The organism is Polaromonas sp. CG_9.5 (genome assembly GCF_035984465.1).
Classification (GTDB): Bacteria; Pseudomonadota; Gammaproteobacteria; order Burkholderiales; family Burkholderiaceae_C; genus Polaromonas.
This window is the reverse complement of record NZ_JAXCHR010000009.1, coordinates 112,364-157,676: the sequence shown is the minus strand read 5'-3', so window position 1 is coordinate 157,676 and position 45,313 is coordinate 112,364. Positions and strand designations below refer to the sequence as shown.

Below are 45,313 nucleotides of genomic sequence, written 5' to 3'. Positions count from 1 at the left end.
ACCCGCTGCAAGGGCGGGTTTTAGTTAACAAAAGAACTATCGTAGAACGCGAAAATGCCCCTCTACGGGTTCAGAAAAACCACAATATACATCGTAGAAGACCGGGCAAATTACTTGCCAAAGCGTCTGGCCCGCATAGCGTTGAAGCTGTCACTACGCCACCCAGTAATCCCACTTTTCCCAGCGCCGAAACTAGCTTTTCTCCTCTGGGAGTGCCTGCATTCCGTTCCAGCAGCGCCTCTTTAATCACCTCGTCAATATTCCGTTTTGTGAGTGAGGCCATCAGTATTTGAGCCTCAATCGGACACGTTCTTTTTCCGTGCTTCCATGCACTGACGTTGTGTTTCGTGTCCTCTAAAAATTCCGCCAACCTGGACGCATTTCCAGCCGCTTTTGTTGCGTCTGCGATGAGTGCCGCCAGTCTTGCCGGGCCTTGCGCAGTAGTCGTCATGCTGTTAACTTTCGTTTGTGTCTTTTTTGCCAACTTTTGCAAATAAGCATTTTTTGAACTTTAGCCCTTCTGGAACTGCCATGTCCTCTTCTTCTCCTGTTTTCACACGCCCGGTAAAAAAGCCCGATGACTTGGCAGTTCCACGGCTTCCGGGCGTGTCCCCTGCTCAACGCCTTGCTGTTGCTTACCGCAAAGCACATCAAAACCATCCTTCTTTGTGGAAACGCTTGGAGCTCACCTTGCGAAGCGCGCGGGCGACGAGGGTCCCCGCCTGCGGGGATACGGCGCCCGCCGCAGGCGCTGATTTTTCAGTCCACCCCCATGGTAATCACGGGGATAACCAAACTTCAACCAACGATAAGGCCGTTTTGTGACTCGCCCTACAAAATCCTCTCTTGTCCTTGATGGTTCTGTTATCAAGTTGCGTTTGCTCGCTGAGCGTGCCGAAACAAAAACCCCTGTTCATGTTGATTGGGTACGTTTCACAACTCTCTGCCGTAATCAGCCCACGCTTGCAGCAGATCGTATTTTTCCCCTGCATTCTGACTTTGTTGCCGATTACGAAAAATCCAAAAATTCCAGCCTCGAAGCTCACTATTTCGCCTCTAATCCCGGCGCAAATCACAATGATTTTCTTCGTCAGCAGCACCGCCGCCACTTGATAGAGGTCGCGCTGAACGAAACACCCGACGAAGATTTTTTCCCTTCAGCGCAAGCCCTTGCACTCGCAGAAAAGACCTGCGAAGCCCTCGGCCCTGATTTCAGCGTAAACCCCGCCGTTGGCAAGGGTCACGACTTCTACAAATGCCGTTGGATTATCGAGCGCAACGATGCAGAGTGCGGCTGGGTCGGCTTCCTCTCCTCCGGTGACTCTCCCAAGCAGAAAGCGCAGTCCCAAACCCTCCACGTGAACATTTTCGGCGCTGCCTGCACCTTCGCTAAAACCGGATGGAATCACCGTATCGCAGACCTCATCGAAGAAGTGGACGCCAAGCTAACCCGCGCCGATTTGGCACTGGACTTTTTCGACGGTTTCCCCGGCGGAATCATGGCGATTTTTGAGGGTTACCGGGCTGGCGCGTGTGATGTTGGTGGCCGTCGCCTCAAGTCCTCCTGCCTCGGTGACTGGGCAAACAAAAATAGCCGCTCCTTCTATTTCGGCTCCCGCGAAGCCGGAAAAATCACCAACTGCTACGAAAAAGGGGATCAGCTTTTCGGCCCCGGCGTCACCAACTGGCTCCGCGCCGAACTGCGCTACGGCAACAAGCTGCGCGTCCTCTCCACTGACATTCTGCGCCGTCCTGCTGATTTCTTCGCCGGTGCCTCCGACTGGCACACCCACGCCCTGAGCCTTGCCGATGATTCCGTTGTCCCTGAGAAAGTTGCCACGATTGCCCGGCTTCCTGCCCTGACGGTAGAGGCCGAATGTTTCAAAAACATCAAGTGGGCGCTGAATACTGCCGCGCCCACGATGGCCGCGCTCTGGAATCACCTCGGGGATGATTTTCTCGAATTTGTGACAAACAAAGCCCTTCCCGGTCGCCTTCGCAATTTCGCGCCCTCCGAACTTGCTCGCGCCTTCAGCTCGGCCAAGTGCCGCCTATTTTCACAGCCCGAAAGCGCCCCGGCTTTCGTACCGGCTTAACAGGGGTTAGGACTTCCAATTATGAAAATGCAATCTCACGTGACCTGCCACGCCATCAAAGAATCCAAAGGTTCGTTTGAAGGCAAAGCCTTTTCAAGCACCACTTTTCATCTCGCCGTCGACATGGCCGAAAACACCGCTGGCCGCTCCATCGGCAACGTAACCCGGCCCTTCAAGCTGGGCGACGCCTCCGAGTTTGAAAAGTGGGCAAACATGAAGGACGCATGGCCCGAGTCCGGCCTTCCTTGCGTCGCTACGTTTGACGTTGTCGCCGGTGCCGACAACTCCTCTAAGCTCACGCTGCTGGCCTTGGTGCCCGCTCCTGCGCCACAACGCAAAGCTGCCTAACCATGCCCCGCTTCCTCATTCAGTCCAACGTCACAGGCCGATTTCTTTGCCCCGCCTTGGACGGTGGGGAACCCGTGTGGATTGCATCGCTCCGTGAAGCCGGTGGCGGCGTCTTTACCGACTTCGACGCTGTTCATCAGCTCGTCGCCGACAACTGCGAACCCGAAGACCAGCCCATCCTGGTCGATCTGGATCGTCTCGGCACAGTAAACGATTACTCGATTAATTCTTGATAACTCTGTCTGCTTTATATGCAATTCAATGTTGATAAGCGATTTATTGAAATTCTCAATACTTCCGGCGCTCGTATCACGTGGGATCAATTCCGAAAAGCGAACGATCTTAGACGCGCAGAGCGTAATTCTGACCCTGTAGCAGTTGCAAAAAAGAGTAAAGCAAGACTGCAGGAAATTAAAGATTTGGCAGCAATTGGAGTTCCTATTTCTCTTGGCACAGCAAACGACTACCCCTCTGATGTCCAGCCATGAACCAATTTCAGCTCTTGATCCTCGGCCTCGCCGCAATGGCCCCCCTGTCCGCTGGCGCGGTTCGCTGCTGCCGTGCCCTGCTCTCTTAACTCAAGGAAAAAAATGGAAAACGAAAACGGCGAATACGCCTCTGAGGTGTGCCCTGAGTGCGGCTCAGAAGAATTTAAATTTGTTTATGCCGGTGGCATGGATGTCCTCGTTTGCCAGTCTTGCGGATATGAAGACCTGGGCGATTTTGAGGATTGAGCGCTATGCGCTTTCTCGTCTGCACCAGCGAAGCCACGCCTTGTCCTCCAGAAGCTCAGCAATGGTCTACCACTGCCGAAGTTTTAGACCCTGCGCAATTTGGCATTACCGCCATTGAGATTGCCAAGGTCTTTTCTTGGGGCTTTGGCGCGGTGCTTCTTGGCTTCTTCCTCGGCTACCAGATCGGCGTTGCCCTCGGCCTTATCAAGCGCCTCTAAGTTCATAGCCTCAACGGTTGCCTGCTGCCGTTTGTGCTATCAATTTCGATAGTGTTTTCTCTGAAAGTTTTTATGAAAAACGTCCGCACTCTCTCTCGCAAATACGGCGCGAAACTGGCTCTGGCAACCACTGGCTATCTGGCCGCTGCTTCTGCCTTTGCCCAGTCCACCGGCCTCGATGCCGCACTGGACGCGGTTGACCTGTCCGGCATCGCTGTGAAGGTTGGCGCTGCTGGCCTGTTGATCGTCGGCATTGCGCTGGTTTTCAAAGGCCCCGACCTCGCCAAGCGCATCGTTCGCAAGGTCTAACCAGCCATGGCCTCCGGCGCTCTCGTTGCCCTATTCTTTGGCCTTGTTGCCATGCTGGGCGGCTTGAGCGCCTTTTGTTTTGTGCTCGGTATGAAAGCAGGTAATCAGTGAAAAATATTATTTTCCTGTTCTGTGCTTTCTGCGGATTTTTTTATTCTCAGCTTGTTTTTGCTTTACCTGTCGCTCCCGTTGGGTGGGATCGTGTTATCGGTGCAGGCGGGCATATTATTTATGCTGCTCCCGCAAATAGTGGCTCTGGTTCTCGCATGGCTGCCAATCTCATTTGGCAGTCTGCAACTTCTGGCGGTGCGGTTGCTGTTAGTATTCCTGCAAAATTAGCCGTTGGCGCTGGTGAGGTTGCAGTTGTTGCCAAAGGCGTTGCTACTGGCGCTAGTATTTTTAGTGCTGTCAAGCTGCTTGCAATGGGTGGTTCTGGTGTTGTTGGCATCGGTCTTACTGCTCTTACTATGGCTCCTATGATTGCTGATTATTTCAATAGCTCGCGTACTCGTCTTGGGCCTTTGTCTGAGCGTGGCGGCTCTACCCCTTTTGAGTTTAATAAGCAGCGTTCCTCCTGCACTACTTGCACGGAATATTACGTGGACTTTCCAGTTAACGGCACTATTTATAAGGGTGTCAGCACTACTCCTTCGTCCGTTTGTGGTGCCGCCTCTCTTCCCTCGACGTACCGCTCTAATTTTTTGGCTCCTGTTCCTGACTCTGGCGAGTTGGGTAGCTGTCAACTCTTTTCTGGCCCTCTCGATAGCTCCTATCAGGGTCGTTTTTCTGTTTACCCTCGTCAAGGTTCGCCGTTTTTAGAGGATTATTGGATTCCTGCGAGCATGGATGATATTGCTCCTCATATGAATGAACCCGATAAAGTAACTACGCCTGCTCAGGTTGAAGAGTTAATAAAAAAAGGCGCATCCATCCCGATTTCTTATGCTCCTACAGATATGAGGGACTATTATCCTGCTGATAGTGCGCCCGGTAGTACACCAGTTACACCGCCTAAAGTTATTAGTGGTCCAGCCTCTGTTTCCGGCCCTTCTATTGTAGAAACGACTGATGATGGTGTTAAAACTACTACTAAAACTACTACTCCAAAAAATACGTTGACTTATTCTTCTGAGGTTGGGCCAAATGGTACGGTTACGCCTAAAGTTACTGTAACGCCTGCTACTACTGTTGTTACTACTGTTAAAGATAATGCAACGGGTGAGACAACTACAACCGGGACTAGTACAGACAATAATCCGATTGAAGAAAAACCAGATTATTCATTTTCTGATTCAGCCTTTCCTCCCATTCCAAAACTATACGAACGTGTTTATCCTGATGGTATTACTGGCGTTTGGAATGAAAAAATGGCTTCTATTAAATCAACCCCTCTTTTTACTTTGGGGCGTGACATCATGCCCACGCTGGCCGCAACTGGCTCCTGTCCTGTTTTTACAATTCCGCTTGATTTTGCAGGCTGGGCGTCTTATGGCACGGCTGACGTTTCTCCGCCGTGTTGGGTCTGGGACTTCGGCAAAGTCGTTATCGTTGTCTCGTCCCTCCTCTTGGCTCGTCGTTTGATTTTCGGCGGCTGATATGGGCGCTTTTTTTACCGCCATCCTTGCCAAAGTCGTTGGCTTTGCTGAATGGATTGGCCGCCTGTTCGTTGCCGTTTTTGTCGCTGTCTGGGATCTGCTTCGCGATGTGGTTACTTGGCCTTTCGATCAGCTCCTTGATCTTGCTAAAAGTGGCATTGAGGGCATCGATGTATCAGGCATTACAACCAACCTAAGCGCATGGGGTTCCCTGCCTGCTGAGGTGTCCAATATCCTCGGTCTGCTTGGCGCTGGCACTGCCATCAACATCATCGCCTCGGCCATCGCGGTGCGTCTCGTCCTCCAGCTCATTCCTTTCGTCAGGCTCGGCTCATGACTTATTTCAGGCGCGTTCTCAACAGAAACCCCCTCGTGATCACGAGTACCTTTTTTTGTGGGGCGTTTTTTGCCATTTCAGTCGTCCAGTTGATTCTCTGGTCTGTGCGCTTTGAGGTTTGCAAATGATCAACGGTCTCGAAGGTATTCCCGGCTCCGGCAAGTCTTACGAAGCCGTGGTCTTTCACGTCCTCGAAGCCCTCAAGTCCGGCCGCAAAGTCATCACCAACCTGCCCCTGAATATTGAGCTTTTCGGCGGCATCGATCCCGCTTTCCCGGCGCTGATTGAAGTCCGCTCTCGTCCCCGTAAAGTCCTCGGAACGTGGGACGCCAACCGCGTAGACGACAAAGGGCAAGGCAACGCCTTCGAGCTGTTCTCTCTGGACCACCAGCCGCCCGCCTTGCCTGCTGTTCAGGTATTCGCAGGCGCAAATCAAACCGCATTTGTTCGCAGCCCTCCGCGCGATCTGGTGACCTTCGGCGGTGTCTGGGACTACTACGATACGTGGCGACACTCTGACGGTCGCGGCGCTCTTTTCGTCGTCGATGAATGCCACGTCTGCCTGTCCGTCGCTGGCTCCGGGCAGTCCACTGATCCCCAGGTGGTCGAGTGGTTCAAACTGCACCGACATTTCAACGTTGACGTGCTTTTGATGACCCAGAATTTCCGGGACGTGAATCAACCCATTGCCCGCTTGCTGGCGATGTTGATCAAAGTCCGAAAAGCCGACATCCTCGGCAAAAAAGGCTCTTACATTCGCAAGGTGCATGCAGGCTACCGGGGTGCCGTCATCAGCACAGACGAACGCAAATATCAACCGCAATTTTTCCCGCTCTACAAGAGCCACACCCAGGGTAATAGCGTCGCGGAATCCAGCGCCACCGACGTGGCCCCCTTCATCGTCAAGTTCAACCGCTTCAAGTGGATCTGGCTCGCCGGAACGGTCATCTATGGTGCCTATGCGTTTTGGCCCTCCTCAAAGGTCAAACCTGATCCTGCCTATGCCCGCGCCGTCAATGCCGTCCAGTCTGAAAACCGAACTACGCCCTTACCCGTTCCACCTGGACAAACTCCGGTAATCTCCACCGCCTCAAAACCATCTCCTGCCGCATCTGCTCCAGCGCCCGCGCCTCCACCCGAACTGGACCCCGAGCCACTGCGCGAAAAACTCGTCCACATCGTTGGATGGGCAAAATTCAAGGGGAAAATGGTCTACGCTTTCGCCGTCTCTGCCGGTGGTCAGCGCGTTTTTGATCTGAACCAGGTCGATCTGCTGGCGGCTGGCTACGGCTGGAAACCTCTCTCCGAGTGCATGGGCTACTTGACTTACAAAACCACTGTCAGGACAGTGACCTGTGACCCTCCAGCCATCGGCTCCGGCTCCAACGCCGCGCCCGTGGTCATTGCTGACGGCTCCCGGCGCTCGTCTGTCGAGAATCCGGTCAACGCCTCAAAGGACGGCCCTGTTTTTACGAATCAACTACGTTGATTACATTCAATGTTTTTGGATGCTTTATTTGCAACCTGTGGATAACTTATTTCCAATAAATATCCACAGAAAGTTATCCACAAAATCTGTGCATAACTTTTTTCTATAACTTATTCACAAAGTTATGCACAACGCGTTTTTTTGTGTTATGCGAAGCATGTAAGCGAAGCGAAGACTGAACCCGCATTGAGCAGCTCGCACATCACAACTCGGCTACGCGTGGCGCACTCCACGACAAATGCCGCCGTCAGACCGTCGCCCTAAAAAACCTCTTTGGCTGTTACAGTCTTGGCATGGGAATGCAGGACCGCGACTATTACAAAGAAGCTTGGAAAAAACGTGATCGTGGCGATATTCACGGCTATCACAATGGTTCTTCTGAGCAGCATAATAATTTTTCAACTCCTGGGCCTTTGATGATTTGGCCTTGGGCAAAGGTCTGCTTAAAATACCTCTACTATGTTTTTTGTGCTGCATTGGCCTTGCGCTTAATCATCAAAGTAATTTCAGGGACTTATTGGTAACCGATGGCTTTTCTGTTGTAATTTAGCGTCAAAATTACGATTTTTGGATTTATTTTCGTTATTTTGAAAATAATTTCTCAGCCAGAAAAGTGAAAAAAACCCGCTGCAAGGGCGGGTTTTAGTTAACAAAAGAACTATCGTAGAACGCGAAAATGCCCCTCTACGGGTTCAGAAAAACCACAATATACATCGTAGAAGATTGAAAATGTCCAAGCAAGAACGTCGTATCTTGCTTGTCCACTCGTCACCATTGACCGGCTGGATGCTTACTTTTTAAGGCCGCAACAATCGCTTTTACTGCATCGGGTCGACTGCCTCGTTGGGCGAAATCCAGTGCTGTCAACACTTGCTGGTTTTTTATCGATGGATCCGCTCCTTCCTGCAACAAAAAATCGACAGCTGCTGATGTGCCATACATGGCGGCCATCATCAAAGGCGTGGTGCTATTGGGAGATCCAGCATCAATATAGGCGCTGTTCTCGAGCAATAAATTGATGAGGGGTACCGAGCCACCCGTAGCAGCGTAATGCAAAGGAGTCCAGCCGGTTTTATTGACGTCGCCACCTTTTTTGATGAGCTTTTCAGCTATCTCCTGATTGCCTTTCAGCGCAGCCAGCATGAGCGCACTCTCACCTTTTTTGTTGAGTTTGTTTACATCTGTTTTGGCCCAGTCAATCAGCATCAGCGCCGCTTTAGGCGATGGCTCAAGCACCGCAAGGTGCAAACCAGTCATACCTTTCGCATCTGGCGTGTTGGCGTCAAATCCGTTTATGAGTAGATCTTTGACTTTTTTTGCGTTGTCTTGCTTGACTGCTTTAAAAAAATCGTCATAAGAACCGGAATTTGCAGTGCCCAAGACACTGAACATGATCAGACAAAGCAGTCCTTTTAGGGCAATCTTGAACACGCTAATCATGTGCAGTAACTCCATCAAATAGCATTTCAAAATTATGGCTGCTTGCCTTGGCAATTGCTGTCAGTGGCTGCTGCTTGACGTCGGCAATCTGCTGCGCTATCAGCGGTACGTAGGAGGGATTGTTGATCTTTCCACGATACGGCATGGGTGCCAGGTAAGGACTGTCGGTTTCAATCAAAAGGCGATCCAAAGGTACGAAGCGGACTACATCCCGAATGTCATTTGCATTTTTAAAGGTGACGATGCCTGAAAACGAAATATAAAACCCCAGATCCAAGGCGGCTTTTGCGACTTCTATAGATTCTGTGAAGCAGTGAAATACGCCACGCGCCCTGCTTTCTGTTCCTGGACTTTCACCCTCTTCTTTCAGAATAGCCAGGGTATCGTCCGAGGCGCATCGGGTGTGGATGACCAAGGGTTTTCCGGTTTGACGGGCAGCGCGGATATGAACCCTAAAGCGTTCGCGTTGCCACTCCATGTCGGCCACTGTGCGGTCTTTGAGCCGGAAATAATCCAGTCCTGTTTCACCAATACCGACCACCTTTGGCAGTCTTGCCCGACTTATCAAGTCAGCAACGCTGGGTTCAAGTACCTTTTCGTTATCGGGATGCACGCCGACCGTGCACCAGAAATTGTCGTATGTCGTGGCGAGCTGATGAACTGTTTCAAACTCTTCCAGTGTGGTGCAAATGCACAGTGCCCTGTCGACCAAGGCAGCTTGCATTGCCAAACGAATTTCTGGTAGTTGAGTCTGGAGTTCAGGAAAGCTTAGATGGCAGTGGGAATCGGTGAACATTTATTGATTATTTTCGAAGCAAAAATATGTAGATAACATTTAAATTAAATGGTTTGAGTAGGACGGCCTGAAGCCAGGCGCGCTCCCAGGATTTCTTCAATTTTGCTCTTTAGCATGCGGCATTTTTCGTCGGGAGGAAACCGCACGCCAACACCTTGAGAGCGGTTTGCCGCTGCTTGTGCGGGCGTAATCCAGGCCACTTTGCCGGCCACGGGATAGCGCTCCGTGTCATCAGGCAGGGTCAGCAAAATATAGACATCATCGCCAAGCTTGTATTCGCGTGCAGAAGCAATGAAGATGCCGCCTTCTTTGAACAGAGGAATATAGGCGGCATGAAGAGTTTCTTTGTCCTTGATGGCCAGCTGAACAATGCTGGGGCGTGGGGCTGCAGAAGCGGAGGAACTGACGGGAGGTGTGGTACTCATGTTTCTCGTTTATAGGTTGGTAAGCGCTTGATAACGCTTTAGCCAGCGTTGAGTGCTTTTCTTGCTTGGCTGACCAGGGACTCGATCAGTAATCCGGGGTTGTACGGGTGCTCGACGGTTAGCGCGATAGCGTTCAACGCACTTGCCCAATTGGCCAATGCGTTGAACTCGGTACCCGGCGAATGCGGTACACCGCCTGGACGGCTTGAAATGCGCAGCGGCAGATCATTGGCATTAAAAAACCGGGGCGATGCACCCACACGGACTGCCCACATATCATGGCAAAGTTTTTGTAGCGCATCCACCGCCTTGGCAGGTGCCCAGTCGGCCAACGCACTGACTTCACCCCGGGACATGGCTTTTGGGAAAGCCTGCCAGTGCTGTGCTGCTTCGTTGGACGGCTTGCCTAGCGCCCAGACCAGCGCGTCTGCCGGGCGTCCGCCCGCCCCCACCAGCAGTGTTTTCAAATCAGCCGGGTCTGCAGGACGCGCCGGTTTTTTAAAATTACCTTCGGCTGCGTTTTGACGCACGGTTTCCGTGCCAAGCCAGGCCAGAGCCTGCTCAAAATCTGGCCAGAGCATGGTGTGCCCCAGGCAGCGGCTGCGTATTGTTGGAAGCAACTGATGTGCGGCCTCTGTCGCCAAGATGAATTTGACGGCACCTGGCGGCTCTTCCAGCGTTTTAAGCAGTGTGTTGGCCGTGATGTGGTTCATGCGCTCGGCCGGAAACACCAACACTACCTTGGTGTTTCCGCGTGATCGGGTGAACTGGGTAAATGTCACGGCTTCGCGCGCAGCATCTACCTTGATTTCCTTGCTGGGCTTGCGTTTCTTGTTGTCCAAGTCATCCTGCGTTTTCTCATCGAGCGGCCAGCCGAGCGTGAGTGACAAGGTTTCCGGCATCAGCATGCATAGGTCAGCATGCGTATGCACCGCCACGGCATGGCAGCTGCCGCAGTGGCCGCAAGCACCCTTCACGGTGGGCTGTTCGCAAAGCCACGCGCCAGCCAGCGCCAGCGCCAGATCAAATTGACCCAACCCCGAAGGCCCGCTGAGCAGCCAGGCATGCCCACGCTGAGCGAGCAAACTTTCCAGCTGGATTTGAAGCCAGGGTGCGAGAGGCACACCCGCATTCAAGGCGCTATGGGTGTCACTCATGACGACGCGGCTGCTTCCAGCCACCCTTTCTCGACAAATACCTGCCAGACGCATTCCCACACGGCTTCACGGCTTTGTGCAGCGTCAATGCGGGCAAATCGTTCCGGATGACCTTGCTGCCGATCTGCATAACCCTGCGCGACACGGCGAAAAAAATCAACCGGTTGCGACTCGAACCTGTCGGGGATGCGCGCGCCAGTCAGGCGCTGCGCAGCCTCTTCAGGCGGCAGGTCAAACCAGACCGTGAGATGGGGCTCCATCACGGTTTCAACCTTCGGCTTCATGGGCTGATTGCCCGCCGGATCGCCCAGCAGGCCCTCATCGGACTGCACCCATTTTTCCAGCGTCGCCAAGACATTCAGATCAAACCCGCGCCCTGCGCCCTGATAGGCAAACGTGGCGTCGGTAAAACGGTCGCAAAGCACTACGTTGCCGCGCAACAAAGCCGGTGCAATCACGCGAACCAGATGGTCGCGTCGGGCAGCAAAAATCAGCAACGACTCGGTTAACGGATCCATCGCATCGTCCAGAACCATACTGCGCAGCTTTTCGGCTAGCAACGTGCCGCCGGGCTCACGCGTCAGGGTGACGGCACGGCCTGCCGCCCGGAACGCATCGGCAAGCCCGGCAATATGGGTCGATTTTCCGGCACCATCGATGCCCTCGAAGCTGATAAAAATTCCCTGAGATTGCGAATGCGGCCGTGCCGGATTGCCAGCGTTTTCCCGGTGACGCGTGGTATGCGAAGCATCAAGCGTAGCGGTCATATTTAGTGGCCCCGAATGTATTTATTGACGGCACGGTTGTGCTCTTCCAGAGTCGTGCTGAATTCGCTGCTGCCATCACCGCGCGATACAAAGTAAAGCGCTTTGGTCGGTGCGGGTTGCACGGCTGCCAGCAATGCGGCTTTGCCGGGCATGGCAATCGGTGTGGGCGGCAAACCCAGACGGGTGTAGGTGTTGTAAGGCGTATCGGCTTGAAGATCGCGTTTGCGCAGGTTGCCGTCAAACTTCAGTCCAAGCCCGTAAATCACGGTGGGGTCTGTTTGCAGAGGCATGCCAATACGCAAGCGGTTGCTGAAAACGCCGCCAATCTGCGCGCGATCTGAGGGTTTGCCGGTTTCTTTTTCAACAATGCTGGCCAGAATGAGTGCCTGGTCTGGGGACTTCAGCGGCGTGTCAGAACTCCGCAGACTCCAGGCGGCATCGAGCCTGCGATCCATGGCGCGGGCCGCCCTTTTGAGCAATGCCAAATCACTGGAGCCTTTTGCATAGGCATAAGTGTCCGGAAAAAACCGTCCTTCAGGATGAATGCCGTGCTTCCCCAGCTTTTCCATGATCATTTCGGGGCTTAGCGCAAGCGTGTCGGGCACAAGCTGCTCTGCTTTTTGTAGCGCTGAGCGCACTTGCAAAAACGTCCAGCCTTCAACCAGCGTGATGCTTTTCAATGTTTCCTCGCCGCGAACCAGCATGCTCAGCAGCTTGCGCGGCGTGGTGCCAGGGACCAACTCATAACTGCCCGCCTTGATCAGCCGGGCCTGACCTGAAAGCCGGAACCAGGCCTGCAGCATGGCGACCGGCACATCAGCGCCGCTGGCCACGACGGTTTCAGCCACACCATTAGAGGAAGTACCGTGTTCAATTTCAAGGTCGGCCACCTGCGCGCCAGGCGGCAACCGGATGGGCATGGCGTGGTTCAGCCACCAAAAAGCTGCCCCCAACAGCAACGCGGCGGCAACTCCCAATATCAGCAGAATTTTAAAGACACGACGCACAGCCGAACTACCTTTTGAACAGAAAACCGTGAAAACACGGGGCTATGATAATTCACGACATCTTCCTTACCAGAGCACACAGACCATGACCATACCCAGCCCAACACCCCCGATTTCCGGCATTGTCGAACTGACGCATCTGGGGGTAATAAGGGCAGTCGGTGAAGACGCCGTGACGTTTTTGCAAGGCCAGTTAACGCAAGATGTGGCGCAACTTGATTTGACACATGCGCGCCTGGCCGCTTTTTGCAATGCCAAAGGGCGGATGCAGGCCAGCTTTGTGTTGTTCAAACGCAGCCCGGAAGAGGTTCTGCTGGTTTGCAGTCGGGACATTTTGGCGGCAACGCTCAAGCGCCTGTCTATGTTTTTGATGCGCGCCAAGGCCAAGCTCAGCGACGCCAGCGGTGAATTTGCGCTGTATGGCGTAATGGGGGCCGCTATTGAATCCATAGCTGGCAGCGCACATTCCACTTGGTCAAAAGTTGATTTTGATGCTTCAAATCTAGTGTTTCTCTACCCTGCGGCCAGCCAGCCACGAGCGCTGTTGTGTGCGCCTGCGGGTTCACCGTCGCCTCAGGGCAATTCCATTGATATCGGCCTTTGGCATTGGCTTGAATTGCAGTCGGGCATTGCGATGATTACCCAACCCATCTTTGAAGCGTTTGTGCCGCAAATGCTCAACTACGAATCAGTGGGCGGTGTGAACTTCAAGAAAGGCTGCTATCCGGGTCAAGAGATTGTGGCGCGCAGCCAGTTTCGGGGTACGCTGAAACGGCGCGCTTATCTGGTTCATACCGATGGATCGCCTGCCGTTGGGCAGGAAGTTTTCCATGTCCAGGATGCAGACCAGCCTTGCGGTCTGGTGGCGGCTGCAGCGGCAAACCCTGGCGGTGGTTTTGATGCCATCGTGTCAATGCAGACCTCTGTGGCGGCAGATGCGCAAGCGCATCCTGATGAACGACGCCTGACTTTGGGCAGTGCAACGGGTGCAGGCTTGACCTTGCTGCCGCTGCCCTACCCGTTGCTCGAAGACATTTGAGCCCATGCATTCAGAGGCTTTACTGTGTGCCTGATCGCTTTTTTTGGCCGATGTTGTTAGCTTTGGCTGATTTGGTATTTTTATTGAATAAATAAATTTTGTAGATTACATACAAAGAAAATAACAAGCCGCTATGACAATCCAGCGCGCACCCACTAAACCTCAGTGGGTCTTTTCAACTCACAGCCTACGATCCATATCGATATGCGGGATGCCACCCACATCAAAACCATCACGCCGCGCGACAAACCCTTGACGTCGATAAAAGCCTTCAGCGCTGCACGGTGCCTGTAACGCGACTTCCGCGTGACCGCGCTGTCTGGCGGCATCCATCAGCGTCTGCAGCAGCACGCGCCCCACCCCGGAACCCCGCAAGGTGCGATGAACCGCCATGCGTTCAATCCTGCTAGGTGCAGCCTCAAGGCCCGATAGCCGCCCCGTAGCAACCGTCTGTCCCAGGCCGTTGTAAACCACCGCATGCAGCGCCAGGCTGTCAACGTCATGGCTTTCATTGGCGGGTGCCCTGCCCTGTTCTTTTACGAAAACTGCCGCTCGCACCTTCATCGAATCCTGCCCCAAGGCGGCCCAGTCGCCGACCTTGATCTCCAGCACCGACTCGCCAGCCTCAAAGCGCTCGACCAGTCGGCGCAGCGCCAACGGCACCGGGCGCGAGGTTTGTGAAACCGGGTCAGCAAATACATACACCAGCTCGCAGGTAATGAGCAATTCAGCCCCGCGAAAGATCGCACCCGAAAAAATCATCGATGAATTGCCGATGCGGCTGCATTTCATCGCCACCTCCAGCGCATCGTCAAAATGGGCCGAGCCGTGGTATTCAACGCTGGCTTTCTTGACGTAGAGATCGCCGCCCAACTGGCGCATCGCCTCTTCAAAAGGCAGGCCCAGGGCGCGCCAGTAGTCGGTGATGGCGGTGTCGAAATACATCAGGTAGTGGGCGTTGAAGACAATTTTCTGCATGTCCACTTCAGCCCAGCGCACACGCAAGCGGTGAAAAAGCCGGAAATCCTGTCGATTCATAAGGGATGCTTCAAATGAAAGGCCTGTCGCAGCACCCGGGCTGCATCGGCGTGGGCATGGCGCGCCTCGGGAAGGATGCGGCCCATCTTGATGAACTCATGGGTCACGCCGCGATAAATCTCCAGGTCTACCGGCACGCCAGCGGCCCGCAGCTTGTCGGCATACATAACGCCCTCGTCCACCAGCGGATCGCATTCGGCCAGGCCAAACCAGGCCGGCGCCACATCGTCCACATGCGGCGCATTGAGCGGCGCAAAACGCCAGTCTTCCCGGTCAGCCGGGGTTCGCAGGTAATGGTTGAAAAACCAGGTGATATCAACGTCTTCGAGCACAAAGCCACGGGCAAACCTGCGGTGCGACGCCGTGTCCTGATGCGCTGCGCAACCGGGATAAAACAGCAGTTGCAGCGCCAGCGGCAAGCCAGCATCGCGCGCCAGCAAGGCACACATCGCCGCCAGTGTGCCGCCTGCGCTGTCGCCGCCCACCGCCATAAGCTTCGCGTCAAGGTTCAAGTCAGCAGCATGGCTTGCGAGCCATTGCAGCGCATCCCACGCATCATTTGCCGCCGTGGGAAACTTGAATTCCGGGGCCAGGCGGTAATCGACCGACACCACGGCGCAGCCTGCCAGGTGGCTGATCTGGCGACACAACACGTCGTGCGTGGCAATACTGCCAATCGTGAATCCGCCGCCGTGGAAATACAAAAGCACCGGCAGTTTTTGCGCCGATGGCGCATACAGGCGCGCCGGTATGTGATGGCCGTCCCGCACCGGAATGCTGAAATCATCGACCCGTGCCAATACCGGCTTGGGAATTTCAAGCACCCCGGAACCAGCTTCGTAAGCAGACCGGGCTTGCTGCGGCGTCAGCGTATGAAATGGCGGGCGCTGGGCGCGGGCCATGCGGCTGAGGACGCCCCGCATGGCAGGCGTCAGCAGGCTTTCAGACGTTTTGAAATGCATTAGAAAAACGCCACCGAAACACGTGCCGACCGCATGGGCGCGCCAAAGCGGCTTATCGCCAAAGTGACCGTCATCAGGGTTTGCTTGTAACTCAAGAGAAGCTCCAGCCATTAAAGTGATGGGCCGCATCGTACAACGCAGAAAGACACCCCGCCATGGCCTTCATTTACTACGTCACCCAAGTCCAGTTTGAATTTGGCGCCATCCAGTTGCTCAGGCAGGAATGCGCGCGCGTCGGCATCACCCGGCCGCTGATCGTGACCGACCCGGGCGTCAAGGCCGCCGGCATTTTGCAAAAAGCGCTGCACGCCCTGCCCGGCATGCCAGTGGCAGTGTTTGACCAGACGCCTTCCAACCCCACCGAAGCCGCCGTGCGGGCCGCTGCCGCCCTGTACAAGTCCAGCGGCTGCGACGGCTTGATTGCCGTCGGTGGCGGCTCGGCCATTGACTGCGCCAAGGGCGTAGCCATTGCGGCAACGCACGAAGGCCCGCTCACCGCCTACGCCACCATCGAAGGCGGCTCGCTGAAAATCACCGAGCGCGCAGCCCCGCTGATTGCCGTTCCCACCACCAGCGGCACGGGCAGTGAAGTGGCACGCGGCGCGATCATCATCGTGGACGATCACCGCAAGCTCGGTTTTCATTCGTGGCATTTGGTGCCAAAAACCGCTATTTGCGACCCCGAGTTGACGCTGGGCCTGCCCGCCCACCTGACCGCTGCCACCGGCATGGACGCGATTGCGCACTGCATGGAAACCTTCATGTCCGCCGCTTTCAATCCACCAGCTGACGGCATTGCGCTCGATGGCCTGGCGCGCGGCTGGACGCATATCGAGCGCGCCACCCGCGACGGCAGCGACCGGGAAGCACGGCTGAACATGATGAGCGCGTCGATGCAGGGCGCGATGGCTTTTCAGAAAGGCCTGGGTTGCGTGCATTCGCTGAGCCACAGTCTGGGCGGCGTCGATCCGCGTCTGCATCACGGCACACTGAACGCCCTGTTTTTACCCGCCGTGGTGCGCTTTAACGCCGAAGCCGAATCGGTGCAAAAAGAGCATCGTCTGGACCGCATGGCCCGCGCGATGGGCCTGGCATCAGGCAGCGAGATTCCCGACGCCATCAAGTCCATGAACGCCCGCCTCGGCCTGGCGACCGGCTTGGGCGCGCTGGGCGTGCAGCGTGCGCAGTTCGGCCAGATCATTGAAGGCGCGATGGCCGACCATTGCCACAAGACGAATCCACGCTTGGCCAGCGTCGGGGACTACGAAGCCATGCTTGAAGCTTCGATGTGAACGGGCATCAAGCCGCTATTAAATACATAGCTGCTTGTGTCCGCCTGTATTGCGCAAGAGGCCTGTTTGACTATTAAAAGTCGTTTTTCCGGTGCAGCCAGCCTGAAATCGTTACTTCTTCAGCCCCGCCAGTTTGCTAAAAGCAGATTCCATCGCCGTTGAAGCCGCCGGCTGCGGCACGCCCTGACGCGCACCGCCGCGATTTTGCGGGCTTGGCTTAGCGCTTTCAAAGCGGTTATCACGGCGCGCTGGTGCGGCGTCCAGCTTCATGGTCAAGCCGATGCGCTTGCGTGCGACATCCACTTCGGTCACGCGCACCTTGACGATATCGCCGGTCTTGACCACTTCGCGGGCGTCGGTGACAAACTTGTTGGCGAGCTGGCTGACATGCACCAAGCCATCCTGATGCACGCCAATATCAACAAACGCACCAAAAGCCGCCACGTTGCTGACCGTGCCTTCAAGCGTCATGCCTTCTTTTAAATCCTTGATGTCTTCCACGCCGTCGTTAAAACGCGCCACTTTAAAGTCAGGGCGCGGGTCGCGTGCGGGTTTCTCCAGTTCCGCCAGGATGTCCCTGACCGTGATGACGCCGAACTTCTCGTTGGCAAACAGCTCGGGCTTCAAGGTTTTGAGCATTTCGGCCCGGCCCATCAACTCGGCTACCGGTTTACCGGTGTGCGCCATGATTTTTTCAACCACTGAATACGTCTCGGGGTGAACGCCGGTCATGTCCAGCGGGTTGCTGCTGGCGCGCAGCCGCAAGAAGCCCGCGCTTTGTTCAAACGTCTTGGCGCCCAGCCCCGTCACCTTGAGCAAATCGGCACGGCTGGCAAATGCGCCATTTGCATCGCGCCAGCGTACGACTGACTTGGCCACCGTCTGGCTTAGCCCCGACACACGCGCCAGCAGCGGCACGCTGGCGGTGTTCAAGTCCACGCCGACGCTGTTCACGCAGTCTTCGACCACCGCGCTCAGGCTGCGCGCCAAGTCGCTCTGGTTCACGTCGTGCTGGTACTGACCCACGCCGATGGACTTCGGGTCAATCTTGACCAACTCGGCCAGCGGGTCTTGCAGGCGACGCGCAATGCTGGCCGCACCGCGCAGGCTCACGTCCACATCGGGCATTTCCTGGCTGGCAAATTCGCTGGCCGAATAGACCGACGCGCCGGCTTCGCTGACCACTACCTTTTCAATAGCTGGTTGCGCATGTCCTGCCTGCGCTGCAGTCGTTTTTGACATGATTTTGATCAAATCGGCCGCCAGCTTGTCGGTTTCGCGGCTGGCGGTGCCGTTGCCGATGGCAATCAGGTTCACGCCATGCTTTTCGCTCAGTTTGGCCAGCGCGTGCAGCGAGCCGTCCCAGTCCTTGCGCGGCTCGTGCGGGTAAATCGTCGCGGTTTCGACCAGCTTGCCCGTCGCATCGACCACCGCCACCTTCACCCCGGTGCGAATGCCCGGGTCCAGCCCCATCACCACGCGCGGGCCAGCGGGTGCGGCCAGCAGCAAATCACGCAGGTTGTCGGCAAACACCTTGATGGCGACTTTTTCGGCGTCCTCGCGCAGGCGGGTGAACAAGTCGCGCTCCAGCGACAGGCTGAGCTTGACGCGCCAGGTCCAGGCCACGCATTTGCGCAGCAAGTCATCGGCGGGCCGGGCCTTGTGGCTCCAGCCCAGGTGCAGCGCAATTTTTCCTTCAGCGATGCTCGGCTGACCTGCTATCGGCGGCACCGGCAACACCAGTTTGGCATCCAGAATCTCCAGCCCCCGGCCGCGAAAAACAGCCAACGCCCGGTGCGACGGCACACGGCCAATCGGCTCGTCGTAGTCAAAATAATCGCGAAACTTGGCGTTGTCGGCGTTGTTTTCGTCTTTGCCGGTGACCAGTTTTGACGAAAAAAGCCCTTCGCTCCACAGCCAGCCCCGCAGCGACTGCACCAGCAGCGCGTCTTCAGCCCAACGTTCGCTCAGAATGTCGCGCACTCCGTCAAGCACCGCCTGCACGGTGGTGAAATCGTCGCCGCTTTCGTTTTTCTCGGCCTTCACGAAAGCGGCGGCTTCATCGGCAGGCACTAGCGACGGGTTGGCAAACAAGCGGTCGGCCAGCGGCTCAAGGCCCGCTTCGCGCGCGATCTGGCCTTTGGTACGGCGCTTGGTTTTGTAAGGCAGGTACAGGTCTTCCAGATCCTGCTTGGTGGCGGCGAATTCAATCGCGGCGCGCAGTTGGGGCGTGAGCTTGCCCTGCTCGTCAATGTTTTTGAGCACGGCGTCGCGGCGGTCTTCCAGCTCGCGCAGGTAGCTCAGGCGTTGCTCCAGTTCACGCAGCTGAATGTCGTCCAGCCCGCCGGTGGCTTCCTTGCGGTAGCGCGCGACGAAGGGCACGGTGGCACCGCCATCGAGCAGTTCCACGGCGGCCTTGACCTGGTGCTCCTGGGCATTGATTTCAGCGGCAATCTGGCGAATGATTTTTTGCATGTTCACTTCAGGTAGGCGCCAGAGGTGATGGATTTCACCCGCTTGCCAGAGCGTCCTCCGTGCAAGCTGACGTCAAAGGGCGAAATTGTCCCACAGCTTAAATCGGTCTTTCACCTCATAATCAGCCTGCTTTATTGCAGTCTTTTACTTTTTTCAAGGGGGTTTTCCATGCGCTTTCGCACCATTTTGATGATTCTTGCCATTTTGCTGGTGGCGGGTTTCGTCGCGCTGAACGTGGATGAATTTACCCGTATCAGTGTGCTGAGCCTGGGCTTCACCACCATCCAGCTGCCGCTGGGCCTCGTCATGCTGGCTTTGCTGGTCGCCACGCTGCTGATCTTTATGGCCAGCGCGCTGTACACGCAAAGCAAATACGCGCTTGAAGCGCGCACGCACACCCGCGAGCTCAACACCCAGCGCGAGCTGGCCGACAAGGCCGAGGCTTCGCGCTTCACCGAGTTGCGCGCCTATCTGGAAGAGCAGACGCTGGCCGAGCAACGGCGTGAATCCGCCTTGGGCACCGTGCTGGCAGACCGTTTTGCCCAGCAGCAGCAAGTGTTGTTGGCTCGCATGGAGCAAACGGACAACACGCTGGCGGCCTACATGGGCCAGCTCGAAGATCGTCTGGCAAATCGGCCCGGCATGATTACGCATGACATCACCGAGCGCCGCGACAACACGCCTTTTAGATAAGCAGGCAGGCCGATCAGCAACCTGCGGCCTTGATGTCGGCTACTTCCATTGCGCTTTCTTCACAGGCTTCTGAAGGCACTGCTTTTTTCGGCAGTCGCCTTGTTTTTGCTGTTCGAGGAATGGGGTTGGGAGCCGTTGGCCGCAGTTTTTGCGGCGCTGGGCCGGTTGCCGGTCTGGCGTCAGCTGGAGCGCCTGATCGTTCGCCTTCCTCCGTGGGCGGCCTTGCTGGCGTTTGGTGTTCCGGTGCTGGCGCTGATCCCCATCAAGCTGCTGGCGGTTTACCTGCTGGGGCAAGGCCATGTGGCAACGGGTCTGGGAATCATTGTGTTGGCCAAACTGGCCGGCACGGCATTCGCGGCGCGTCTGTTTCAGCTGACGCAGCCCGCGCTCATGCAGATTCAGTGGTTCGCCAGCCTCTATGTGCCCTGGAAAATCTGGAAAGACTACAAGCTGCGCCAGGTACGCAGTTCTTTGCCTTGGCGCTGGAGCCGCAGGCTCAGGCAGCGGGTGAAATTGCTGGCTACGCGCGTGGCGACGGCCTGCAAAGCGGCTTTCTCCGGATTACGAAAATAACCGGCTGATTGCTTTTTGCTATAAAAAACAGAGCAGCTTGCGCACGCCTGCATTGCGCATAAGCGCTTTATGGCTTGAATTTATCAAAAAACAGTGCGCTGAAGAAGCGGGGCGAGTCAGCCGGCGGAATTTCACCGCCATCACCCGTCAATCTCTCAAGCTCGCTTCAAAACAGATACTTTGGCAGGCGCTTTTTTCACACGCTTGTGAAGCGCAAAGAAGTTCCACAGCAGCAAGGTCGCGTCCGGCCCTTCGGGCGTGCTGTAGTCAAAGCTGCCCTCGCCGCCGCTCCAGGCATGGCCAAGTGCGTCAATTTCACACTTCACCACCTCGGGCTTGCGGCCCGCGTAGTAAGTCGTTGTTTTGTACGCATGGCGCGGGCTGCGCCCCCCGGTGCGACCGGCATAACTGCGCAGCACCGGCTGGGCGCTGGTAATGAAAGGCGCATCAATGAGGGTGAATTGCGCCGCCAAGTGGTCAACATTGACGCGCCGCACCACCGAGTCGCTCTTGCCGTGAATCAGCATCACGGGCATGCCGGGAAACGCCGGCTGTCCAGCCACAAATTCGGCAGCCACTTCCCGATGCTTCATGCTGGCACCTTGCTGCATCGCCTGAAATCCGCTCAGGGGGGAGTCGCTGGTGCCAAAAACAGGCGACGAATGCAGCCCCGCTGCCGCAATCAGCTCCGGATGGCGCAGCGCCAAAATAGCCGCCAGCCCCGCCCCCGCCGACAGCCCCGCCACGTAAGTGCGGCTAGTGTCCAGCCGGTGTTTAGCCTGCACTTGCTTGATCATTTCGGCAATTAGCATCACATCGCCTTCGCCCTGCTGCGTGGCGCGCTTGTACCAGTGCCAGCAACGGTTGCTGTCACTGGCGGCTGATTGCTGCGGATACAGCACCGCAAAGCCCTTGCGTTCGGCCAGCTGGTTCATGCGGGTCGAGGCAGCAAAGTCAGTTGGCGTCTGCTTGCAGCCATGCAGCATGACCACCAAGGGACGCGCCGTGGCGGCAGTGACCCCGGACGGCAGGTAAAGCCAGTAAAGCATCCGCCGGGGAGGTGCCAGCCCCGTTTGCGGCAGGGTAAAAAAAGATTTTTGCCAAGTGCCCGTTAAAGTGCCCGGCGAAGTCGCACCCGCAAGTTTTGGCGTAGGAGCCGGTTTGCGGCGCGGCTTGGCCACAGCCACCGCTTTGGCGACTGGCGTGTTGACAGCCTTGAGCGGCTGACGCGGTTTAACCGGGGCCGCCCGCTTTTTGACGGCGGGTGCGCGCGCAGTTGGGGTCAGCATACTGGTAAACAGCTTGCGGCCCTGCGCTTGCTGGGCTTTGCCCACGCGGCGAAGATTTTTGAGCCAGAGGCTGGTCAGACTTTTTGTCATAAGGGCTAGGGCATCGTGAGAGGATTGGACAACTTGCAAGCCATCGGTCGGGTTAAAAACCAGCCGCGACTTTCTTTTTTGAATTTGGCAAAGAAGATTTTGTTGCATTGCAGCAAACTACTGTGTCAGCGGGTTTCTCCAAAATCGCTCGGCCACCGGATAATTCCGTTCATCCTCAGCCCCGTGCGCTGCCGCCATGACGCTTTTTCCCTGTGGCAAGCCGTTGACTCAAATTTTTCGTTCTTTCATCCCTTTTCACCACCATGCAAGACTTTCTGACCGCTGCGCTCTATAAATTTGTTGAATTGCCCGACCATGCCGAGCTGCAGGCACCGCTGCTGGCGTGTTGTGAAGCGCAGGGCGTCAAAGGCACGCTGCTGCTTGCCGCCGAAGGCATCAACGGCACGATTGCCGGCCTGCCTGATGGCGTGCATGCGGTACTGGCTTTTTTGCGCAACGATCCGCGCCTGTCGTCGCTCGAACACAAGGAAGCGTATGCCGCCCGTATGCCGTTTTACCGGATGAAAGTGCGTCTGAAGCGCGAAATCGTCACGCTGGGCGTGCCCGACGTGCATCCTGCGCTGATGGCGGGCCGCTATGTCAAGCCGCAAGACTGGAACGACTTGATTGCCGAGCCCGGCCTGGTGCTGGTCGATACCCGCAACGACTATGAAGTGGCGATAGGCACGTTCAAAGGCGCGCTGAACCCTGCGACGCACAGCTTTTCAGAACTGCCCGGCTGGGTGGACAAGGAAATGGCCGAGGGCGGCAAGCTGGCTACGGTCAATGGCAAAAAACCCAAAGTCGCCATGTTCTGCACCGGCGGCATTCGCTGCGAAAAATCCACCGCTTTCCTGCGCGCGAAGGGGTTTGACGAGGTCTATCACCTGGAAGGCGGCGTCCTCAAATACCTGGAAACCATGCCGCAGGAAAGCAGCGCGTGGCAAGGCGAATGTTTTGTGTTTGACGAACGCGTCTCGGTCGGCCACGGCCTCAATCCCGGCGACTTCACGCTCTGCCGTTCGTGCCGAGACCCCTTGAGCGCCCAAGACCGCCAGTCGCCTTTGTATGAACTGGGCGTGAGCTGCGCGCACTGCCACGCCCGCACCACCGACGAACAAAAACACGGCTACCGCGAACGTCAGCGCCAGGTTTCGCTGGCCCAGGCGCGGCAAGAATCCCATATTGGCGTGCGCCAGCCTGGCAGCCAGTCATAAACCGCCGTCCCTACCCGCTCTGCCACGATGACCATGACCATGCCCATTCTTTATTCCTTTCGCCGTTGCCCGTATGCCATGCGGGCGAGACTGGCGCTGGCCGTGAGTGGTCAGGTGTGTGAATTGCGCGAAGTGGTTTTGCGCAACAAACCACAAGCGCTGCTGGAGGCTTCGCACAAAGCGACGGTGCCAGTGCTGCGCGTTGCTAATGGCGAGGTGCTGGAACACAGTCTGGACATCATGCTCTGGGCCTTGCGCCAGCATGACCCCGAATGCTGGCTGACACCGCCAATCGGCTCACTTGACGCGATGCAGGCAATGATTGCAGCCAACGACGGGCCGTTCAAGCAAGCGCTGGATCGTTATAAATACCCGCATCGCTTCCTGTCCGCGCAGACCGATGCCAGCGAGGCGGCCCGGCAGTTTGCCGAACACCACCGAGACAGCGCCGCGCAGTGGCTGATGACGCTGCAAAACCGGCTGGAAAACCACGACTGGCTGTTCGGCGCCAGCCCTTCTCTAGCCGACATGGCGCTGCTGCCCTTTGTCCGGCAGTTTGCCCACACCGATGCCGCGTGGTTTGCAGCGCAGCCCTGGCGGGCATTGGCCCGCTGGCTGGCGCACTGGGAAAGCGGCGCGCTGCTGGCGCAGGTCATGGCGAAATACCCGCCCTGGCAAACCGGACAGCTGGCTAGTTTCTTTCCTGATTAAGACTACCAAGCAGCCCCAGCCAGCGACTGAGCAGAAGGACGTATTAAAGCTGCTCGGCGCGCAATTGCTCTGCGCTTTTGGCTGACAGCAGGCCGGGCGGCACGTCAAACACGGTTTTGGCGCCGTAGTGGCCCAACTGATGCAAGCGATGCACAGCGCGGGCATAAGCCACCAGCACGCTGGCGGTGAACTCAGGGTTACTGGCGAGCTTCAGGCCGTACTCGATCACCTGCGTGTTGCCCTCAGACGTATTGCCGCTGCGAATCACAAAACCGCCATGCGGCATGGCGCTGTGGTCACGCTGCAAGGCTCTAGCACTAATGAAATTCACCGAGGTGTCGTAAGCGTCAAAGTAATGCGGCATGGTCTGGATGGCTTGGCGCACTGCGTCGGCATCCGCCCCGTCTTGCAGCACCACAAAGCATTCACGCGTGTGTTTTTGGCGTGTCGTAAGTTCGGGCCGCGTGCCGCTGCGCACCAAATCGACCGCCGCAGGCACGGGCAACGTGTATTGCACGCCGCCCGCCACACCGGGCACGCGCCGAATCGCGTCGGAGTGGCCCTGGCTCAAGCCTTTGCCCCAAAACGTATCGGTGGCGCCATCGGGCAGCAGCGCCTCAGCCATGACGCGGTTCACCGAAAACATTCCAGGGTCCCAGCCGGCAGAAATCAGCGCGGTTTTCTGACCGGCTCGGGCAGGCGCATCAACGGCGGCAAAGTACTCCGGAATGCGCGCATGCGTGTCAAAGCTGTCCACGGTGTTAAACAAAGCTGCCAACGCCGGGCCTTGCCGGGGCAAATCCTCTTTCGAGCCACCGCACAGAATCAGCACGTCAATATCAGCCGTGTGGCCACTCAAGTCGTCCATGGCGTACACCGGCGTGGCGCTTTGCAGCGGCGTGAGCTGCTCCGGCGGGCGGCGGGTGTAAATGCCGACCAGCTGCATGTCGGGGTTTTTGAGCAGCGACGCTTCAACACCGCGTCCCAGATTGCCGTGACCGGCGATGGCGATTCGAATGGGCTGAGCCATGTTTTGTCCTTATGGTTTGAGAAGAATCAGGAAGGTAAAAAAGAGGAAAAAGATGGTCGACATGCTCGCATCGTCGGTATGCGGTCAATGGCTGCGGTCGAAGTGATGGATTGGCAGGGGCTTTGAAAGACTGAAAAATAGTTTTATCCCTATTTCAACGTCAAATCAGCCTCTGGCGCTTTAACTACGTGCACTAACAGCTATCAATAAAATAGCATTTAGCACATCAAAAGCGGCGTTCTAGACTCACAGTTCCGGGGCAATCGCCTCGGCGTAGTCATACAGCGCGCCCAAAATCGCCTCGCCGCGCTCGTCGGCCGTTTCTGCCAGCGTATCGATCGCGGCGAACAGCGCGTCCACATTGCGCGCACCGCCCTCGCCGTCCAGCAGCCGTGCAGCGCGGTGCGTCTCCCAGCATGCGGCTTCGTCAAGCGTCAGAGTGTCGGGGAAATTGCGGGCGCGGTAGCGAAACAGCAGCGTTTTCAGCCGGGGATCGTCAAAGCCGGTGCGCTCATGCGCCAGCTCGGCGGGTGACAGGGCCAGCAACTGGTTCAGCCGCCGCCGGTCAGCGTTGCCGATGAAGCCGCCATACAGGTCTTCATCCACGTCGGGCGCAGCCTCTTGCGGCTTTTGAAACACCTCGGGCCAGATAGCGCTCATGTCAGGCAGGGCGACGGCTTTTTCAGCATTGCGCAGCGCAGCCTGCATATCAATGCCCCATTTGGCCGCCATTTGCGGCGTCAGCGTCGCCAGTTTGCGCACCACCATCGGCGACTTGTTGAGGTGAACTGATTTCATTGGCAGCCGCTGCACGCCTTCCGGCAAATCGGCGGCTTTGCTGAACAGCCGCTGGCGCAGCGTGGCCACGTCCAGCAGGGGCAACTCGCTCGGGTCATGGGCCAAGTCCCAGGCGAGCAACTCGTTTTTATTGGTTGGATGGGTGGCCAGCGGCCACATCACGGCCAGGCAGCCTTTTTCTGACGGAAACATGCCGGACACATGCAAAAACGGCACGGCATGCTGCGGGCTGGCGGGCAGACCCAACTCGGCGGCGACGCGGTCTTTTTTGTGCAGCCCCAGGCAAAAATCGAACAGACGCGGCTGGGCGGTGCGAATCAGCCGCGCCAGCGCAATCGTGGCGCGCACATCCGACAAGGCGTCGTGTGCGGCTTCGTGCACCAGGCCATTGGCGCGCGCCAGGTCTTGCAGGGTGAAACTGGTTTTACCGGCGTGCGGGCCGTCATGTTTGATGGGCCAGACGATGCCTTCGGGCCGCAGCGCATACGCCATGCGCACGACATCGAGCAAATCCCAGCGGCCGCAGTCGTTTTGCCACTCGCGGCCATACGGGTCGATCAGGTTGCGCCAAAACATGAAGCGCGTCACTTCATCATCAAACCGGATGGTGTTGTAGCCCACGCCAATGGTGCCGGGCTGGGCCAGCAGTTGCTCGATCTGCGCGGCAAAAGCGTGTTCGGGCACGCCGTGTTGCAGGCAATGCTGCGGCGTGATGCCGGTGATCAGGCACGAAGCGGGATCAGGCAAATAGTCGTTGGCAGGCTGGCAGTAAATCATCACCGGCTCGCCGATTTCGTTCAGCTCGGCATCGGTGCGAATGCCGGCAAACTGCGCTGGCCGGTCGCGCCGGGTATTGAGCCCGAAGGTTTCGTAGTCGTGCCACAGAAAAGTATGGGTCAGCATGCAAAAACTCACAGTAAAGGTGAAAAAAGCCGCGCCACCGCATCCAGCAGGCGCGTGGAAAAGCGCTGCGGACGCAGGGACTTGACCAGGATGGCGCTACGCAAATCGGTTTCAAACTGGGCAGCTAAAGGTTCGGCCAGCGCCTGGCCGTAGACGACCGCCATCACTTCAAAATTCAGGCGAAAACTGCGGTTGTCAAAGTTGGCCGTGCCGATCATGGCGCAATGCCCGTCCACCACCAGCGTCTTGGAATGCAGCATGCGCCCCTTGTATTCCCAAACTTTAACGCCTGCGGCGATCAGCTCATCAAAGTACGAGCGGGCTGCGGCGCTGACGATCAGGCTGTCGCTGCGGTGCGGCACCAACAGGCGCACATCGACACCGCGCAGCGCGGCACTGGTCAGCGCCATCAGGGCCGGCTCGCCCGGCACGAAATAAGGCGTAGTCAGCCAGGCGCGCTGGATGGATGCGTTGATGGCGGCCACATGCATGCGGTGAATGGGCTCCAGCGCATTGTCAGGCCCGCTGGTGACGATTTGCACCGGAATGTCGCCAGCGTCCATCTGGGGCAGCAGGTGCGGCAAAAGCAGCGAAACATCGGTATGTTTGTCACTCGGGTAGTCGCCGGTGGTGTAAGCCCAGTCTTCCAGAAAGGTGGTCTGCAGCCAGCTGACGGCGCTGCCCTCAATGCGCAAATGCACATCATGGTAGGCATCCGACTGGACTCGCAGGTCTTCTTCATCGGTGATATTGACACCCCCCGTGAAGCCGACGCGTCCGTCACACACCACAATCTTGCGGTGGGTGCGGTAGTTGGTCACCGGACGCAGCCGGCGACCGATGCGGGTTTCGTGAAAAAGCGCGGTATGCACGCCAGCTGCCTGCAGCGGCGCCAGAAACTTGCGCCCCAGCTTCTTCGAGCCCAGCGCATCGACCAGCAGCCTGACCGTGACGCCCTGCTTGGCCTTGAGCACCAACAAATCACGCAGTGCCGTGCCAATCTGGTCAGGCTCGAAAATGTAGTATTCCAGGTGAACATGGTCGCGGGCCTCGTGAATCGCCTCAAAAATACGCTCAAAAGTCGCTGCGCCGCCGGAAAGAAGCTCAACGGACGTCGCACTGGATACCGGAATTCCGCAAGTGGCGGTGCCCAGCTCGGCAATCTGGCGCAAGGCTGCAGGCGCTTTTTCAGCGGCATCACGCAGCAAGGCCTGGTCGGCGTGGTTGCGTTTGCCGACGCGACTGCGCAAGCGTTTGATGCGCTGTTTTTTCAGGCGCTGCGGGCCCAGAAAGTAATAAATAACGAAGCCGGCAAAAGGCAGCAAGGCCAGCGACAGTATCCAGCTCATGGTGGACACGGGCGCCCGCTTTTGCATCACGATCCAGATCGACAGCACGGCGATATAGGCGCTCCAGGCGAGTGAAAAACCGGTTGCCCATTCGGAGCTGATTTCTGGAAGCGTCAAGGTAAGAGGTCTTAAGTGCGGAGAGAAGGAATGAAAAAAGCCGATAGCGTGATGCTACCGGCCTTTTATGGGCGCCTGAATTCAGGTCGCTTAATTGGTTTCTGCCGCCGCTTCCGGCTCAGGCTTGGCCTTGCCTTCGCGTTTTGCCAGCGGCTGGATGTCGAGCTCGACTTCGCCGGTTTCAACGCCCTTCTCGTCGGTCGTGACCTTCATGTCCACCGTCAGGCGGCCGCCATCAATCAAACGTCCAAACAGCAACTCGTCAGCCAGCGCCCGGCGAATCGTGTCCTGGATCAGACGCTGCATCGGACGCGCGCCCATCAGCGGATCAAAGCCCTTTTTGCCCAGGTACTTGCGCAGCGTGTCTGTGAAGGTCACCTCGACCTTCTTCTCGGCCAGCTGGGTTTCAAGCTGCAGCAGGAACTTGTCCACTACACGAAGGATGACTACTTCGTCGAGCGCCTTGAAGCTCACCACTGCGTCCAGGCGGTTGCGGAACTCGGGCGTGAACAGGCGCTTGATGTCGGCCATCTCGTCGCCGGCTTCGCGCGGATTCGTAAAACCGATGGTTGCCTTGTTCATCGTCTCAGCGCCCGCGTTGGTCGTCATGACGATGATCACGTTGCGGAAATCGGCCTTGCGCCCGTTATTGTCCGTCAGCGTGCCGTGGTCCATGACCTGCAGCAGCACGTTGAAAATGTCCGGATGGGCCTTTTCGATTTCATCGAGCAGCAGCACGCAATGCGGCTTCTTGGTCACGGCTTCGGTCAGCAATCCTCCCTGGTCAAACCCGACATAGCCCGGAGGCGCGCCAATCAGGCGGCTCACGGCATGGCGCTCCATGTACTCGGACATGTCAAAACGGATCAGCTCAATGCCCATGATGTAGGCAAGTTGCTTGGCCGCCTCGGTCTTGCCGACGCCGGTAGGGCCGGAGAACAGGAAAGAGCCAATCGGCTTGTCGTCCTTACCCAACCCCGAGCGCGCCATCTTGACGGCTGACGCCAGCACATCAAGCGCCTTGTCCTGGCCAAACACCACGCTTTTCAGGTCACGTTCCAAGGTTTTAAGCTTGCCGCGATCATCGTTGGACACATTGGCGGGCGGGATACGGGCGATCTTGGCCACAATCTCTTCCACCTCGGTCTTGGTGATGGTTTTCTTGCGCTTGTTGGCCGGCAGGATGCGCTGGGCTGCGCCCGCTTCGTCGATCACGTCAATCGCCTTGTCGGGCAAATGGCGGTCGTTGATGTACTTGGCGCTCAGTTCAGCCGCCGCCTGCAGAGCAGCCACGGCATATTTCACGCCATGGTGCTCTTCAAAGCGCGACTTCAGGCCTTTGAGGATATCGACGGTTTCCTGCACCGTCGGCTCGACCACATCGACCTTCTGAAAGCGCCGCGACAGAGCCGCATCTTTTTCAAAAATGCCGCGATATTCGGTGAAAGTAGTGGCACCAATGCACTTGAGCTGGCCCGAACTGAGAGCTGGCTTGAGCAGGTTGGACGCATCCAGCGTGCCGCCCGAAGCCGCGCCCGCACCAATCAGCGTGTGAATTTCGTCGATGAACAGGATGCCGTTGGGCTTGTCCTTGAGCGACTTCAAGACGCCCTTGAGGCGTTGCTCAAAATCGCCACGGTACTTGGTGCCCGCCAGCAAGGCACCCATGTCGAGCGAATAAACCTGCGCCTCGGCCAGAATCTCGGGCACGTCTTTTTGCGTGATGCGCCAGGCCAAGCCCTCGGCAATCGCCGTCTTGCCCACGCCGGCTTCACCCACCAGCAGCGGGTTGTTCTTGCGCCTACGGCACAGGATCTGGATCACGCGCTCGACCTCGTAATGGCGGCCAATCAGCGGATCGATCTTGCCTTCCTTGGCCAGCTGGTTGAGGTTGACGGTGTACTGCTCCAGCGGCGAAGCTTTTTCATTCTTTTCGCCGCCTTCTTCATTTTCAGCCGCGCTCTCGCCGGTCTTGGTAGGCTCCGGCGGATCACTTTTCTTGATGCCGTGGGCAATGAAATTAACCACATCCAGGCGCGTGACGCCCTGCTGGTGCAGGTAGTACACGGCATGCGAGTCTTTTTCGCCAAAAATGGCCACCAGCACATTGGCGCCGGTCACTTCCTTTTTGCCGCTGCCTGTGGACTGCACATGCATGATGGCGCGCTGGATCACGCGCTGGAAACCCAGCGTAGGCTGCGTATCGACATCGTCGCTGCCAGCTACCTGCGGCGTGTTGTCCTTGATGAAATTGTCAAGCGCCTTGCGCAAATCATCCACATTGGCTGAGCAGGCGCGCAGCACTTCAGCCGCACTGGGGTTGTCCAGCAGGGCCAGCAGCAGGTGTTCGACGGTGATGAACTCGTGGCGTTGCTGGCGTGCCTCCACAAAGGCCATGTGCAAGCTGACTTCTAATTCCTGGGCAATCATAGATTTTCCTTTCGGCTTGCTTGGATAAATACTTTACTGAATTCTTGAACTCACAAGAGAATATTGTCCGGTTTTGCTTTTATTCAATGGGTTCGCTGACACATTGCAAAGGATGGCCATTTTTTCGCGATGCTTCAGTGACCTGATCAACCTTGGTGGCTGCCACGTCTCGGGAGAATACGCCGCAAATCCCTTTGCCATCAAGATGGATCTTGAGCATGATCTGAGTCGCGGTTTCGAGGTCTTTGTTGAAAAACTCTTGAATCACCACCACGACAAACTCCATGGGTGTGTAGTCATCGTTGAGCAGCACCACCTGGTACATCTGCGGCGGCTTGGTTTTTTGCGGTCGGCGCTCCAGAACGACAGAGTCACCTCCGTTGACATCGGCGGGTTTGACGGCGGGGGCTGGCGGTCGAGTGGGAGTTTTGGGGGGTTTGGTTGCCATGGAATTCATTCTAGCCATCGGTTTCGTTCAATGCATCGGACAATGGAATTGGTGGCACTCAAGCCGATTTGCAACGCCACCAAGAAAAAAACCGCCTCAGGATTGCTCCCGGGCGGTCTGGACTTTAAAAAAGTCCTATCTGTTTACATGTGGTCAATCATTACTTGGCCGAAACCGGAACAGCTTACTTGCGTCGCACCCTCCATGAGCCGGGCAAAGTCGTAGGTGACTTTCTTCGATTTAATCGACTTTTCCATTGAACTGATGATGAGGTCAGCAGCCTCAAGCCAGCCCATGTGACGCAGCATCATTTCAGCAGACAAGATCAGGGAGCCGGGGTTGACATAGTCTTTGCCGGCATATTTTGGCGCTGTGCCATGGGTCGCTTCAAACATCGCAATGGTGTCGCTCAGGTTGGCGCCGGGGGCAATGCCGATGCCGCCCACCTGTGCGGCCAGCGCGTCGGAAATATAGTCGCCGTTCAGGTTTAGCGTGGCAATCACGCTGTATTCGGCGGGACGCAGCAAGATTTGTTGCAGGAACGCGTCGGCAATCACGTCCTTGACGACGATATCCTTGCCCGTTTTCGGATTTTTGAATTGGCACCACGGGCCACCGTCGATCAGTTCAGCGCCGAATTCATTTTGTGCCAGCGCGTAGGCCCAGTCACGAAAACCTCCTTCGGTGAATTTCATGATGTTGCCCTTGTGCACGATGGTCACGCTGGGCTTGCCATTGTCAATGGCGTACTGGAGCGCCTTTCGCATCAGGCGCTCGGTGCCTTCGCTGGAGACGGGTTTGATGCCAATGCCCGAGGTGTTGGGGAAACGGATTTTCTTGACGCCGAGTTCGTCTTGCAGAAACTGGATGAGTTTTTTTACCTTTTCGCTGCCCGATTCAAATTCGATACCGGCATAAATGTCTTCCGAATTTTCACGAAAGATCACCATGTTGGTTTTCTGCGGTTCCTTGACCGGAGAAGGTACACCGGCAAAATACTGGATGGGCCTCAGGCAGACATACAGATCCAGCTCTTGGCGCAGCGCCACGTTCAGGCTACGGATACCCCCGCCGACAGGTGTTGTCAGCGGCCCTTTGATCGACACCACATAGTCTTTGACGGCATGCAGGGTTTCTTCTGGCAGCCACACATCGGGGCCATAGACTTTGGTGGACTTTTCACCCGCAAACACTTCCATCCAGTGAATTTTTTTCTTGCCGTCGTAGGCTTTGGCAACGGCTGCATCAACCACTTTCAGCATCACCGGAGAAATGTCCACCCCCGTGCCATCGCCCTCGATAAAAGGAATGATGGGCTCGTCAGGCACATTCAACGAGTTGTCGGCATTGACAGTGATTTTCTGGCCCTGGGCGGGCACTTTGATGTGCTGATACATGTGCAAAATTCTCCGGTAAGCGTAGATAGCGCCCTCTGCGAGACACGCTAACTCTATCAATTTAGGTAAAAGCATTTAAATTTTAGCGGCTAAATTTCATATAAAAAAATTTAGCCACTCGTGTCAACGCTTTGCAAGCAGCTTCGTTACGGTAATACCTCCGAAGTTTTCGGAGTGTTTTTCAATCAAAATCTGCCTTAACAACCGCCCCAGGAATTACAGATGAACAAGATCCTCGCTACATTGATCGCAGGCCTTTTTGCTGCTGGCGCTTATGCGCAAGCACCTGCGGCGGCCCCAGCCAAAGCTGCAATGCCTGCCGTGGCAGCCATGCCGGCAACACCTGCTGTTGCCGCCGCACCTGCTGCTGCCGTAAAACCTGCAGCCATGACCAAAGAAGAAAAAGCTGCCGCCAAAGCGGCCAAGAAAGAAAAAGCAGCCGAAGCCAAAAAAGCAAAAGCTGACGCTATGGCTGCCAAAAAGGCCGAAGCCGCTGCCGCAAAAAAGGCAAAAGCTGAAGCCATGGCTACCAAGAAAGCTGAAGCCGCTGCTGCAAAAAAGGCAAAAGCTGAAGCCAAAAAGTAATTCCTGGCAACTTCAGTCAAAAAGCCCGCCACGTGCGGGCTTTTTGACGAGCGTCGTTTATGCTGATGACTTAATTCCAAGCAGGTGCGCGTCAATGTATTTAAAGTCTTGTTCCGTTATCTTTGCCAGAGCTGGCAAAAGTCTGCTGCCGCTCGTGGCTATCGCGGCTCTGCAGATGCCAATATGCGCAATTGCACAGGAAATACCGCAAACAAATTTACAGCACATCCAGCTTACGGCCGGCATGTATGTGATTGATGCCCAAGTGGCCATGACGCCCGATCAGCGGCAAATCGGGCTGATGCAGCGCAAGGACATGGCCCAGCACGAAGGCATGATTTTTGTGTTCGAGCAAGCCAGTCAGCAATGCTTCTGGATGAAAAATACAATTTTGCCCTTGACCGCTGCTTTCGTGGCCGATGACGGCACCATTGTGAACATGGCCGACATGAAACCCCAAACCACCGACTCGCACTGTTCGACGCAACCGGTTCGCTATGTGCTGGAGATGAACAAAGGCTGGTTTGCCAAGAAAGGCATCAAGCCCGGGAGCAAACTGGCAGGGCCGATTTTTGAAGCCGCGCGCTAACGCTGCAAACCACACAAAAAAAGCCGACTTCAAGTCGGCTTTTTTTTGCGTCTCAATCGCGGTTAAGCGATGTCAAGCATCAGGCGAAATTTGCCTCGGCAAATTCCCAGTTCACGAGGTTGGAAAGGAAGGTTTCCACAAACTTCGGACGCTGATTGCGGTAGTCGATGTAATAAGCATGCTCCCATACGTCCACCGTCAGCAACGCCTTGTCGCCTGTGGTGAGCGGCGTGCCAGCAGCACCTGTATTGACGATGTCCACCGTGCCATCGGCTTTTTTGACCAACCATGTCCAGCCTGAGCCGAAATTACCGACAGCAGACTTTACAAAGGCTTCCTTGAAAGCAGCGTAGGAGCCGAATTTAGCGTTGATGGCGTCAGCCAGCGCGCCCGAAGGTTCGCCACCGCCCGAAGGCTTCATGCAGCTCCAGAAAAAAGTGTGATTCCATATCTGGGCTGCGTTGTTGTAGACGCCGCCGCTTGATTTCTTGACGATCTCTTCGAGCGTCATGGACTCAAACTCGGTTCCTTTTTGCAGGTTGTTGAGGTTGACCACATAGGCGTTGTGATGCTTGCCGTAGTGGTACTCAAGAGTTTCCTGGCTGTACTCTGGGGCCAGGGCGTCAATTGCATACGGAAGCGGGGGGAGCTTGTGTTCCATAAATTTCCTCGTGGTGGTTATTTGGGTTGATTAGATGTCCACTGACATGCCAGGGACATTGTAAAAACTAAATGAGCCGGCGTGCAGCAACTGTCAAATCGACCTCCCCATCCGCAAGGGTAGCGCGCACAGGCTGGCCGATGTGCGTCATTGTTGCCGCCGTAATGGGCTGGCCCTGCAAGTCTGACAGCCATGCATAGCCTCGCTGTAAAACCAGTTTCGGGTCCAGCAGTTCAAGGCGCATGGTTGCGTTTTGAAGTTGCTGGCGGCTGCGTTGCACGCTGGCATTGATTTCCTTGGTGAAACCCGTACCCAAAGCATCTAGCCGGGCCTGTTTGTGTAGCAGGTTGGCGCGAATCGAATGGCGCAGGTTTTGCGCAACCCCCGCCAATCGTGCTTGCTGGCGCGTGACCAGATGCGAGGGTTGGCTGACGCGCAACGCCGCCCGATCCAGCCGCTGGTTGTGCGATTGCAGTTGTCGCTCGACCCCGTTTTGCAGGCGGGACAAAACAATATCCAGCGCATTCAGCCCGCTGGCTTGAGGCTGTGCACACAACTCTGCCGCCGCCGTGGGGGTTGGCGCGCGCACATCGGCACAAAAATCAGCGATGGTGAAATCCGTTTCATGCCCCACGCCGCAAACCACGGGCATGGGCGACTCAATGATGGCGCGGGCCAGCGCCTCATCGTTGAAGGCCCACAGATCCTCCATAGCCCCGCCGCCGCGAACCAGCAGCAGCACATCAACCTGATCCTGCTCGCGTCGCCCGCCGGCTTTGCGCAACGCATCGCGCAACTCGCCTGCGGCCTGCGCGCCCTGCACGCTGGCCGGATAGATGACCACTGGAATATGCGGCGCCCGGCGCTGAAGGGCTGTGATCACATCATGCAAAGCCGCCGCCCCCAATGAAGTCACCACACCGATGGCACGCGGCATGAGCGGCAAAGGCCGCTTGCGAGCACTTTCAAAAAGCCCTTCGGCTTCAAGCCTGGCCTTGAGTTGCAGGAATTGCTCAAAAAGAGTGCCCTGTCCGGACTGGCGCATGGACTCAACCACCAGTTGCAACTCTCCACGCGGCTCATACACGCCCAGCCGTCCGCGCAATTCAACCAATTGCCCATCACGCGGGGAAAAATCCAGCAGCCCTGCAGCCCGGCGGAACATGGCGCAGCGAACCTGCCCCTGCGCGTCTTTAAGCGAAAAATAGCAGTGCCCGCTGGACGCACGCGAAAAACCGGTCAGCTCGCCCTGCACCGCCACAGGATTGAATCTGGCTTCTAGGCTATCGGCAATAGCCCTCAACAGTGAGCCGACCGGCCAGATTCGCACACCGCTGTCACGAGGCGCGCCAACAGGTTTTTCACGAGACAAAAAAGCATCAGCCATTGGCGTCTCCGGCATCTTCAGGCAGGAAGTAATTCACGACACCCGGCCAAAGGTTTGTCAAAGTGTCTGAAAGCCTCTGATAGCCCGATGAATAGGTATAACTCATTGATTTTAAATAAGATAGTTCTGCTTAAATTTTCATCGTTTTGTCACAATGACGGCCTGATGCGGGTTAGCGCGTCACTGCAACAGACTTATCCACAAAGTTATCCACAGATTTTGTGGGCTACTCAGGGCACATACTGTCCATCAAAACACTCAGGCGAAAGTCTCACCAAGCGCAAAGCGTGCCCATTGCCGTAAGCCATAATCCAGCACAAATAATCTGTATGGAGATGTGTATTGTTTTCGATCATACAAGCGGCTGGCTGGCCTATCTGGCCCTTGGTAGCTTGCTCCATAGCGGCGCTGGCACTGATCATTGAGCGATTTTCAAGCCTTCAACCAAATAAGATCATCCCGCCCAAACTGCTTGGTGAAGCGCTGATTGTTTCTCGTGGCGAAGTTCCGCCCCCGGATGTGATGCTCAAGCTGGCGCAAAATTCACTGCTGGGTGAAGTACTGGCCAGTGGCTTGTATGCGCTCAGCGCCAATCCGTACCTCACCGAAGCCGATCTGCGCTCTACTTTAGAAGGGGCGGGTCGGCAGGCAGCGCACAAACTGGAACGCTATCTGGCTGCGCTGGCCACGATTGCTTCTGCGGCACCTTTGCTGGGCTTGCTGGGAACGGTGATTGGCATGATTGAAATTTTTGGCTCCCAGACCGGCGGCAGTGGCAATGCAGGCGGCGGCAATCCGGCCCAGCTGGCGCAAGGCATTTCCATGGCGCTGTACAACACCGCTTTTGGTCTGATGGTCGCCATACCCGCACTCATTTTCTGGCGTTACTTCCGTGCGCGGGTAGACGGTTACCTGCTGACCATGGAACTTTCAGCCGAACGCTTTATGCGGCATCTCAATACACTGCGCAAGTAATCATGGCCTCCACGCTATTGACTGCGTTTGGTGCGCAACATTCACCAATTCATCAGCGTGCGCCAAGGGGGCTTTTATGAACTTTCGTCCTCATGCACGCGCAGAACCGGAAATCAACCTGATTCCATTTATCGATGTGTTGCTGGTCGTACTCATTTTTTTGATGCTCTCGACCACCTACAGCAAATTCACCGAACTTCAGGTCAAGCTGCCGACCGCCGATGCAGAGCAGCAGCGCGACTATCCCAAGGAAATCATCGTTGCTGTCAGCAGCGATGGCCGCTACATGGTCAACAAAACCCTGGTGAATGGCCGGGGGATCGAGGTGCTGGGCGCAGCCCTCAGCCTGGCAGCCAAGGCCGGCAAAGACAGCGTCATCATCAGCGCCGATGCCAGCGCCACCCACCAGTCCGTCATCAGCGTCATGGAAGCCGCACGTCGCCAAGGTCTGACGCAAATTACCTTCGCCACGCAAAGCGCTGCGCAGGCAAGCGCAAGGTAGGCGCAGGCCTTGGAAATCTTGTCAAACAGGCTTCAGGCGTGAAACAAGCTCTGCTAAAAGCCTGGCGCGTACGCGGCTGGCTGGCTTGGCTGCTCTGGCCAATCGCACAAATCCATGGCATTCTGGTGCGCGTGCGCCGGTCTTTGTACCGAAGCGGCTTTTTTGCCGTTGACCGCTTTGACGTTGCCATCGTTGTGGTGGGCAATGTCGTCGCCGGCGGGGCCGGAAAAACACCGCTGGTGATGGCCATCGTCAAACATTTGCAGTCGCAGGGATTGCAGGTGGGTGTGGTTTCGCGCGGTTACGGCCGTTCAAGCCAGGAAAGCCTGCAAGTCAGGCCAGAAACTCCGACTTATGAGTCCGGTGACGAGCCAGCGCTTATCCAGCGGGCGACAGGTGCTCCTGTTTTCGTAGCAAAACTGCGCACTGAAGCTGTGCGCAGTTTGCTGGCCCGCTACCCGGCAACAGACGTGGTGGTGTGCGACGACGGCCTGCAGCACTATGCTTTGTCGCGCAACATCGAAATTGCCGTGTTTGATGACAAAGGCGTGGGCAATGGCTGGCTGCTGCCGGCCGGGCCACTGCGCGAGCCTTGGCCTGAGCGCCTGCACCAAGGCGTCAATCTGGTTCTGCATACCGGATTGACGCCTGCTTTTGCGGGCTTCACTTCCAGCCGCAAACTGGCTGATTACGCCGTAGCGGCTGACGGCAGCCGGGTTGAATTCAACGCACTCGACCATCAGCCCTTGGTGGCGCTGGCGGGCATTGCCAATCCCGAGGCATTTTTTGACATGCTCAGATCACGCGGGCTGCGGCTGCAAAAAACCATCGCCCTGCCCGACCACCATGATTTCACGATGGAGGATCTGAGTGCTTTGACAGGCTGCACGGTGTTGTGCACGGAAAAAGACGCCGTCAAACTGTTCGCATTGACCGGCCATGCCGGGCTGAGGCTATTGGCTGTGCCACTGGAATTTTCACCCGAGCCGGCTTTTTTTACTGCCTTGAATGGACTACTGGCACCTTTGATTTCTCAATTACCATCTGATCATGGACACCAAACTACTTGAACTGCTGGTCTGCCCCGTCACCAAAGGGCGCCTTGAATACGACCGCGAAAAACACGAACTCATCTCGCGCAGTGCCCGCCTGGCCTATCCGGTGCGCGACGGCATCCCGGTCATGCTGGAAAACGAAGCACGACCCATGACCGATGAAGAGCTGGGACTGTGATGCCAAACCAGCTCTTGTGCGCATGAGTTTTTCCGTCCTTATTCCGGCGCGTCTGGCGTCCTCGCGCCTTCCCAACAAGCCGCTGGCCGATATCAACGGGGTGCCAATGGTCGTGCGGGTGGCCCAGCGCGCCTTGCAAAGCGATGCCGTTCGCACGGTGGTGGCAGCTGACAGTGCGGCAATCATTGACCATTGCTCGGCCTTCGGCATTCAGTCCGTACTGACCCGCATCGACCACCTCAGCGGCAGTGACCGGCTTGCTGAAGCCTGCAGCCTGCTCGGCCTGACCGACGAGGACATCGTGGTGAATGTGCAGGGCGACGAGCCGCTGATCGACCCTGCGCTGATCAATGCCGTTGCCGGCCTGCTCAGTGAGCGCCCTGACTGCGCTATGAGCACCGCCGCGCATTCGATTGACCAGCTGGCCGACCTGCTCAACCCTAATGTGGTCAAGGTGGTGCTTGATGCGCGCCAGACCGCGCTGTATTTCAGCCGCTCCCCCATTCCTGCAGCCCGCGACTTTGGTGCCAAAGCCTGGTGGGAAGCTGGCAGCGCGTTACCCAAGCCGCTCCGCCATGTGGGTCTCTACGCCTACCGGGTGGGTTTTTTGCGCCAGTTCCCCACCTTGCCGCAAGCCCCGCTGGAGCAACTGGAGTCGCTTGAGCAACTGCGTGCGCTGTGGCACGGCTACCGGATTGCCGTTCATGTCACAGACCGTGCGCCCGGCCCCGGCGTGGACACGCCAGAAGATCTGGAGCGTGTACGCAAAATCTTGGCCGATGCACCGCATTCCCCTGCGCCTGCGTAAGCTGCTGTCAAGGATGTGCATGATATCCTTACAAAAAACGTAAGTGGGACGCAGCCAAACGCTTGCAAAACCACTGCCGTCAAGCGGCTGACAGACCCATTTGCCTGTTGCCTTTTCAGCTTGACATCCAGAATTCATAATAATCAGAGGACTTCCATGAGACTTATTTTGTTGGGCGCGCCAGGCGCGGGAAAAGGCACACAAGCCACTTTCATTTGCCAAAAATACGCAATCCCCCAGATTTCTACAGGTGACATGCTTCGCGCGGCCGTGAAAGCGGGAACACCGCTGGGCATTGAAGCCAAAAAAATCATGGATGCTGGCGGCCTGGTCAGTGATGACCTGATCATCAATCTGGTGAAAGAACGCATTGCCCAGCCCGACTGTGCGCAAGGCTTCTTGTTCGATGGCTTTCCACGCACAATTCCACAAGCCGATGCCATGAAGGCAGCAGGCGTAAAAATCGATTACGTGCTGGAAATAGATGTGCCGTTTGACGCCATCATCGAGCGCATGAGCGGACGCCGCTCGCACAGCGTTTCAGGCCGCACTTATCACGTCAAATACAACCCGCCTAAAGTTGAAGGCAAAGATGATGTGACTGGCGAGCCGCTGATCCAGCGCGAGGACGACAAGGAAGACACTGTGGCAAAGCGCCTGCAGGTGTATAGCGATCAAACCCGCCCACTGGTTGACTACTACTCCAGCTGGGCCAAGGCTGCGCCCGATGTGGCACCCAAATACTGCGCCATCAGCGGCATGGGCAGCGTTGATGAAATCACAGAAAGAGCCTTCAAGGCCCTGTCAAGCTGAAGCAACTCACAAACTTCAGTATCAAGCCATCCAGCCGGATGGCTTTTTTCTGCGCGCGGCAATGACACAGGCCGCCCCGCTCAAGCCAGTAATTCGAGCATCAGCGCCACCCGTGCCTTCACCGGACTCAAGCCGTTCGAGTCCGCAATAGCATCGCCCGGCACGGGCAGCACCCGGCCATTGACGCAGCGCGTTGAGCGCACCACCCGCACGCCTGCCGCCTGGGCCTTGAGCAAGGCATGTTGCAAATCCTGGTGAACCGTGCCATTACCAGTAGCGGCCACCACCAGACCGTCGACGCCCTGATCAAGCAAAGCCTGCACAATGGCCCCGCTGGCACCTGCGTAACTCATGATGATTTCAACACGCGGCCATTTTGCTACTTTTTCAATCGCTACATGCGCCCGCTGTTCTTGCGCTACAGGCCAATTTCTCACTAATCTTAGACGACCTTCCTCGACATAGCCGATGGGACCGGCATCGCCCGAACTAAAAGCATCCAACTTATAGGGATGCACTTTTTGCACATCGACTGCGCCATGAATCGTGCCCGCGCACACGGCAACGACGCCACTGGCGCCCGCGTGGCGCGCAACCGCCAGTGCATCAAGAACATTTTGTGGCCCATCGGGCACCAGCGCTGTAGCCGGGCGCATGGCGCAGGTGATGACCACTGGTTTGTCAGGCCGGCACATGGCCTGCAGAAAATAAGCAGTTTCTTCCAGCGTATCGGTGCCGTGCGTGATGACGATGCCCTGAACATCGTCGCAGGCCAGGAAATAATTGACACGCTGGGCCAGTTGCTGCCAAACAGCAAAGCTCATGTCTTTGCTGTCAAGCTGCGCAATCTGCTCAGAAATGATCGGCCCGCCTTCAGCAAGCGAGGGAATATCGGCCAGCAATTGCGCGATACCCACCTGTGCTGCCGCGTATCCGACGTTGTCGAACGCGCTGGATGCACGGCCGGCAATCGTGCCGCCGGTACCGAGAATGACTATTTTTTTAAAATTCATGATGTGCAATTTTTTTATTCAAAGCTGTATGCAAACGCCAATTTTGAACTGGTTAACGAGATTTTGACAAGTTACCGGGCCAAGTAGAACGCTGAACACAGCAAAATTGGCACGCGCAGGCTTATCTGAACCCAGCATGACGCTTCGCTGAAAATGTAGCCTTCTTTATTGAGACGGCAGTCAACAACCGTTTCATCCACAGGCAACGTCAATCTGCGCGAAGAAGTTTGTGCCGGACATTTCCAGGAAGTGCTGTTTTTTCGCCTTAATGTGTGTCGCATCAAGCTGCCTCCGCTCAAAGAACGGCACAACCACGTTCCCCTGCTGATTAAGGGTTTTTACGTCGCTACTGTGAGTTACCGCTGGGCGAATCGCTGATCTTGAACCAGTGCCGGAAGGCGTGAGCCTTATGAAATGCGCCAAGCTAAATAAAAGCGACAACGCCCAAGGTAGGGCAACGATGTACCTTATGGATTCAGAACTGGCAAAATCACTCTGTTTTTAATAGCACAATATGCCCGTCAGAACTGCACAAAAGGCATATTTAGCACTCAAACGGTTATAAAGCGCATTCTATTTCTTTGTGCAACACCCAGACTTGGCACTACTTCATTTTGGCGAGTCGCTCCTTGGCGACAGAGGCAGCTTCTGATGCCGGATACTCTTTGACAAGATCTTCCAGCGCTTTTCGGGCCCCTTTGGCGTCCTTGAGCTCCACCAGGCAGTTGGCCATCGACAGCAACGCTTCTGGCGCACGAAGATGCTCGGGATCAGCAGTCACCAGTGCGCGGAAATTGATGACAGCCGACTTGTAGTCGCGCAAGGCATATTGCGCGTTGGCCAGCCAAAATAGCGAAGATGATTTGTAGCCGCTTTGCGGGTTACGTTTCATGAATGCAGTAAAGCTTGTTTGTGCTGCGGCAAACTCACCTTTGCGCAAAGTAGCAAGGGCAGTCTCAAACTCCTGCTTTTCAGCCGGCTCTACTGCAAATTCCTTACCGTCCACAGTCACCTTGAGGGGTTCGACCTTTCGCAGTCGCTCATCGACACCCTGCGTCAGGTCTTTCTGTGTGCGCTGCACGTCAGTAATGCCTCGGGTCAACTGCTCGGTTTGACCACGCAGGTTGGCCACCTCACCACGCAAAAGCTCAATCTGGTTTGACAGTTCAAGCAGGCTGCGGCGAAGCTGTGCATTGTCATCATTGACTTTTTTAAGCTCTTCTGTGGTGCGCTGCTGTGAAATATCGACCTTTTGCCGCAAATCCAGTATGGCCCTGCGCGCGCCATCGTCGTCAAAAAGAGCAGCCTGGGCGCCAAACGCCATGACACACGCTGCAACCGCCATGGAAAGTCTGAATAGTTTCACAGTAGGCCTGCCTGCTTAACGGTAACGGATCTCGGCACGGCGATTTTTTGCCATTGACGACTCATCAAATCCGGAAGTTGCCGGCTTTTCCTTGCCAAAACTGACTGCTTCTACTTGAGAGTCAGTCACACCCGACAGAGCCAAAGCCCGACGCACCGCCTCAGCACGTTTTTGACCCAAAGCCAGGTTGTACTCGCGTCCCCCGCGTTCATCGGTGTGGCCCTCAATGGCTATTTTCCGGGAGGTGTTAGCCGCCAGGTATCTCGCATGCGCTTCGATAACACTTTGAAATTCAGGCTTCACCACGTAGCTATCAAAGTCAAAGTAAATGGTTTTTACGGTGTTGGCCGGGCCCGCCAAAGAGCCTTCAGTTGCGTCTATTTGTACAGGTGCGACACCCCTGCCGGCTGCTGCTGCTGCTGCGGCAGCCGCTGCTGCATCATCAGCCAGCTGGCTGCTTGACGACTTGTCTTGAACCGGTACATCCGCAAGTTTGACATTGGAGCCGCAAGCAACCAAGGTGGTAGCAAGGACAAGAGACGAGATGATGGAAGAAAAAATGCGCTTCATGAGTTACCCCTGCTGAAAGAAAAAGATGAACGTTGAATTATTGACTAGCGCTGGAACGGGCCCCAGTCAGGCTCACGAATATCGCCGCTGGCTCCGGACAAACGCGCCTTTATCTTGCCGTCCAGCGTGGTGGTCATCAAGGCTTCTTTGCCCTGTTGCTGGGTGGCGTAAACGATCAAGCGGCTGTTCGGTGCAAAACTGGGGCTTTCATCCGCAGAAGTATCGGTGATGGCTGTCGCCGTTCCGCTGGAGAGATCCATGACATGCAGCTTGTATCCACCGCCTACCCGTGAAACATAAGCCAGCCAGCGTCCATCAGGACTGGGGGCCGGTGAAATGTTGTAAGTACCGGTAAAGGTCACGCGCTCAGCGTTGCCGCCGGCAGGGTTCATGCGATAAATCTGTGGCGAGCCTCCCCGGTCACTGACAAAATAAATCGATCGTCCATCTGCAGAAAATGCGGGTTCTGTATCAATGCTGGATGACTGGGTCAAACGCTTGGGCTCACCACCATTGAGCCCGATTGAAAAAATTTGCGAACCGCCGGCCTGGCTCAAAGTGGCAACCAGCTGGGTTCCGTCCGGAGACCAGGCGGGGGCACTGTTTGAGCCTTTGAAATTTGCCAGCAAACGACGCTTTCCGGTAGCCACATCGTGCGAATAAATCACCGGCTTGCGGGACTCAAAAGAGACATACGCCAACTGCGAGCCGCTGGGCGACCAGGCTGGCGAAATAATAGGTTCAGGACTGGCCAGGGCTGACTGGGCACTTTCCCCATCGGAGTCGGCCACCCAAAGCGTGTAGCGCTGCCCGGCCTTGGACACATAAGCGATGCGTGTGGAAAAAATACCTTTTTCACCCGTCAGCTTTTCATAGACAAAGTCAGAAACACGGTGCGCCGAAAGACGTAAGTCAGGTTTGGTAACGGTGTAGCTTTGACCGCCCAAGTCTTGCTCACGCACCACATCCCACAAACGAAGACGCACATCAAAGCGGCCGTCTGCAAGGGGTGAAACACTGCCAGTCACTATCGCATCAGCGCCTTTTTGCCGCCAGCTGGCCAAGTCTGGCCGGGTGTTTTCGTCTGCCACCAGGCCAGCAGCGTCAACCCCGCGAAACATGCCGCTGCGCTCCAGATCAGCCTTGACGATGCTGCCGATTTTTTGCGGGGATTGGGCTTCACCCCGAAACGGGGCGATGACGATAGGCAACTGGGTCATGCCCACACCAGAAACCTCTACGCGAAATTGGGCAAAGGCTGGCATGGATGAAAATGCGCCAGCCGTCAAAAGGCTGACAACGGTACGACGATTTAAAGAGGGTGTGATGCGCATAGAATTTTTGATCAGTCCAATTGTGTGATTTTGACAGGCGAGCAGGCCTCAAGCTCGCTGAGTCCTTTTTCAGCCCGAATCAACCCCGTGCTCATACGTTGCACGACCCGGTTTTTATTGACAGATTCCTGGTCTCTGGTGTTTTCTAGATGCCAAAGATGAAAAACCTCTGTCGCCATAAATCCATTTTTACGCTGTACGCCCAAATGGGTGAGTCGAAGAACAAGGTCAGCATCTTCATGGCCCCATCCCTGGAAGGTTTCATCGAAGCCATTGACGTTAACGAAATCATTGCGCCAAATACCGAGGTTGCAGCTTCGAATTCCGCGCCAATGAAAACCTTTTTTTACCCTGAATAAGGAGAAAGGCCAGCGAAGAAGGTGTAGCAGTTTGTTGGTGTCACCCCGGTACCTGGCCTGCAGCCACAAGAAAGTTGTCCATCGTAGCAAATCAACTTCACCTGCAACCACTTTCGCCGTAAGTTGTTCACTCAACAGCACCCGGCTGCCATTGACGAAAAAACCTGGCTCCGCAAGACGCATGTGCTGGGCTACAAATTCCCTGTTGGGAATGCAGTCTCCATCAAGAAACACCAAGTATTCGCCTTTGGCCAAATGAGCAGCCAGATTGCGGGCGCGTGCGGCGGTAAATCCGCTGTCAGGATGCCAGACGTGGCGAACAGGGCATTTGAACGCAGGACAGCGCTCGATGAGCATATTGACCTGATCGGCTCTCGAACCATCATCAGCAATCAGGACTTCATGCCCTGCATGGCATTGCCCAGATAAGGATCGCAGCACAGCAAGCAAGGCATCTGTCCTGTTGTAGGTCAGAACAATAAAGCTGACTTTCATTACGCTGAAGGCGCTTTATGGGCCGCTTGCTGAAGAAGCCATAACTTCAAGTAC

50 protein-coding genes (1 of these 50 only partly in view) are annotated in these 45,313 nt (G+C 56.3%); 25 read left to right on the top strand and 25 right to left on the bottom strand.

From position 1 onward, the window contains the following. Positions 1-70 precede the first annotated feature (70 nt). On the bottom strand, positions 71-451 hold the full coding sequence (locus RCH06_RS09600; protein ID WP_327081234.1) for a hypothetical protein: 381 nt from the start codon (positions 449-451) through the stop codon (positions 71-73). 370 nt (positions 452-821) lie between these two features. Here RCH06_RS09600 and RCH06_RS09595 point away from each other — a divergent pair, with 370 nt between their 5' ends. From RCH06_RS09595 to RCH06_RS09545, 11 genes are all read left to right on the top strand, one after another. Next, entirely contained in the window at positions 822-2,096 is a 1,275-nt protein-coding gene (locus RCH06_RS09595) for a replication initiation factor domain-containing protein (RefSeq protein ID WP_327081233.1), read from the top strand. A 21-nt stretch (positions 2,097-2,117) separates the two neighbouring features. Continuing rightward, positions 2,118-2,444 (top strand): hypothetical protein, encoded by a 327-nt coding sequence (locus tag RCH06_RS09590; RefSeq protein WP_327081232.1) that lies wholly within the window; start codon positions 2,118-2,120, stop codon positions 2,442-2,444. Positions 2,445-2,446: 2 nt separating this feature from the next. Beyond that, complete coding sequence (locus tag RCH06_RS09585; protein ID WP_327081231.1) at positions 2,447-2,677, top strand: hypothetical protein; 231 nt, start codon at positions 2,447-2,449, stop codon at positions 2,675-2,677. An 18-nt stretch (positions 2,678-2,695) separates the two neighbouring features. Then, a complete protein-coding gene (locus tag RCH06_RS09580) occupies positions 2,696-2,932 on the top strand; it encodes a hypothetical protein (RefSeq protein WP_327081230.1) in 237 nt (78 codons plus the stop codon). A gap of 102 nt (positions 2,933-3,034) precedes the next feature. Continuing rightward, positions 3,035-3,178, top strand: a complete 144-nt coding sequence (locus tag RCH06_RS09575; protein WP_327081229.1) for a hypothetical protein — start codon at positions 3,035-3,037, stop codon at positions 3,176-3,178. A gap of 5 nt (positions 3,179-3,183) precedes the next feature. After that, positions 3,184-3,396, top strand: a complete 213-nt coding sequence (locus RCH06_RS09570; protein WP_327081228.1) for a hypothetical protein — start codon at positions 3,184-3,186, stop codon at positions 3,394-3,396. A 72-nt stretch (positions 3,397-3,468) separates the two neighbouring features. Then, complete coding sequence (locus RCH06_RS09565) at positions 3,469-3,705, top strand: hypothetical protein (RefSeq protein WP_327081227.1); 237 nt, start codon at positions 3,469-3,471, stop codon at positions 3,703-3,705. A gap of 107 nt (positions 3,706-3,812) precedes the next feature. Next, a complete protein-coding gene (locus RCH06_RS09560; protein ID WP_327081226.1) occupies positions 3,813-5,300 on the top strand; it encodes a hypothetical protein in 1,488 nt (495 codons plus the stop codon). 1 nt (position 5,301) lies between these two features. Next, complete coding sequence (locus RCH06_RS09555) at positions 5,302-5,637, top strand: DUF2523 family protein (RefSeq protein WP_327081225.1); 336 nt, start codon at positions 5,302-5,304, stop codon at positions 5,635-5,637. A 124-nt stretch (positions 5,638-5,761) separates the two neighbouring features. Continuing rightward, positions 5,762-7,126, top strand: a complete 1,365-nt coding sequence (locus tag RCH06_RS09550) for a zonular occludens toxin domain-containing protein (RefSeq protein ID WP_327081224.1) — start codon at positions 5,762-5,764, stop codon at positions 7,124-7,126. 293 nt (positions 7,127-7,419) lie between these two features. Next, positions 7,420-7,650 (top strand): hypothetical protein, encoded by a 231-nt coding sequence (locus RCH06_RS09545; RefSeq protein ID WP_327081223.1) that lies wholly within the window; start codon positions 7,420-7,422, stop codon positions 7,648-7,650. A 244-nt stretch (positions 7,651-7,894) separates the two neighbouring features. Here the strand turns inward: RCH06_RS09545 and RCH06_RS09540 are convergent, their stop codons facing one another. Genes RCH06_RS09540 through mltG form a run of 6 tightly spaced genes read right to left on the bottom strand, consistent with a single transcriptional unit; the run spans position 7,895 to position 12,718 of the window. Beyond that, positions 7,895-8,566 (bottom strand): ankyrin repeat domain-containing protein, encoded by a 672-nt coding sequence (locus tag RCH06_RS09540; RefSeq protein ID WP_327081222.1) that lies wholly within the window; start codon positions 8,564-8,566, stop codon positions 7,895-7,897. Continuing rightward, positions 8,559-9,362: a TatD family hydrolase gene (locus tag RCH06_RS09535; RefSeq protein ID WP_327081221.1), complete on the bottom strand. Its 804-nt coding sequence runs from the start codon at positions 9,360-9,362 to the stop codon at positions 8,559-8,561. The genes RCH06_RS09540 and RCH06_RS09535 overlap by 8 nt, the downstream gene beginning before the upstream one ends. Positions 9,363-9,406: 44 nt before the next feature. Beyond that, entirely contained in the window at positions 9,407-9,787 is a 381-nt protein-coding gene (locus RCH06_RS09530; RefSeq protein ID WP_327081220.1) for a PilZ domain-containing protein, read from the bottom strand. 38 nt (positions 9,788-9,825) lie between these two features. Continuing rightward, positions 9,826-10,944, bottom strand: coding sequence for a DNA polymerase III subunit delta' (locus RCH06_RS09525; RefSeq protein WP_327081219.1), 1,119 nt, complete (start codon positions 10,942-10,944; stop codon positions 9,826-9,828). Continuing rightward, on the bottom strand, positions 10,941-11,711 hold the full coding sequence (gene tmk, locus RCH06_RS09520) for a dTMP kinase (protein WP_327081218.1): 771 nt from the start codon (positions 11,709-11,711) through the stop codon (positions 10,941-10,943). The genes RCH06_RS09525 and tmk overlap by 4 nt, the downstream gene beginning before the upstream one ends. A 2-nt stretch (positions 11,712-11,713) precedes the next feature. After that, complete coding sequence (gene mltG / locus RCH06_RS09515) at positions 11,714-12,718, bottom strand: endolytic transglycosylase MltG (RefSeq protein WP_327081217.1); 1,005 nt, start codon at positions 12,716-12,718, stop codon at positions 11,714-11,716. 85 nt (positions 12,719-12,803) lie between these two features. Between mltG and ygfZ the strand changes: the two genes are divergently transcribed. Further along, the gene (gene ygfZ / locus RCH06_RS09510; RefSeq protein ID WP_327081216.1) at positions 12,804-13,757 is read left to right on the top strand and encodes a CAF17-like 4Fe-4S cluster assembly/insertion protein YgfZ; all 954 of its coding nucleotides are present in this window, start codon (positions 12,804-12,806) and stop codon (positions 13,755-13,757) included. A gap of 180 nt (positions 13,758-13,937) precedes the next feature. On the opposite strand, the gene RCH06_RS09505 is transcribed toward ygfZ, so the two are convergent. Both RCH06_RS09505 and RCH06_RS09500 read right to left on the bottom strand, forming a co-directional pair. Next, positions 13,938-14,795, bottom strand: coding sequence for a YbgC/FadM family acyl-CoA thioesterase (locus RCH06_RS09505; RefSeq protein WP_327081215.1), 858 nt, complete (start codon positions 14,793-14,795; stop codon positions 13,938-13,940). Then, positions 14,792-15,757, bottom strand: a complete 966-nt coding sequence (locus RCH06_RS09500; protein WP_327081214.1) for an alpha/beta hydrolase — start codon at positions 15,755-15,757, stop codon at positions 14,792-14,794. The genes RCH06_RS09505 and RCH06_RS09500 overlap by 4 nt, the downstream gene beginning before the upstream one ends. 155 nt (positions 15,758-15,912) lie before the next feature. On the opposite strand from RCH06_RS09500, the gene RCH06_RS09495 reads away from it, so the two are divergent. Then, positions 15,913-17,049: an iron-containing alcohol dehydrogenase gene (locus RCH06_RS09495; RefSeq protein WP_327081213.1), complete on the top strand. Its 1,137-nt coding sequence runs from the start codon at positions 15,913-15,915 to the stop codon at positions 17,047-17,049. Between the two features lie 111 nt (positions 17,050-17,160). Here RCH06_RS09495 and RCH06_RS09490 read toward each other — a convergent pair whose 3' ends face one another. Further along, the gene (locus RCH06_RS09490; RefSeq protein ID WP_327081212.1) at positions 17,161-19,524 is read right to left on the bottom strand and encodes a Tex family protein; all 2,364 of its coding nucleotides are present in this window, start codon (positions 19,522-19,524) and stop codon (positions 17,161-17,163) included. 168 nt (positions 19,525-19,692) lie between these two features. Between RCH06_RS09490 and RCH06_RS09485 the strand changes: the two genes are divergently transcribed. Continuing rightward, positions 19,693-20,217 (top strand): hypothetical protein, encoded by a 525-nt coding sequence (locus tag RCH06_RS09485; protein WP_327081211.1) that lies wholly within the window; start codon positions 19,693-19,695, stop codon positions 20,215-20,217. Between the two features lie 99 nt (positions 20,218-20,316). Continuing rightward, positions 20,317-20,790 (top strand): hypothetical protein, encoded by a 474-nt coding sequence (locus tag RCH06_RS09480; RefSeq protein ID WP_327081210.1) that lies wholly within the window; start codon positions 20,317-20,319, stop codon positions 20,788-20,790. Between the two features lie 155 nt (positions 20,791-20,945). Here RCH06_RS09480 and RCH06_RS09475 read toward each other — a convergent pair whose 3' ends face one another. After that, positions 20,946-22,169, bottom strand: coding sequence for an extracellular catalytic domain type 1 short-chain-length polyhydroxyalkanoate depolymerase (locus tag RCH06_RS09475; RefSeq protein ID WP_327081209.1), 1,224 nt, complete (start codon positions 22,167-22,169; stop codon positions 20,946-20,948). Positions 22,170-22,432: 263 nt separating this feature from the next. Here RCH06_RS09475 and trhO point away from each other — a divergent pair, with 263 nt between their 5' ends. Both trhO and RCH06_RS09465 read left to right on the top strand, forming a co-directional pair. After that, positions 22,433-23,386 (top strand): oxygen-dependent tRNA uridine(34) hydroxylase TrhO, encoded by a 954-nt coding sequence (trhO, locus tag RCH06_RS09470; protein ID WP_327081208.1) that lies wholly within the window; start codon positions 22,433-22,435, stop codon positions 23,384-23,386. Positions 23,387-23,413: 27 nt separating this feature from the next. Further along, entirely contained in the window at positions 23,414-24,097 is a 684-nt protein-coding gene (locus RCH06_RS09465; protein ID WP_327081207.1) for a glutathione S-transferase, read from the top strand. Between the two features lie 43 nt (positions 24,098-24,140). Here the strand turns inward: RCH06_RS09465 and RCH06_RS09460 are convergent, their stop codons facing one another. From RCH06_RS09460 to icd, 6 genes are all read right to left on the bottom strand, one after another. Further along, positions 24,141-25,127 (bottom strand): diaminopimelate dehydrogenase, encoded by a 987-nt coding sequence (locus tag RCH06_RS09460; protein ID WP_327081206.1) that lies wholly within the window; start codon positions 25,125-25,127, stop codon positions 24,141-24,143. A gap of 246 nt (positions 25,128-25,373) precedes the next feature. Continuing rightward, positions 25,374-26,828 carry an exodeoxyribonuclease I gene (sbcB, locus tag RCH06_RS09455; RefSeq protein WP_327081205.1) on the bottom strand — a complete coding sequence of 485 codons (1,455 nt, stop codon included), beginning with the start codon at positions 26,826-26,828 and terminating at the stop codon, positions 25,374-25,376. A gap of 8 nt (positions 26,829-26,836) precedes the next feature. Beyond that, positions 26,837-28,294, bottom strand: a complete 1,458-nt coding sequence (gene cls / locus RCH06_RS09450) for a cardiolipin synthase (protein ID WP_327081204.1) — start codon at positions 28,292-28,294, stop codon at positions 26,837-26,839. Positions 28,295-28,384: 90 nt separating this feature from the next. Then, the gene (clpA, locus tag RCH06_RS09445; protein WP_327081203.1) at positions 28,385-30,724 is read right to left on the bottom strand and encodes an ATP-dependent Clp protease ATP-binding subunit ClpA; all 2,340 of its coding nucleotides are present in this window, start codon (positions 30,722-30,724) and stop codon (positions 28,385-28,387) included. A 79-nt stretch (positions 30,725-30,803) separates the two neighbouring features. Next, entirely contained in the window at positions 30,804-31,172 is a 369-nt protein-coding gene (gene clpS, locus RCH06_RS09440) for an ATP-dependent Clp protease adapter ClpS (protein ID WP_327081202.1), read from the bottom strand. 143 nt (positions 31,173-31,315) lie between these two features. Continuing rightward, positions 31,316-32,575 (bottom strand): NADP-dependent isocitrate dehydrogenase, encoded by a 1,260-nt coding sequence (gene icd, locus RCH06_RS09435; RefSeq protein WP_327081201.1) that lies wholly within the window; start codon positions 32,573-32,575, stop codon positions 31,316-31,318. A 381-nt stretch (positions 32,576-32,956) separates the two neighbouring features. On the opposite strand from icd, the gene RCH06_RS09430 reads away from it, so the two are divergent. Next, positions 32,957-33,154 carry a hypothetical protein gene (locus RCH06_RS09430; RefSeq protein ID WP_327081200.1) on the top strand — a complete coding sequence of 66 codons (198 nt, stop codon included), beginning with the start codon at positions 32,957-32,959 and terminating at the stop codon, positions 33,152-33,154. Between the two features lie 175 nt (positions 33,155-33,329). Beyond that, the gene (locus tag RCH06_RS09425; RefSeq protein ID WP_327081237.1) at positions 33,330-33,743 is read left to right on the top strand and encodes a DUF192 domain-containing protein; all 414 of its coding nucleotides are present in this window, start codon (positions 33,330-33,332) and stop codon (positions 33,741-33,743) included. 79 nt (positions 33,744-33,822) lie between these two features. Here the strand turns inward: RCH06_RS09425 and RCH06_RS09420 are convergent, their stop codons facing one another. Beyond that, positions 33,823-34,404: a superoxide dismutase gene (locus tag RCH06_RS09420; RefSeq protein WP_327081199.1), complete on the bottom strand. Its 582-nt coding sequence runs from the start codon at positions 34,402-34,404 to the stop codon at positions 33,823-33,825. A gap of 67 nt (positions 34,405-34,471) precedes the next feature. After that, positions 34,472-35,791, bottom strand: coding sequence for an exodeoxyribonuclease VII large subunit (xseA, locus tag RCH06_RS09415; RefSeq protein WP_327081198.1), 1,320 nt, complete (start codon positions 35,789-35,791; stop codon positions 34,472-34,474). Positions 35,792-36,133: 342 nt separating this feature from the next. Here xseA and RCH06_RS09410 point away from each other — a divergent pair, with 342 nt between their 5' ends. From RCH06_RS09410 to adk, 6 genes are all read left to right on the top strand, one after another. Further along, entirely contained in the window at positions 36,134-36,766 is a 633-nt protein-coding gene (locus tag RCH06_RS09410) for a MotA/TolQ/ExbB proton channel family protein (protein ID WP_327081197.1), read from the top strand. A 76-nt stretch (positions 36,767-36,842) separates the two neighbouring features. Beyond that, positions 36,843-37,268 carry an ExbD/TolR family protein gene (locus RCH06_RS09405; RefSeq protein WP_327081196.1) on the top strand — a complete coding sequence of 142 codons (426 nt, stop codon included), beginning with the start codon at positions 36,843-36,845 and terminating at the stop codon, positions 37,266-37,268. Positions 37,269-37,306: 38 nt separating this feature from the next. Beyond that, complete coding sequence (lpxK, locus tag RCH06_RS09400; protein WP_327081195.1) at positions 37,307-38,338, top strand: tetraacyldisaccharide 4'-kinase; 1,032 nt, start codon at positions 37,307-37,309, stop codon at positions 38,336-38,338. Further along, positions 38,319-38,501, top strand: a complete 183-nt coding sequence (locus RCH06_RS09395; RefSeq protein ID WP_327081194.1) for a Trm112 family protein — start codon at positions 38,319-38,321, stop codon at positions 38,499-38,501. The genes lpxK and RCH06_RS09395 overlap by 20 nt, the downstream gene beginning before the upstream one ends. Before the next feature lie 22 nt (positions 38,502-38,523). Continuing rightward, a complete protein-coding gene (gene kdsB / locus RCH06_RS09390; RefSeq protein WP_327081193.1) occupies positions 38,524-39,309 on the top strand; it encodes a 3-deoxy-manno-octulosonate cytidylyltransferase in 786 nt (261 codons plus the stop codon). A gap of 156 nt (positions 39,310-39,465) precedes the next feature. After that, positions 39,466-40,122, top strand: a complete 657-nt coding sequence (gene adk, locus RCH06_RS09385; protein WP_327081192.1) for an adenylate kinase — start codon at positions 39,466-39,468, stop codon at positions 40,120-40,122. 80 nt (positions 40,123-40,202) lie between these two features. Here adk and RCH06_RS09380 read toward each other — a convergent pair whose 3' ends face one another. The 6 genes from RCH06_RS09380 to RCH06_RS09355 form a co-directional block, all read right to left on the bottom strand. After that, positions 40,203-41,135, bottom strand: a complete 933-nt coding sequence (locus RCH06_RS09380; protein WP_327081191.1) for an asparaginase — start codon at positions 41,133-41,135, stop codon at positions 40,203-40,205. Positions 41,136-41,739: 604 nt separating this feature from the next. After that, positions 41,740-42,480 (bottom strand): tol-pal system protein YbgF, encoded by a 741-nt coding sequence (ybgF, locus tag RCH06_RS09375; RefSeq protein ID WP_327081190.1) that lies wholly within the window; start codon positions 42,478-42,480, stop codon positions 41,740-41,742. Between the two features lie 36 nt (positions 42,481-42,516). Beyond that, positions 42,517-43,071, bottom strand: coding sequence for a peptidoglycan-associated lipoprotein Pal (pal, locus tag RCH06_RS09370; protein ID WP_327081189.1), 555 nt, complete (start codon positions 43,069-43,071; stop codon positions 42,517-42,519). 44 nt (positions 43,072-43,115) lie between these two features. After that, positions 43,116-44,405 carry a Tol-Pal system beta propeller repeat protein TolB gene (gene tolB, locus RCH06_RS09365; protein WP_327081188.1) on the bottom strand — a complete coding sequence of 430 codons (1,290 nt, stop codon included), beginning with the start codon at positions 44,403-44,405 and terminating at the stop codon, positions 43,116-43,118. Positions 44,406-44,416: 11 nt separating this feature from the next. After that, complete coding sequence (locus RCH06_RS09360) at positions 44,417-45,259, bottom strand: glycosyltransferase family 2 protein (protein WP_327081187.1); 843 nt, start codon at positions 45,257-45,259, stop codon at positions 44,417-44,419. Then, on the bottom strand, positions 45,259-45,313 hold the 3' end of the coding sequence (locus RCH06_RS09355) for a glycosyltransferase family 2 protein (RefSeq protein ID WP_327081186.1). 713 nt of this gene lie beyond the right edge of the window; the window shows 55 of its 768 coding nt (coding positions 714-768); its start codon lies off the right edge, out of view; it ends in the stop codon at positions 45,259-45,261. The genes RCH06_RS09360 and RCH06_RS09355 overlap by 1 nt, the downstream gene beginning before the upstream one ends.

Bases quoted from the DNA above. Each gene is read 5' to 3' on its own strand.
- RCH06_RS09575 (WP_327081229.1), top strand. From the start codon at position 3,035: ATGGAAAACGAAAACGGCGAATACGCCTCTGAGGTGTGCCCTGAGTGC.
- RCH06_RS09430 (WP_327081200.1), top strand. From the start codon at position 32,957: ATGACCAAAGAAGAAAAAGCTGCCGCCAAAGCGGCCAAGAAAGAAAAA.
- RCH06_RS09360 (WP_327081187.1), bottom strand. From the start codon at position 45,259: ATGAAAGTCAGCTTTATTGTTCTGACCTACAACAGGACAGATGCCTTG.
- RCH06_RS09475 (WP_327081209.1), bottom strand. From the start codon at position 22,169: ATGACAAAAAGTCTGACCAGCCTCTGGCTCAAAAATCTTCGCCGCGTG.
- RCH06_RS09585 (WP_327081231.1), top strand. From the start codon at position 2,447: ATGCCCCGCTTCCTCATTCAGTCCAACGTCACAGGCCGATTTCTTTGC.
- xseA (WP_327081198.1), bottom strand. From the start codon at position 35,791: ATGGCTGATGCTTTTTTGTCTCGTGAAAAACCTGTTGGCGCGCCTCGT.
- RCH06_RS09565 (WP_327081227.1), top strand. From the start codon at position 3,469: ATGAAAAACGTCCGCACTCTCTCTCGCAAATACGGCGCGAAACTGGCT.
- RCH06_RS09545 (WP_327081223.1), top strand. From the start codon at position 7,420: ATGGGAATGCAGGACCGCGACTATTACAAAGAAGCTTGGAAAAAACGT.
- RCH06_RS09600 (WP_327081234.1), bottom strand. From the start codon at position 451: ATGACGACTACTGCGCAAGGCCCGGCAAGACTGGCGGCACTCATCGCA.
- clpS (WP_327081202.1), bottom strand. From the start codon at position 31,172: ATGGCAACCAAACCCCCCAAAACTCCCACTCGACCGCCAGCCCCCGCC.
- RCH06_RS09570 (WP_327081228.1), top strand. From the start codon at position 3,184: ATGCGCTTTCTCGTCTGCACCAGCGAAGCCACGCCTTGTCCTCCAGAA.
- RCH06_RS09550 (WP_327081224.1), top strand. From the start codon at position 5,762: ATGATCAACGGTCTCGAAGGTATTCCCGGCTCCGGCAAGTCTTACGAA.
- RCH06_RS09420 (WP_327081199.1), bottom strand. From the start codon at position 34,404: ATGGAACACAAGCTCCCCCCGCTTCCGTATGCAATTGACGCCCTGGCC.
- RCH06_RS09395 (WP_327081194.1), top strand. From the start codon at position 38,319: ATGGACACCAAACTACTTGAACTGCTGGTCTGCCCCGTCACCAAAGGG.
- RCH06_RS09580 (WP_327081230.1), top strand. From the start codon at position 2,696: ATGCAATTCAATGTTGATAAGCGATTTATTGAAATTCTCAATACTTCC.
- RCH06_RS09490 (WP_327081212.1), bottom strand. From the start codon at position 19,524: ATGCAAAAAATCATTCGCCAGATTGCCGCTGAAATCAATGCCCAGGAG.
- ygfZ (WP_327081216.1), top strand. From the start codon at position 12,804: ATGACCATACCCAGCCCAACACCCCCGATTTCCGGCATTGTCGAACTG.
- adk (WP_327081192.1), top strand. From the start codon at position 39,466: ATGAGACTTATTTTGTTGGGCGCGCCAGGCGCGGGAAAAGGCACACAA.
- RCH06_RS09485 (WP_327081211.1), top strand. From the start codon at position 19,693: ATGCGCTTTCGCACCATTTTGATGATTCTTGCCATTTTGCTGGTGGCG.
- RCH06_RS09500 (WP_327081214.1), bottom strand. From the start codon at position 15,757: ATGCATTTCAAAACGTCTGAAAGCCTGCTGACGCCTGCCATGCGGGGC.
- RCH06_RS09590 (WP_327081232.1), top strand. From the start codon at position 2,118: ATGAAAATGCAATCTCACGTGACCTGCCACGCCATCAAAGAATCCAAA.
- trhO (WP_327081208.1), top strand. From the start codon at position 22,433: ATGCAAGACTTTCTGACCGCTGCGCTCTATAAATTTGTTGAATTGCCC.
- kdsB (WP_327081193.1), top strand. From the start codon at position 38,524: ATGAGTTTTTCCGTCCTTATTCCGGCGCGTCTGGCGTCCTCGCGCCTT.
- tolB (WP_327081188.1), bottom strand. From the start codon at position 44,405: ATGCGCATCACACCCTCTTTAAATCGTCGTACCGTTGTCAGCCTTTTG.
- RCH06_RS09535 (WP_327081221.1), bottom strand. From the start codon at position 9,362: ATGTTCACCGATTCCCACTGCCATCTAAGCTTTCCTGAACTCCAGACT.
- RCH06_RS09540 (WP_327081222.1), bottom strand. From the start codon at position 8,566: ATGATTAGCGTGTTCAAGATTGCCCTAAAAGGACTGCTTTGTCTGATC.
- tmk (WP_327081218.1), bottom strand. From the start codon at position 11,711: ATGACCGCTACGCTTGATGCTTCGCATACCACGCGTCACCGGGAAAAC.
- ybgF (WP_327081190.1), bottom strand. From the start codon at position 42,480: ATGGCGGTTGCAGCGTGTGTCATGGCGTTTGGCGCCCAGGCTGCTCTT.
- RCH06_RS09405 (WP_327081196.1), top strand. From the start codon at position 36,843: ATGAACTTTCGTCCTCATGCACGCGCAGAACCGGAAATCAACCTGATT.
- RCH06_RS09525 (WP_327081219.1), bottom strand. From the start codon at position 10,944: ATGAGTGACACCCATAGCGCCTTGAATGCGGGTGTGCCTCTCGCACCC.
- RCH06_RS09465 (WP_327081207.1), top strand. From the start codon at position 23,414: ATGACCATGACCATGCCCATTCTTTATTCCTTTCGCCGTTGCCCGTAT.
- RCH06_RS09380 (WP_327081191.1), bottom strand. From the start codon at position 41,135: ATGAATTTTAAAAAAATAGTCATTCTCGGTACCGGCGGCACGATTGCC.
- RCH06_RS09495 (WP_327081213.1), top strand. From the start codon at position 15,913: ATGGCCTTCATTTACTACGTCACCCAAGTCCAGTTTGAATTTGGCGCC.
- pal (WP_327081189.1), bottom strand. From the start codon at position 43,071: ATGAAGCGCATTTTTTCTTCCATCATCTCGTCTCTTGTCCTTGCTACC.
- RCH06_RS09530 (WP_327081220.1), bottom strand. From the start codon at position 9,787: ATGAGTACCACACCTCCCGTCAGTTCCTCCGCTTCTGCAGCCCCACGC.
- RCH06_RS09505 (WP_327081215.1), bottom strand. From the start codon at position 14,795: ATGAATCGACAGGATTTCCGGCTTTTTCACCGCTTGCGTGTGCGCTGG.
- sbcB (WP_327081205.1), bottom strand. From the start codon at position 26,828: ATGCTGACCCATACTTTTCTGTGGCACGACTACGAAACCTTCGGGCTC.
- RCH06_RS09555 (WP_327081225.1), top strand. From the start codon at position 5,302: ATGGGCGCTTTTTTTACCGCCATCCTTGCCAAAGTCGTTGGCTTTGCT.
- clpA (WP_327081203.1), bottom strand. From the start codon at position 30,724: ATGATTGCCCAGGAATTAGAAGTCAGCTTGCACATGGCCTTTGTGGAG.
- RCH06_RS09460 (WP_327081206.1), bottom strand. From the start codon at position 25,127: ATGGCTCAGCCCATTCGAATCGCCATCGCCGGTCACGGCAATCTGGGA.
- RCH06_RS09425 (WP_327081237.1), top strand. From the start codon at position 33,330: ATGCCAATATGCGCAATTGCACAGGAAATACCGCAAACAAATTTACAG.